The sequence below is a fragment of the Chryseobacterium populi genome (assembly GCF_000282115.1).
GTDB lineage: Bacteria > Bacteroidota > Bacteroidia > Flavobacteriales > Weeksellaceae > Chryseobacterium > Chryseobacterium populi.
Window position 1 is genome coordinate 1 of sequence record NZ_AKJY01000045.1, and the last position, 57671, is coordinate 57671.

Sequence of the window (57671 nt, forward strand, 5' to 3'; positions counted from 1 at the left end):
GTAGTATCAAACATTCTGGCCATAGTAGCCGTCCACAGCCCTATATGATGCTGGTCTGTATACTGGCCTGCCTGAGAAATCAAAGCCAGCTGTCCGGTTCCAGGAAATACTCCCATATTATAGCCGTTTACATTAGACAGATCAAATCCTATATTTGGATACAGCTTAAATCCTTTCATAAAATCTGGCATATTGCTGTCTGTAGGTTTTATAATATGATAGTTGTTAAATTCAAAGGTATTTTTAGAAAGACCGGTTCTTACTCCATAAGGGGAAAAATCAATTCTGATGTCATCTACATATGTCCCTGAAGCAAGATTGGCAACAAGTACCGATGGAACTCTCCATCCGTTAGGGCACGGATCATAGGAGGATTTATTCCTATAAGGCCTGGCTCCATTATCTGAATTGTAATTTACATCAATAATCCCTTTAGAATTATCAGACCATAAATTAAGCTCCGGAAGCCGGTTATCTTTCATGCTCATTGACCTTCCAAACCAGTTGACCATTAAATTGGTATTGTTATTATAGTAAGCAGGACCGGAATTATCATCTTTATTAACGTAGATAAGGCTTAAAGGATTTTTCACCGACAGTTTAATATTAGCTGTCACCTCAGCATTGGAAAACAGGACAAATTTTCTGAGATCATCAATCCTTACCGCATTGGTGAAATTTTTAGCTCCTCTGTGCCTTACCCGTCCTATGGAACCTGATACTTCATAAAAGTCGTTGCCACGATATACAAGAGGAGGGATAGGATCTTTTCTTCCCCATTGGTACAATAGTCCTCCGTTTCTGTTCCATTCCGTACCGGTGATTGTTCCGCTTAGCGCTCCTAAATTCCGGTCCATCCATTGCCAGTCGGAATCTGGTATTAATTCTACCGTTCCGTCATCTTTTTCTCTTTTTATTCCTGCAAAGCTTTTGTAGGCAGGCCCGTTGGCAGGATCATCGGTTACCCAGATATGCCATGACCAGAACACTTCACCATCTACCCTGAAAGCAATAACTGCATTTCCTTCTTTAGCTTTATTGACAGGTACTTTTATTTTAGCATCCTCTCCTGAGCCCAATACTTCCAAAGAATAATCTACACCACAGATAATCAACCCGGGAACATCTTCCCACAGAACGTCAGCAGTTATTTTTCCTGCAGGAATTCCGCTTCCACCGATGTATTGGTCACTATCCCACATGGCATAAGCTTTCCGTACCGGAATATACAGTCCGCCATCATTCTGGATGGGATCAAATAGGTAGCTGTTGGGAGCTTTTGTCCAATCCTGAACAACAAGTCCGCCAGCTATCAGATCTTTTGAATCAGGGGAATTAATGTGGCTTTTAGTAAAAAGTATAGTTTTTTCTCTATTGGTTTTCTTGGTTTTAATTAAAGAATCTGCTTTTTTTAAATATCTGTTTTCTGATTGCTTATTTAATAACAAATTCTCTTCAGAATCAAGATTACTCCTGGAATAGGCATTGATCGATACAAGGCAAAAAACTGCCATCACATTTTTGATTACATTCTTTTTCATATCCTTAAAGTTTGGTATTAAAACACAAATACAAATCTTAAGCCTTCACCAATAGTTATCAATTAATTATATAAATAATTTCACAATAACTAAATTAAAATATAAATAAAGCAAAGCAAATATTATATGAATGAAAAATTAACTTTCAGCTACGGCAGCACAAAAGTACATTTTTGCCATTGTATATTTTGAATAACATTGTTAATTTTCAGACATACTGAAATCTTAATTTATTCATCATAAAATAAGTAACAATAAAAAGACGGCCTTTATTTAAAAGCCGTCCCAATATCTTGAATTAAAAAAATTAAGGTAAAATATGATTTTTGTAGAGGTCTATTGTAAACCTCCCCGCCTTAATATTTTTAAAAATTGCAAATACAATGAAATTAAAAATAACGAGTGCAACAATAAATATGTGAATCAACTTTTTTGTACCGGCATTCACTACATACATTGAATTAGGAATCAATATGTAAGCAAAACCGATAAATGCGCCGGCAAGCCTTGAAGAGAAAACAGGATTATTCCTGAAAATAAAATAAAAACATATTCCTATTACCGCATACATCCGGTGGTATTCATAGTAAGGATATTTCTCAACCATTTTGGTATCGAAAGTAAACAGAAAGAAGGTTAAAATAGCCATCATTGCTTCCGGGATTCCAAGCCCTCCGTTGAGCCGTTCTGCCGTCTCATCCACATATCCGTTAAATCCTTCAACAAGCATATTATCCGAGGCTATATTATTTAAAAAATCTCCGAATATTCTGTAGACTTCAAATGGAGACGCAAGGATGGAAGCAATAATTAACCCCAGCATCCAGGCTTTGTTTAAAGGAAAACGAACAAGCCAGTACATCGGAAGGAAAACATAACAAACATTATGAATCCCGCCCGCCAGATATATACATAAGAGGTAATAAAACAATTTTCGCTCTTTGATGAACCTGATGGCAAAATACACAACGAAAGAACCTAAATTCTGCCTGATCTGCCCACTCTCGCCAATAAAGAAGCCGGGAATAAACATAAGCGCAATGAAGGTAAACGGGTAAAATGTATTATCATTGATATATTCAACTTTAAAAAAGATTGCAAGTGCCGCAATAACAAGAGTAAGCATATAAAACGGCGCATTGAATACATTAAGCAATATTTTATTGATCAGTACGAAGAGCCATTCAAGCTCCATTGGCTGTGGAGGTTCCAGATGAAGTGCCGCAAAAAAGATAGAGATATAATCTTTGGTATCAGAATATATATAAATCCCTCTATAACTTCCGAAATCCGGCCCCACATTATCCCTCAGCCCTGCCAGTACAATAAGATAGCCTCCTAAAAACCAAAGCCATTTTTTATCTACCCCGCCACGATATACTTCCTGAAAGCTAAAAATAAGCATGTAGATAATGGCAATTATATAGTATGGATGTAATAAACTCATTGTGATACGTGGGTGTTTTTAAACTGATATGAAGCCAATATCAATCCCGTAAGAATCAAAGGCAGGAAAAGCCTTGTCTCCCAGAACAGTCCTACTAAAGTAATCATTACGAGATAAGGCGAAGAGAAAAAAAGATATTTTTTAAGAACAGCCTTCCCGCTTTCATTGCATAGCAGGAACATAAAATACAATCCTATTACTCCAAACATCAGCCCTGCCAGATTGTAAGGGCTTGTAAAATTTTTAATAAAATAAACTCCTTCAAAGAAAGAGGTTTCCTGAGGAATCGCCAGCCTCAACCCAACATAGGGCACAATAAAGGCAACGACAAGCATCAGCAATTCTTTTATATAGATTAAGTTTTTCTTTTTCAGCAGATTAAAATCAATAAAGAGTGCTGCAAAAAAAGCAATATTCAAACAGGCTGTTTCCCTTACGAACGTTGAAATAAAAATAATAAGGCTCAGTGTCAACAGATCTGATGATTTTCTGTCCTCATAATATTTCAGGGTAAACAAAACACCGGCCAGATAAAAGAAAACCGCAATACAATCGCAATTAGTAGGAACGTACTGCACAATAACGATGATGAAAACAGCAATCAGATGAAATAACCTTCTTATCTTAGTATTGAGAAGAATCTCAACAGGCTTAAGTTTTAAAACAGAATTCAATACAATGGAAGACAGAATAAAAAAGAAGCTGTTGATCAGAAAAATGCTGTGGTAAAATACCGTTCCGTTTTTCAGCAGGAAACTTTTAATCGAATAAAGATAATGGTCTATAATATAATTCAGAACATCCGTGACATAAATGCTAAGGTAATTGGGGATAACCCTATAGGCATACACCGATGAGAACATAAAGTCCGGAGCCTTTTCCATAGATTTCAATCTTACATAGGAAGATTCAAACCCATAATAGGACATAAAGAACAGCAGAAAAGGGAAAATTATTACAAATAAAAATCCGTTCAGTTTTTCATCAAATATTTTAAACATACTAAAATCCAAGTTTCCTCACTTAAGGAGTTTTTTGTTTTAAAATGTATTTTATTAATAGGGAACTTTTGCAAAAGTAGAAGTTTTTTTCATTTCACCTAGAAATATTTTACTGATTTTCAGTTAAACTTGTCCTTAAAAGTTTTGATCTAATTCTTAAAAATTTAAATTTGCAAACTTGATTTTATAATATAATGCACCGCTTTTTTATATTTTTATATCATCTGATTTCCAAAAACAGGCTGCTGGCTGTACTGGCTGCAACAGGAATTGCCCTGTTGTGTATTTTTTTTGCTTCAAAAATTAATTTTGAAGAAGATATCAATCAGATTATTCCTAAAAGCGAAAAATCAGACCTTACGGCGAAAGTTCTTAAACAGCTCAACTTTTCGGATAAGATCATCGTCATCATAGAAAATAAATCTGCTGAAAACAATTTTCAGCTTTCTGAAACCGCTGATCGCTTTTTAGAGGAAATTTCACCTCTTCAGAAATATATCAGTTCCGTTCAGGGCAAAGTAAACGACAATGAAATCTCTGAGACTTTCGATTTTGTCAATCAAAACCTTCCTTTATTTCTGGATGAAAATGATTACCGGGAAATCAGCAGGAAGCTTCAAAAAGACAGTATTGTAAAGCAGGTAGAAAGCAACTATGTTTCACTGGTATCACCTACCAGTCTTGTAACAAAAGAATTCATTAAAAAAGACCCGCTTGGATTTACTTTTTTAGGGATAAAAAAACTGAATGCACTCAATATCAGTAAAGATTTCAGGCTTGAAGACAACTACATCGTTACAAAAGACGGCAAAAACCTTTTACTCTTTATTGATCCCGAGAATAAAAGTAATGATACCAGGAACAATGAAGCTTTTGTAGATAAGCTCAATGGGATAAAAGAAGACATCAACAAACAGTTTAAAGGAAAAACAGAAATAAGCTATTTCGGATCTCCGGTCATTGCAGTAGCCAATGCCAAGCAGATAAAAAAAGACATTCAGAATACGGTGATTATTTCAATGACAGTGCTTCTGATTCTTTTAATTTATTATTTTAAAAATATCTTTACTCCGCTCATCATTTTTCTGCCTACTGTTTTTTCAGTTTTGCTGGCACTGCTGATCCTGTATTTTATTAAAGATAAAATTTCCGCCATTTCATTAAGCGTGGGAGCCATTTTAATAGGAATCACCATCGATTACGCCCTGCATATCCTTACCCATTATAAACATAACAACAACATTGAAGAGCTTTATAAAGAGATCACGCAACCGATTATTTTAAGCAGCGCTACCACAGCGGTGTCTTTTCTCTGCCTGATTTTTGTACGCTCAGAAGCTTTAAAAGATCTTGGACTGTTTGCTTCAATAACCGTTATTTTATCTTCCATATCGGCTTTAATTATTGTACCTCAGCTTTACCAGCCTAAAGAGAAAGAGGGAAAACCCAATACCAATTTTATTGATAAAATAGGCTCGTATCCTTACGAAAAAAATAAACCTCTGATCATTGCCTGTTCATTGGTGATCATTGCCTGCCTGTTTGGTTTCAGACATGTAGGTTTCAATGAAGATATCGGAGATTTAAATTATATTCCGAAAGATATAAAGGTAAGTGAGGCCAAACTTCAGCAACTTTCGGATCTCACTTCAAAATCTATTTATACCATTTCTTATGGTGATTCCGAAGAAGAGGCTTTAGCACGAAATTCTCAACTGAGCCAGTTTCTGGAAAAAGAAAAGCAGCAGGGAAAAATTTTAAGCTACAACTCGTTGGGAAATGTCGTTTTATCAGAAAAGGATCAGCAGAAAAAGATTGAAATCTGGAAAAAATTCTGGGATATTCAGAAAAAAAACCAGACTGTTTCCGAATTAATCAGTGCAGGAAATCAATTTGGATTCAACAGTTCTGCCTTTGCCCAATTCAACGAAACTTTAAACAAAAGCTATCCGACCCTAAGCCTTAAAGACTATGAAAAAGTAAAAGCCCTGCAGGTTTCAGAGTTTTTAAGTAATGAAAAAGGATTTTACACTGTTTCAAACATCGTAAAAGTAGATGAAAATAAAAGAGACGCTTTCATAAAAGATGTGGAGAAAAAGCATGATGCCCTGGCAATAGACCGTCAGCAAATGAATGAAAACTTCTTAGGATTATTGAAAAGAGATTTTAATACCCTTATCAATTATTCATTGCTGGCCATTATCCTGACCATTATTGTTTTTTTCAGAAACTTTGAACTGACCGTCCTTACCATGTTCCCGATTGTTTTAACGGGAATTGTAACGGCAGGTATTCTCTATTTTCTGGGATTAGAATTAAATATTTTCAGCACGGTCGTTTGTACGCTGATCTTCGGAGTCGGCGATGATTTCAGTATATTTCTTACGAAAGCCATGCAGAAAGAGCATACGACAGGAAAGAACGAACTTCCTACCTATAGAATTTCGATTATTTTGGCAGTTTTCACTACCATCCTTTCGATCGGCTCCTTAATTTTTGCTAAACACCCTGCATTGCATTCCTTAGCTTTGGTCGCTTTGATAGGAATGTTCTCCGTAATCATTATTACCTCTACCTTATATCCGTTCTGGTTCAGACTTTTAATTATCAACCGGGCAAAAAAAGGGCTTTCACCTGTCACATTCAGGTTATTCCTGCGCTCTGTCCTTTCATTTTTATATTATGGCCTGGGCGGACTTTTCTTTTCATTTTTCGGACATTTCTTTGTCAGAAAGGCCAAAGGAAAAACTTTAGATATCATTAAAAAATGCATCGCCTTATTTTTAAAATCAGTTTTACACCTTACTCCGTTTGTAAAGAAGACCATCATCAGAAATCCTGAAGAAGATTTCAGCAAACCGTCTGTCATTATTGCCAATCATACTTCTTTCCTGGATACGCTGGCTCTTGCCATGGCAACCCATAAGATCGTGTATTTAGTCAATGACTGGGTATATGATTCCCCGGTATTCGGAAAACTGGTAAAAGCATTGGGTTTCTTCCCGGTTTCCCAGGGTATAGAAAATGGGATGTCTCAACTCAAAGAAAAAATAAATGAAGGGTATTCTTTAATGATCTTTCCGGAAGCAGAACGTTCTTATACCAACGATATCAAAAGATTCCATAAAGGAGCTTTCTATATTGCCGAAGAATTTGGTCTTGATGTGGTTCCTGTTTATATACATGGAAATTCAGAAGTACTGCCGAAAGGAGATTTCGTTATTTATGACGGAAGCATTACGGTAAAAGTCGGAAACAGGATTAATAAAGATGATCTTAAATTCGGGAAAACATATTCCGAAAGAACAAAAAAGATCAATGCCTATTTCCGGGAAGAATTTGCAAAGCTCAGAAATGAAATTGAAGATGAGAATTATTTCAAGAAGAAACTTTTCTTAAGCTTTCTCTACAAAGAAACTGGAGTAGTACAGCAGGTAAAAGAAGACTTCAAAACCAATAAATCTGTCTATTTTGAATTAAACAAGCATATTCCTAAAGATGCTACCATTCTTCATATTGCAGATGATTACGGGCAGACGGACGTTTTACTCACTCTTCAACAGGCAGGCAGAAAAATATTCAGTCTAATTGCCAATCGTGAAAAGAGGGAAATTGCAGCACAGAATTATATTGTCAAAAGAAGAAAGATCAATTATATAGAAGATATTTCAGAGCCGGGCAAAGAAATCAATATACTTTTGGTTTCAGATGAAAGCTACGACATCAGTATGATTCCAAACCTTCCTGAAACGATCATTTTCATGAATATTAAAAATAATTCATTTAACAGTACTGATTATTCATTAGAATTTAGTTCAGAATCATTAAAAATATTTAAGACTAAATAATAAATATGAAAAGCATATTTTTGTAAACGCTAAAAAATAGTAATGAAAAAAAATATACTGGTTATCTATTACTCACAAACCGGACAGCTGGAAGATATTGTGAAGAATGTAGCTAAGCCTTTTGAAGCAAAAAAGGATGAATATGATGTTAGCTATTACAATATTCAGTTAAAGGAAGACTTTGCTTTTCCGTGGTCGAGTGATGTTTTTTTCAATACATTCCCGGAATCTTATCTTCAGATTCCAAGTGAAATTCTTCCACCACCTGAGGAAGTATTGAGTAAAAAATTTGACCTGATTATATTCGGATACCAGGTTTGGTATTTAACACCATCCATTCCAATCATTTCATTTTTAAAAAGCAGTTATGCAGATGGCATTTTGAAAGACACACCCGTTGTTACCATCTCCGGAACAAGAAATATGTGGATGCTTTCCCAGGAAAAATTAAAAATCTATCTGAGAGACCTTAAAGCAAAACTGGTTGGAAATATTGCTTTGGTAGACCGCCATGACAATTATACAAGTGTACTGACCATCCTTCGCTGGATGACAACAGGGCAAAAAGAAAAATCAGGAATGCTGCCGGCTGCCGGAGTATCTGATGAAGAAATCACCGGATCGGTAAAATATGGAACAATTATTGAAAAATATTTCAGCAATAATGATTTAAATACCCTTCAGCCGGAGCTGGTAAAAAACGGAGCCGTCGAAATCAGGCCCTTCCTGGTAAGAGTGGAAAAAGTAGGGAATAAAATTTTCACCGTATGGTCAAATCTGATTATAAAGAAAAAAGAGAAGCGACCATTGCTGATAAAATTCTTTAAGGTATATTTGATGGCAGCGATATGGATTATCTCACCGGTAGTTTTGGTTTTACACCTGCTCACAACACCAATTTTTTGGGTTAAAAGAAAAAAACAGAAAGAATATTTACAAGGAATTAATTTAAAATAGAATGAACGACGTATTTATAACAAAAGCATCAACATACCTGCCCAATGAACCGGTTTCTAATGATGAAATGGAAACGTATCTTGGTTATATAAACGGCGCTCCGTCAAAGGCTAAAGCTATAATTTTAAGAAACAATAAAATTACAACAAGGTATTATGCTTTAGATAAAGAAGGAAACCCAACGCATACCAATGCACAGATCACGGCAAAAGCCGTAGAAGGACTTTTTGATGAAAATTTCAGAAAAGAAGATATGGAATTATTATCTGTAGGAACCACTTCCCCGGATCAGATCCAGCCTTCCCATGCATCTATGGTTCACGGGGAATTAAACGTTGGAAAATCCTTGGCAATTAATACCTCAACAGGTCTTTGTAATTCCGGGATGAATGCCTTGAATTACGGTTTTCTTTCTGTAAAAGCAGGTGTTCACAAGCATGCAGTGTGTGCAGGATCTGAAAGAATGTCTGCCTGGATGACTGCTGATAAATTTAATCACGAAGCAGAAAATTTAATCTTATTGGAAGAGAGACCTATCATTGCTTTCAAAAGAGAATTCCTGAGATGGATGCTTTCTGATGGTGCAGGTGCTTTTTTATTAGAAAACAAGCCGAGAGAAAATGAAGTTTCTTTAAGGATTGAATTTATTGATTTTTACTCATATTCTCACGAAATTGAAGCCTGTATGTATGCCGGTTGTGAAAAGCAGGAAGACGGAAGCCTGCAATCATGGGCAGATTATCCGTCAGACGAATGGCTGAAGCAATCTATCTTTGCTTTAAAACAGGATACAAAACTTTTAGATAAATATATTCTGGTAAAAGGTGCTGAAAGTTTAAGAGCATCTTTTGATAAACACAATCTGGATCCCGAAAAAATAGACCATGTTTTGGCACATATTTCTTCAGGCTATTTTAAAGAAGGTTTAAAAGACGAATTTGCTAAAAAAGGAATGGATTTCCCTTGGGAAAAATGGTTCTACAATCTTTCTGAAGTCGGAAACATTGGTGCCGGATCTATTTTCATTGCTTTGGAGCAACTAATGAATTCAGGAAAACTGAAAAAAGGAGAAAAAGTACTTCTTTGTGTTCCCGAAAGTGGAAGATTTGCGTATTCTTGTGCATTATTAACGGTTTGCTAATGGAAATAAAACTCCCTACATCAGACAAAAATTTTGTAGAAAGCCTTATTCCGCAAAGATTTCCTTTTGTAATGGTAGATGAAATTTCAGATTATTCTGAAAATCACCTGATATCAGGATTCAAAATACAGGAAGACAATATTTTTGTTCATAACGGAATTTTTCAGGCTTCCGGATTAATTGAGCATCAGGCTCAGAGCGTAGCTTTACATACCGGATACAAATATTATCTGTTGGGCAAAGAAGCTCCGACCGGATATATTGGTGCCATTAAATCTTTTGAGACAGAAACCCTGCCAAAAGCCGGAGACCGGGTGACTACCGAAGTTACCATAATCAATGAAGTAATGGGAGTTACATTGGTGAACATCGTTACTAAAATAGATGATAAAACCATTGCCGGATCCCAGATGAAAACCGTTGTAAAATAAATTAATGGATATAAAGGAAGACCATATCATCAATATACATCAGTTTTTACCCCATCGTACTCCCATGCTGATGGCAGATTACATATTGGAGCTCACCAAAGAAAAAGTGGTTACTTCCTTTGAAATTCTTAAAGACAATATTTTCGTTCACCAGAATGAATTCGTTGAAGCTGGACTGATTGAAAATTTAGCCCAGACCTGCTCTTCAATTCTCGGGCAGAGTTTCTTCGAAAACCCTGAAGCCGATACCAAAGTAATTGGTTTTATCACCAATATCAAAAAGATTGAAATTTTCGCCTTACCAAAAGTTGGCAATAAAATCATTTCAAAAGCATCTCTGATCTCCCAGTACGAAAATATCTGTCATATTTTTTGCGAAACCTTTAATCAGGATGAATTATTAATCAGAGCTGAAATTAATTTGTTTATTCAGGAAATAAAACAATAATACGGATGAAAAAGCAAAATCTTCCCCAGGACGAAAGCAATCTGAAGTCAGCAAACATGACAGAAATACTGTATGTGACTGATGAAAACGATAACTACACCACTGCAAACAGCATCGGATGGGATGCCAAAAAAGCAGCTTTGGATGAATCAATGGCTCTTATCAATGAAAGAATAGAAGAAGCGAGACAGAATGTTGCCAGCCATATAGTAAGTCCCGTTATTTATTTTATGGAACTGAATAAAATGGATTTAGGTGTACTTGCATCTTACGTAGGAATGTGGCAATGGCGGGTAAAAAGACATACTAAACCAAAAATATTTAAAACACTAAGCGATACTGTGCTGAAAAAATATGCAGATGCATTTGGAATCACAGTGGCAGAACTAAAAAATTTCGACGGAAAGCAGGAGCAAACATCCTCATGATGCATCCCCCTGAATCTCCGGAAAAACAAAAATGTACCGATGAAACTGAACTTTGAACATCACCAGACCGCCCATTGCGAAAACGGTGTTGCCTCCAATTTATTACGCTATAAAGGTTTAAAACTAAGTGAACCTATGATCTTCGGAATCGGATCCGGACTATTTTTCGTGTACCTTCCTTTTCTGAAAGTGAATTTCGCTCCCGGATTCAGCTATCGGCCGATGCCCGGAGCTATTTTCAGCAAAGCAGCCAAAAGGTTGGGAATTAAAATCAAAAGACAAAAATTTTCAAATCCTAAAGATGCGCAGACCGCATTAGAAAGAAATTTAGAAAATAATATACCCACAGGTTTGCAGGTAGGTGTTTTTAACCTTACTTACTTCCCGGAAGAATACAAATTCCATTTCAATGCCCACAATCTTGTCGTATATGGAAAAGAAGACGGCAGATTTCTGATCAGTGATCCTGTCATGGATTATGTGACCTCTCTTTCCGAAGCAGAACTGGAAAAAGTGCGATACGCCAAAGGAGCCCTGCCTCCTAAAGGACATATGTATTACCCTATCTATGTTCCTGAAAATGTAGACCTTGAAGGCGCCATCAAAAAAGGAATCCATGATACCTGTAAAAATATGCTGGCTCCTGTTCCGCTTATCGGAGTAAAAGCAATACGTTGGGTGGCAAAAAGTATCCCCAAATGGGCAGAGAAGAAAGGGACTAAAGTGACCAATCATTATTTAGGACAGCTCATCAGAATGCAGGAAGAGATCGGAACCGGCGGTGGCGGTTTCAGATTTATATATGGCGCATTTTTACAGGAAGCCGCAGAAATCCTTAAGAATGATCAGCTCAAAGAACTATCCAAAGAAATCACTTCAATCGGAGACCTTTGGAGAGACTTTGCCGTAGATATTGCCCGGGTTTATAAAAACCGGAATTCAAAAAGTAATATTTATCAGGAACTGTCAAAATCGATGCTTCATCTTGCCGATCTGGAAGAGGCTTTTTATAAAAAACTTAAAAAAGCGATTTAAGGTGGAGCATATCATTGAAATAAAAAACCTGTATAAAAAATACAAGCACGCAGAAGAATTTTCTGTGAATGATATCTCGTTGAATATTGAGAAGAATGAAATCTACGGAATTCTGGGGCCAAACGGTGCCGGGAAAACGACTTTGATTTCTATGCTTTCGGGATTGATAAAACCCACTTCCGGCCAGTTCAAAATCAACGGATTATCTCCACAGAAACACAGCTTTAAAATAAAGCAGATCATAGGAATCGTTCCACAGGAATATGCACTTTACCCTACTCTTACCGCTAAAGAAAACCTGCTGTTTTTCGGAAGTTTATATGGCTTAAAGCATAAAAACCTCCATAAAACTATTGATGAATCACTGGAGATTATGGGTCTGTCAAAATTTGCAGATAAGAAGGTAGAACAGTTTTCAGGCGGAATGAAACGCCGTTGTAATCTTATCGCAGGAACATTGCACAATCCTAAAGTTCTTTTCCTGGATGAACCAACCGTAGGCGTAGACGTACAATCTAAAAAAGTAATCATCGACTTCCTTCAGGAGCTCAATAAAAATGGGACATGTATTATTTATACTTCCCATCACCTTTCGGAGGCAGAGGAATTCTGCACTAAAATCGCCATTATCGATAAAGGGAAAATCCACGCGGTAGGTACACCGGAAGAACTTGTTTCGCAAATAGCCAATGCAGAAAACCTGGAAGACGTTTTCATTTCATTAACCGGAAAAGAATTAAGAGATGTTGTTGTATAAATTGTGGAGAAGCTTTATCAAGGAAATCCTTTTATTAAAAAGAGATATTGGTGGGATCGTGATTATTTTCGTAATGCCTTTGCTGCTGATTGTAACGATTACTTTAATTCAGGATTCCACATTCAAGAACCTTGAAGGCTCAAAAATTCCGGTCATTTTTATTGATAAGGATCAATCTGAAGTGTCAAAAAGTATAAAAAAAGAGCTGGAAAACAGCAAAACATTTCAGTTACTGACTAATTTCAACGAAAAATCGGCTCAGGATGCCGTATTTTCAGGAGATTATCAGATGGCCATTGTGATTCCGGAAAACTTAACAAAAGATCTCAACTCCAACATCGATTCCAAAGTACAGACGATTGTAAGTTCGTTTGGAATAGAAACCGACTCCTCGGTGGAAAAAAAAACAGTTGCAAAAACCAAGGAAATTCATTTGTATTTTGACCCCGCAACCAATGCCGGATTCAAAAATTCCGTAATGAATTCTGTGAATAAAATGGTCTTTGAAATTGAAAACAAAAAGATTTACAAAGCTTTTCAGGATCAGCTCGGAACTACAGACAATCTTGAAGAAAATAAAAACTTAATCAGTTTTAAAGAAATCAGCCCTAAAAAAGGAGATACCGAAATCATGCCTAATTCAGTTCAGCATAATGTTCCCGCATGGGCACTTTTTGCCATCTTCTTTATTGTTGTTCCGCTTTCCATTAACCTGGTAAAAGAAAAAAGCCAGGGCACCAGTGTGAGGGTCAGAGTAAGTCCTACTCCATATTATATTCATATTCTGGGAAAAACATTTACTTATCTTATCATCTGCATCATTCAGTTTTTGCTGATGGTTGCCGTAGGAATCTATCTTTTTCCTTATATGGATTTACCGCAGTTTGATGTTACCGGAAAAATGTTTCATTTAATCGTGGTTACTGTTTTTGCAGGATTGGCAGCAATCGGTTTTGGGGTTTTATTGGGAACTTTAGCAGATACCCAGGAACAGTCTGCCCCTTTTGGAGCGACTTCGGTTGTGGTTCTCGCTGCTATCGGAGGAATCTGGGTTCCGGTATTTCTAATGCCTGAATTTATGCAGCATGTTGCCAAATTCTCCCCGATGAACTGGGGCTTGAATGCCTATTACGATATCATCCTTAGAAACAGGGGAATTGGAGGGATAGCCAAAGAACTGGCTTTATTATTTTTATTTTATCTTGCCATGGTAACCATTTCCATTTTTTATGAAAGAAAACTCCATAATGTTTAACCTATAAAGCATTTACAGATGTCAGGAGTTTCCTGACTTTGATAAAAATAAAATACATACACCGGAAGAAAACAAAATGCAGTCTAAAGAGAAAATAATACAATGTTCTGAAGAAATCAGGGTAAGATTTAATGAAACAGATCCTCTGGGAATTGTCTGGCACGGGCATTATATTGTCTATTTTGAAGACGGAAGGGAGGCTTTCGGAAGACAGCACGGGCTTACTTATCTCGATATTCAGAACGCGGGTTATGTAACCCCGATCGTAAAGAGCACCTGCGAGCACTTCCTGCCTTTAAAATATGGTGAAACATTCAGGATTGTAACGACTTTTGTCAACTCAACATCTGCTAAGCTGATCTATAAATATGAACTTTTCAATCAGGAAAACAAACTGGTCTGTAGTGGAGAAACCATCCAGGTATTTTTAGATTCCGACGGAAATTTATGTTTGTATAATCCTGAGTTTTTTCAAACCTGGAAAGATAAAATGGAATTATAATGAAGCAGGAAATTTATATTACAGATTATAACTGCGTTACCCCTTTAGGATTTGATGTTACTTCCAACTGGAATGCATTGTTAAAAGGTAAATCCGGTGTGGCAAAACATAAAATCATTGAAAATCAGGACGCTTTTTACGCATCTGTGATTGATACTGAACAACTGGAGAAAGAATTCAGCCGTAATTTTGATCATCAGGATTTTACCCGGCTGGAAAAAATGTTGCTGTTAAGTTTAAAACCTTTAGCAGAAAAGCACAATATCACAGAAGAAACAGCATTTATACTTTCTACAACAAAAGGTAATATCAGCCTGTTAAAAAATCAAACCGAATTACCGGAAGGCGTTTATCTTTCTTCCCTTGCTCAAAAAATTGCTGACTACTTCGGATTTAAAACAAGCCCAATTGTAGTCTCCAATGCCTGTGTTTCAGGGGTAATGGCAATTTCGGTTGCTAAAAACATGATCCGGGCAGGAAGATATAAAGATGCCTTTGTTATCGCCGGAGATGAAATATCAGAATTTGTTATTTCCGGATTCAACTCTTTTCAGGCGATCGGCAGTGAGCCATGCAAACCTTATGACAAAAACCGTAACGGAATTAATATCGGTGAAGCCGCCGCCTCAGTGTACATTACTTCAACACCCGGAAATGAAAAGTTCAGGTTTAAAGTTTCCGGAGACTCGGCCATCAACGATGCCAATCATATTTCCGGCCCGTCAAGAACCGGCGACGGATTGTATGCAAGTATTAAAAATGCGATTACGGAGGCTCATGTTTCAGCAGAACAGATCGATTTTATTTCTGCCCACGGAACAGCTACTTTATATAATGACGAAATGGAAGCAGTTGCTTTCAACAGAATGGAGCTTCAAAATATCCCTTTAAACAGCATGAAAGGCTATTACGGGCATGCTTTGGGAGCTTCCGGGTTACTGGAAAGTATTATTTCCATGGAGAGTGCCCTTCAAAATACATTACTTCCTTCCAAAAACTTTGAAGAAACGGGAGTATCCCAACCCCTGAATGTGATCAGGGAAAATCAATCCGCAGAAATCAGGTATATCCTGAAGACAGCATCCGGTTTTGGGGGTTGTAATGCAGCAATTGTTTTAGAAAAATCTTAGAGTGAATATGATGAAGAGAACAGACATCTGCACGATAGAAAGCTCAAAAATAACAGTAAATGAAGAGGTTATTTTTGAAAGTCAGGCTGAATTTTTCTCAGATTTCGCGAAAGAAGCCTATAAAAGTTTAGAACTCAATTATCCTAAATTTCATAAAATGGATAACCTGAGTAAGCTGGCTTTTCTTGCTTCCGAAATGCTTTTGAAAGATGAGGATAGCCACAGAACAGCATTGGTATTGGCCAATAAGTCGTCCAGCCTCGACACAGACTTCAGATATCAGGAAAGTATCAATTCTCCGGAAAATTTTTTCCCGAGCCCGGCCGTTTTCGTTTACACATTACCCAATATCTGCGTAGGTGAGATCAGTATCAGACATCAGATGCAGACAGAAAATGCGTTTTTTGTTCTGAATGAGTTTGATGAAAAATTTTTAAACGGTTATTCCCAACAGATTTTACAATCCGGAAAAGCCGACAAGGTATTATGCGGCTGGGTAGAACTCTATCAGGAAAGTTATAAAGCTTTTGTATATTTGCTAACTTTATAAAAAATGTAATAATATATCAATGTACCAGTTTACCAATTATAAAAACCGTATATATTATACTGATACATTGATACATGATTAAAGAAATTAATATTTATGGAAAACTTAAAAACCGAGTTAAAGCACAAAATTATTGAAGTCCTTAACCTTGAGGATGTTTCTGCTGATGAAATTAAAGATACAGATCCGTTATTCGGTGGCGGATTAGGCTTAGATTCTATTGACGCTTTAGAACTGATCGTTCTTCTTGACAAAGATTACGGAATCAAATTATCCGATCCTAAAAAAGGAAAAGAGATTTTTCAGTCCATCGATACTATGGCAAAATTTATCGAAGAAAACAGAACAAAATAATTAATGAGTCATAAAATTGCCATAACAGGAATGGGCATTATTTCTTCCATTGGAAACAATGTGGAGGAAAATTTTATTTCACTAAAATCCGGCAGGCATGGTATTTCAGACATTCAGGTTTTTGAGACCCGTCATGCCGGAACAATAAAAACTGGTGAGATAAAAAAATCTAATGAAGAGCTTGTACAACAGCTTCAGCTTGATGAAGACAATAATGTCACAAGAACAACTTTATTGGGTATGGTTGCTGCAAAAGAAGCCTTGGAAAGTGCCGGAATTTCAGATATCAATGAATACAAAACCGGATTGATTTCCTCAACCAGCGTAGGTGGGATGGATATCACTGAAAAGTATTTCTACTCTTACGAAGACTTTCCTGAAAAGCAAAAATATATTGACGCTCATGATGCCGGGAATTCATCCTTAGCTATCGCAGATTTCCTGGGATTAAAAGGAATGGTTTCTACCATCAGTACTGCCTGTTCATCTGCTGCCAATGCCATTATGATGGGTGCAAAGCTGATTAAAAATGGGGTTTTAGACCGCGTGATCGTGGGTGGTACAGATTCTCTTTCAAAATTTACTTTGAATGGCTTTAATACCCTGATGATCCTTACAGATTCTTATAACACTCCTTTTGACAATGACAGAAAAGGATTAAACTTAGGTGAAGCAGCGGCCTTTTTGGTGCTTGAATCTGATGCAGTCATAAAAAAAGAAAACAAAAAAGTATTAGCTTACCTTTCCGGTTATGGAAATGCCAATGATGCCCATCATCAGACAGCTTCCTCAGAAAACGGACAGGGAGCTTATTTAGCCATGCAGCAGGCTTTAAAAGTTTCCGGACTTCAGAAAGAAGAGATTGACTATATCAATGTTCACGGAACCGCTACTCCTAATAACGACCTGTCGGAAGGAATTGCAATGATCAGGATTTTCGGGGAAAACAAGGTCCCGGAATTCAGCTCTACAAAAGCATTTACCGGCCATACTCTGGCCGCCGCCGCAGGAATTGAAGCTGTTTATTCAATCCTGGCCCTGCAACACAATATCATTTTCCCGAATCTGAATTTTAAAACCCGGATGGAAGAATTTGATTTGACGCCCGTTACCGAACTGAAAGAGAAAAACATCCATCATGTGCTTTCCAACTCGTTTGGGTTTGGAGGAAATTGTTCAACATTAATTTTCTCTAGATCATGAGTGCAGTCTACATCAACAGTGCATCCTGCATTTCTGCTCAGGACACTCTAAATGAAAATTTATTCCAGCATTTAAAACCTCAAAACTGGGGTTCGATTATAAAAGCTATTGATCCCAATTACAAGGAATTCATTCCCCCTGCCATGATCAGGAGAATGTCTAAAACTGTAAAAATGAGCTCTGTAGCTTCCCAACATGCTTTAAAAGAAGCCGGAATTGAAAAGCCGGATGCCATTATTGTTGGCACCGGAATGGGCTGTTCCCAGGATTCTGAAAAATTTCTAAAAAATGTGATTGATAATCATGAAGAGTTTCTTACTCCTACTTATTTTATTCAATCCACTCACAATACTGTAGCAGGACAGATTGCTTTAGGCCTTCAATGCCACGCTTACAATTTCACTTATGTAAATACCTCATCCTCACTGGAATTTTCTATGCTGGATGCAAAGCTTCAGATCACCGATGGAGAGTCTGAGAATATCCTGGTAGGCTCTACTGACGAACAGACCGAAAGAACAATGGAGCTTTATCAGCTGAATAACACCATTAAAAAATCTGAAGATCTTCCGTTTGATTTTTTAAATTCAAAAACAAAGGGTGTTATCTGGGGAGAAGGCTCAAGCTTTTTCGTCTTAGGAAAAAATAAAACAGAAAACTCTTATGCCCAATTGAATGACATCCAGATCAGTAACAGACTGGAAACTGATGGAGTTCAGGGATTTATTGTGGATTTTCTGAGTAAGAACAATCTGACAGCACACGATATTGACGCAGTGATTCTGGGTTTCAGCGGAGATTCGGATTCTGATGAATATTATATAAAAGCGATGAACGTATTTCCTGATTCAGCTTTATTGTATTATAAACATCTGAGCGGTGAGTTTAATACAGCGAGCGGATTTTCAATATTTATGGCTTGTCATATCCTCAAGAATCAACAGATTCCTGAAGTCATGATGATTAATTCAACAAAGAAAGAAAGCATTAAAAATGTGCTTATTTATAATCACCTGTTGGGAAATGATCACAGCTTGGTGCTGTTGGGGAAAGTTTAATAGCTGAAAGGTGAAATCGCTTAAAAAATTAATGACTAGATTTTTAAAACATTAAGAATCAGTTAGAAGTTAAGATTAGATTCCACGCTATACTTCGTTTTAGAGTCAAATTCAAATCATAAAAGATGAAACATTATCCATTCATTTTCTTCTACCTTTTCTGTAACGTATTTATTTATGCGTTTCAGGGGAGTTTCTGGGTTTATGTGTTTTGTTTCCTGGCTTTTTCAGCGGTTATGGTCTGGGGTTCTTTTGATATTGAACTGGGATATTTTGTCAACAGCATTACCCATAAAAGAACGGAGATTAAAGAAATCGCCCTTACTTTTGATGACGGCCCGACTGAGTTTACACCAAAGTTTTTAGATCTGCTGCAGGAATATGAGATTAAAGCAACATTTTTCTGCATCGGCAAACAGATTGAAAAATACCCTGAAACTTTTGAAAGGATCATCAGAGAAGGCCATACTGTTGGAAACCATACCTTTTCCCATTCAAACCAGACAGGATTTCTATCCACACACAAAATGGTTGCAGAAATTGAAAAATGTGATGAAATCATTTCGGGGGTCGGTCATATTAAAACTGATTTGTACAGACCACCTTTTGGTGTTACCAACCCTAATATTGCAAAAGCAATAAGAAAGACAGATAAAAAAAGTATCGGCTGGAATATCCGGTCGCTGGACACCATAATCGATGATGAAAAGAAGATCTACAAAAGAGTGACCGGAAAAATAAAACCAGGAGGCATCATTCTGCTGCATGACACTTCAGAAAAGACCTACCATGTTTTGGTAGATTTATTGCTATTTTTGAAGGATAAAAAGTACTCGACTTTTACCATCGATTCAATTATAAATTTAAAGAAAAAATGATTAAACATATAGCTCTCGGAGCATTTTTACTGGTTACAGGTTTCTTTTCTGCCCAGAACACGGCAATGAACGGAGCTGAAGCAAAAGCCTTTGTAACGAAAATTTCTTCCGATACCAAAGAGATCAAAACCCTGCAAAGTGATTTCACCCAAACCAAAAAACTGGATTTTCTGGATAAAAGTATCGTTACATACGGGAAAATGTCTTTAAAATCTCCGAATACGCTAAGCTGGAGGTATACTAAACCTTATCAGTACAGCATTGTTTTTAAAGAGAATAAGATTTTCATTAACGACCAGGGAAAAAAATCTTCTGTAGATGCCAAAAGCAAAACATTTGAAAAGATCAATAAACTGATTGTAGGAAGCTCAAACGGGAAAATGTTCAATGATCCTGAATTTACAGTAACTTATTTTAAGAATGCCGGTTATAACATCGCTAAGTTTGTCCCGAAATCTTCTCAGTTATTAAAATATATCAAGCAGATTGAACTGAGTTTTCCTAAAGGACAGTCTACTGTTTCACAGGTAAATATGACGGAAGCATCCGGAGACACTACCAATATTGTTTTCAAAAACACAAAGATCAATGCGCCCATTCCTGCTTCAGAGTTTTCTTTATAGTTTTTTTCTTTTAGGTTTGCTTTCCTGTAAAACTTATCAGCTTACAGAGGCAACCCCAGTTTCAGGCTCTGAGGGAACCGTTGAAAACCTGTATTTTTCTTCTAATGAAGATTATGTTTATAAGTGCCAGATGGATATTTATAAGAATCATGTGAGCGGAATTTTGATTATCAAGAAACTGAACGATACGACGCACCGTGTCGCATTGACTTCTGATTTCGGAAATAAGCTGATTGATTTTGAGATTTCAGATACTGATTTTAAACTCCATTATGTTCTTCCCGATCTGGATAAAAAAATCGTTATCAACTTTTTAAGAAACGATTTTCAACAGCTTCTCAAGCAGAAATATCCTGTGACCGGAAGTTTTGAAAATACAAATTCTAAAATTTATCTTTCGGAGATTGGTAAAAGAAAACATTACCTGTTTTTCAATAAAGAAAACGGATTGCTTCATCAGTTGGTTTACACTAAAAACAATAAGGAAAAAATCGTTTTCAGTTTTGAAGCAAAAAAACATATCTTCGCGGATAGTGTGAATCTACAGCACAAAGATTTTAAAATCAATATAAAACTATTTCAAATAACCGAAACCGAATAAATTATTCATGAAAAAACTATCTTTTTTACTCATCTTATTAATATCAGGTCTATCTTTTGCTCAGGTAACTTTCAATCCCGGGATCAGAGGCGGTCTTAACCTTGCTAAATTTACAGAATCCGACAGAGGCGTTTATAACTGGTTTGATGATGACTATTATCCGAATGACCCCGGATTACAGAAAGAAAAGACAGATTTTATTGCAGATTTTTACATCGGTTTTTTCGGAAATATCAGATTTGCAAAATTTTATGCGCTTCAACCCGAATTGAATTATTCGAGACAGGGAAGTAAAATAAAGCTTGGCAATGAAACGTATGAGCCGAAGATCTCATATATGTCATTTCAGGTGGTTAACAAATTTTATTTCGATAAATTTAATATCCATGTGGGACCTTCCATTGATTTTGCCATTGAAAACAAAGGTTTTGAGCCTTCCAATAATGTAGACTTAGGCTTTTTACTGGGTGCAGGTTATGATATTACTCCTAATTTCGGAATTGAGGCAAGGGTGAAAAAAGGAATTATAGAAGTGGCTTACAGCAATGATGAAAACAGAACCAATGTTTTGCTTCAGGCTGGAGTTTATTATACATTTAACATGAAAAAATAGGATTATGCAGACTATTCTTACGGATTTTTACACTTTACAATCACACGATAAAACGGAAAACGGAAGCTTTATTGCCCATATCACCCTGAATAAGGACCATGATATTTTCAAAGGTCATTTTCCTGGAAATCCTGTTACTCCGGGAGTTTGTATGATGCAGATTGTAAAGGAACTTACAGAAGAGTTTACAGGCTTAAAATTATTTCTGAAAGCAGCGTCCAATGTGAAGTTTATGGCAATTATCAATCCGTTTGAAACCCCTGATTTAATACTCCAACTGGATATTGATCAGAACGAAAATGAAGTTAAGGTAAAAAACACCACTTTATTTGGCGAGACTATTGCATTGAAAATGTCAGTAAACTATAAAAAATTGGCATCATGAAACTTATCCTGTCATTCTTAACTACTTTTATTTTTTTCTTTCAGACTGACCTGGAAGCTTTAAGAAACAGCTATGCAAAAGCAAACCAATCTAGTGAGAATACCCGGAGCTTCATCAGTATTGCTGAAAAACAATCAGGATCTGATCCTGTGACAAACGGTTACAAAGCAGCTGCCCAGATCATGGAGGCTAAGATCACTACCGAAAAAGGCAAGCGGAAATCTTTTGTGAAAACCGGAGCCACTACTCTTGAAAACCTGGTCAAAAACAATCCCAACAATATCGAGCTGAGGCTGATAAGATTAAGTGTTCAGGAAAACATCCCAAAAATTGTAGGATACAGAGGAGGTTTAAAAGAGGATAAGGCATTTATCCTTAACAATTACAACAAGCAAAGTACTGCATTAAAAAATTATATCAAAAAATTTGCTGTGCAGTCTAAGACCTTTACGGTAACAGATAAAGCTTCATTAAAATAAAACAATGACTCTTCCTGAAGTACAGAATGCAATCATCGAAAAGAAAATCTGCATTTTAATACCTACCTACAATAACGAAAAAACTCTGAGAAGAGTGATTGATGGTGTGCTGGATTATACCTCCGGTATTATTGTGGTTAATGACGGTTCCACAGATTCCTCTTTTCAGATTTTAGACGGTTATACAGGAATTACGGTGGTTAATTTACCTGAAAACAAAGGAAAAGGGAACGGCCTGAAAACAGGATTCAGGAAAGCAAAAGAACTGGGTTATCATTATGCCATCACAATCGATTCGGACGGTCAGCATTATCCGGATGACATCCCCGTTTTTGTAGAAACTTTACTGAAGGAAAAGGAAGATGTTTTACTGATCGGAAACCGTAATATGTCCCAGGACGGAATTCCTAAAAAAAGCAGCTTCGGAAACCGTTTTTCCAACTTCTGGTTCTGGTTTGAAACCGGGATCAAGCTGGAGGATACCCAGTCCGGATACCGTCTCTATCCTCTGCTCAGAATCCCTAAAAAATATTTTACCCCGAAATTTGAATTTGAGATTGAGATCATTGTAAGATCGGCATGGAGACATATCCCTGTAAAAAATGTTCCGGTAAAAGTTTTATATGATCCTTCCGAGAGAGTATCTCATTTCAGGCCTTTTAAAGATTTTACAAGAATCAGCATTCTGAATACGATTTTGGTTACAATCACTTTGTTTTATATTATTCCGAGAAATTTTGTGAATAATTTCAAAAAAAAAAACTTTAAGAGATTTTTAAAGGAAGATGTTCTGGAAAGCGACGGAAGCAACCGTACGAAAGCTTTTTCTATTGCTTTAGGGGTTTTTATAGGATTGTCACCTTTTTGGGGATTCCATACATTACTGGTCATTTCCCTTGCTGTTCTTTTCAAGCTGAATAAGGTACTGGCTTTTGTTGCTTCCAATGTGAGCTTGCCACCATTTATTCCTTTTATTATTGCTGCAGCACTGTTTTTAGGAGCTCCTTTCGTGCACGGCAACAGTGATATCCTCAGCCAGGAACTGAATTTTGAACTGATTAAAAACAACCTTCTTCAATATGTTATCGGAAGTGCTATTCTGGCCAGCACCATGTCTGTACTCTCGGGGGTAGCTGCTTTTCTTTTCCTGAGCAGATTTAATCCTGAGAACAATTAATCTTTATCTTAAAAAAATAAAAAAAATCCATGAAGCAGAGCTTCATGGATTTTCATACGTACCATCTTTATTTTTTATTTTGAAACAATAATTTTCTGGCTGTAATCAATATTGTTACCACTGATTTTTACCATATAGCCTCCATTCAGAAGTTTGTTGACATTAATTGTAGTTTGTTTATTAAGATTAATCCTGTCTGTAGAAACTAATTTCCCTGTAAAGTCATAAATTGAAACCGTAGTAATTCCTGAAAAATCCTGCCCTGCCGGAACCTTAATTGTAAATTCTGTTTTTACAGGGTTGGGATAAATGGATATTCCCTTGGTTTTGGAAATATCGTTTACAGCTAACAAAGTATTGCATTCTGCAGGGACGGTAAAGTCTTCCACCTGATCGCTTAAATCGGGAGCAGGATGATCAGCTCCGGGATACTGGCCGTTCAGACCACCAGGAGCAGCATTAACCCCCAGACCTCTTTTAGCAAAAACCTTCCAGATCATGCATTTATCTACTCCGCCTGTTTTTGCCTGGTCTGCAGCTAAAATGGCATCTCTTCCCTGTATAAAGCTAGGGTTGCACGGCTGCAGTTTAAGAGCATCAGTTACCAATTGTAGAACCCTTGCACTTCCGCTGTCCGGAGCTGCCAGCACATTGCTGTTGTAACCATATTTCTCTACGTATTTCCAGTTAAGGTCCCAGAGCATCGTGCACCATATAAATCCTATACTATGGACAGCAGGTATGGTCATAATGCCAAAAATCCCGGTATCAAAGTTCACCTTCATTCCGTTAGTTTTTCCATAGGTATAGTCATTAATTGCAAAATCAGGAGAATATTTCGCAAGTCTCATCCCTGTCCCATTAGTTGGCTGATCAGTAGCAAATGTAGCCATTCCCCTGGGAACAGAGGCATTGTCTCCAGGCCTGTTTGTCAGCATCAGGGCAAAGAAATCAGACCATCCTTCCCCCATCTGTTCATTGGAGGCTCCGGCATTTAGACAGTTACTTCCGGTACCTGTCATACGGTTGGTGATACCGTGCCCGTATTCATGAACAATAATACCGTTGTCCAGACTTCCGTCTTTATATATATAATTTGCTTTGTCATATTTTAGCGTTGCATTAATAACTGCACCATTGCTTATCTCACTAACAAGGAAAGCCCCTTCACTATTTTCAATTAATACAGCCGGTATTGTAATAGAGGTATCCGCTCCGCCCATTGTTCCAAAATTTGCAGATGTGGGTGTGTTGTAAATGACAGCTCCTACAGCTCCTTTCAACTGTGCGTTCTTAACCTTAGCTGTGAAATTACATGCTCCTCTTTGTATTACGGCAATTTTCCCGGTCAGGTCTTCCAAAATAGAACTACATCCATCTGCCGGCGTTGTAAGGGCAAGATTACCAGTTTTAGGGGGATTGCCGTCTAATTCATAGCCAAATTCTGCAGACTTTCCTGCCGGGGTCCTACCTGTGTAGCCTGACGGTGAATTATAAAAAAGCATCTGCATAGTGCTCGGTTCAAACAGAAACATCTGCATTCTAGGGGCAGTTCCATCAGAAAGTGAATAGAAATTGGCATTGTTGTACGCTCTGCCGTCCCGGGCTTCAGCCAGTACCTCATCATTTCCTGATCCGCCGTTGCTGAAATTATTTTTCTGAAAATTCCGGGCAGTCTCAGTAAACCCCAATTTATAAAATACATCATGCATTTTATTGTTAACATAGAATAAATTGGTTACAGCTGCAGAGGTATAGTTACTCACCGGCAACGTTACGTCCATTGGAAAATCAAAAGACCTCGCAACTCCCCCATCCGGAGAAAACTGCGGGGTGTTTGTGTTATTTTCGTCAGTGTAGGCAAAGACATTATTTCCTCTTGTATTGGTATAGTGAGTGGTTCCGTCAAAATGCCATCCTTCGGGGGAAGCCGCCAGGTCCCAAGGGTTAGTGAGCAAAGCTCTGTTCCCAAATGTAGGTGCTTCTACAGGAAAAGGCAAAATATTATAAGAGGCATTGTCAGGGGTAGTCAGGACAAAATTTTTGTTCTGGTTATTTTCAACGCCCATATAAGCCGGCAATACGGAAGGCCGGATATCCTGCCCTGTATGAGAATGCCCGTAAGCATCAGGGTAAAAATTGCAGGAAAGCGTAAGGTTTTCCTGATACAAAACTGAACCGTCATCTGTACTGATAATAACACTCCAGAAATTACCGGTTTCCTTTTCCTCAATATTGAAACGATATCCCAGAGTCAATGTGTTATTTTTCGCAAAATACACTACCTCTGATTTTATAGGCCCCTCTTTCCCTTCGCTGTTTTTAGCTGTAGGTAATCCATTCAATTTTTTAACAGCTTCTACTACCAAGGCATCTTTTCCTGCATTCTGCTTTCCTTTAACACTGGAAGGGTATGTTTTAATAAATGTATCTGCAAAATTCAGAACTTTATTTTCCCTGATCAGGGCATTTGCCGAGCTTCCAAAAACAGGAATCCCGTTGATGGTCTGTTGTATTCCCACAACTTCACCTTTTAAACTTGCAGACGGATCCACATTTACTATTCTGAATGTTTTCAGGTCTGCACTTAATTTTTGAAGCGGCCCTTTCGCAGTATTCATATAGCCGCTTATGATCTCTTCATACTTCTGGGCAGAAACCACTCCAAAATAAGGTAGGGAAGAAAGAAGAACAATTTTAACAGTAAGTTTAACTTTCATCATAATGTTTTAGTATTTAGATAATAAATATACAATTTTAGTAAAAATAAATGCAATAAATACAATAAAATAATATCAAATTAATAATTTAAACTCATTAAATCGTTATGATGTGTTTTTTTATTTTTAACCGATAAATCAATGTATTTTTTTCATATAAATTCAAATTATTTTTTTTTATGCCGTCTTATAATTTTAAAATAATCTTCTTTCTTTTAACATTTTGCCAACCTAAAACCGGAGCAAATAAAAATTTCAGGAATGAAATCAAATAATTATGAGATTCAGTCCTGAAAAAATTTAGCTGATAAAAAAACTGCAAAGCCTTTCGACTTTGCAGCATTGGTTATATCAATTAATTGGTTGTCAGCTTTATTTTTTAGTTATTTTCTGCGAATATGTTTTTCCATTTTTATCTGTTACCACTAATACATATATTCCGGAATTTAATGATTTAACAGATATTGAATTTCTCTCCACTTTGGCCTGTAATGCCAGTCTTCCGCTTGTTTCGTACAATTTTGAATCAACAGGTATAAAATCCTGCATTGGTTTGAAATTGATTATATCATTCACCGGGTTCGGATAGATCGTAAATAATTCTTCAGGACTTTGAACATCATGTACACCTAAAGTTGAGCCTTCCAAAACAAATATTGTTGTATTGGGAGTTACATTATTAATAACATCCACTACCCCTGAAGGCCATCTTACAATTACTTTGGTGATCTCCGTAGCCTGACCTATTCCGAAATGAGCATTTAGTGTATTCATATTTCTGAATCCCACACCACTCTGTACATCCCGGATCTGTTTTCCCCAGGCTCCATAGATTTCTACTCTTGTTCCGATTCCGTTTCTGTTACTTTGAGTTCCCTGTAGGGTTACTTTTAGCCATTTATTGGTATTCCCGTTATTCATCATGATGGTGTTCCCATTCTGAATATCTAAGAAACCGTCATTATTCAGATCCCCGATTGGCCTGTTGTTGAAATTCAAAGTATAGGTATTGGCATTTGGGGTGAACTTAAAGGTTCCGTCACCAAACATAATTGTATTTCCGGCTCCCAATACATCAAGGAATCCGTCATTATCAAAATCATAAGCCACATATTCCCTGCTTAAGCTATTCGTTGTATCATAACCTGAACCTGCGCTTACATCGGTGAAAGTTCCATCGCCATTGTTTTTCATTACCTTACTCAATCCGTTAGATATGGAATTGATTCCAACTACAGCATCCATCCATCCGTCATTATTAAAATCTCCCCATGCCGCAGACCACGTTTGAACCGGATTTGCCATATTGGTTGTAGAAGCTACATTTGTGAAAGTTCCATTACCATTGTTCCGGTGGAGCTCGTCAATATTTCCTCCCGGCCCTGACCCGCCGCCACTGCACTTGGCAATAAACAGATCCTGATCTCCGTCATTATCGTAATCCATCCATATAGAACCGTAATTTCCACCCGAAGGGAAATCCCCTAATCCTCCCTGGTTATGGTTCATATTGGTTCCGTCATTGATATAAAATCTGTTCGGAGCATTATCATCACATACAAAAGCATCCAATTTTCCGTCATTATTAATATCGATAAAATTGGTACGCTGGGTAAGATATGACTGAGGCTTTCTGTCGGATGTAAAACCTGTTCCGTTAGCATTGGCTTTTACAAAAGTTACTCCACTGCTTGAGCCGTAGATAAGGTCATTAAACCCGTTATTGTCATAGTCTCCCGCAGCGATACTCCAGCTTGGGGTTATGACGGTATTGGGTACCGTATAGGTTATATTATTAAATCCACCTCCTGACTGCTGATACGAGATAACGATCTGTGTAGCATTTACTACAGAAACAATGTCATCCAGATAATCTCCGTTCATATCCACCACACAATGATTCATATTTCCGGCAACAGTGACCGGTGTCGGAGTAAAAGAAAGCCTGTCGGGTACAGCTATCGTTTCGGTAACTGTAAAGTTAAATCCTGAGCTTGACCATCTGTTATCAAAGGCTATATAATAAGTAGTTCCGGCAGTTCCGGCAAAGGTAACCAGTGCGGATGTCCCCGAAAAGTCATCGTTGGAAGCAAGACAGTTTAATGCTCCGCAAGTTCCTTTGTATACCATGACACGTGTATCAATATTCTGTCCTCCAACGACCGTAGAAACGGTGATGTTTGCATCTTGAGTAGCAGTATATTTATACCATAATCCTGCTGAGCCGGCAGTTCCTAAACCACATGTCGCAGTGGGAGCAGTTCCCGTAACCGGCGGTGCGGTATGGGTTCCTTGTGTGAGATCTATGGCAGAGGCACACGTCAATTGGGCAAATCCCCATGCTATATTAAATAATACAACAAAAAAGGATAAATTTTTTCTCATGTTTTCTTCAATTTGATTATATAAAGTTATGGACAGGATTGATTCAGAGAATTAATCCATTGTTGCAGCAGGGCAACACCTTCATCATGCACTACTGTTCTTCCCAATAAAGGCATTCTGTTGCTTTCATCTACGGAATTAAGCCTGAAGTTCATGACCGATTTATTATGATTTCCCGGGGTTATAATTTTTTCTAATGATTGATCTATAGGCTCATCTGCATTGACGCAAACTCCCATATTGGCAAGATCGGCTGTCTGGCTAAAGCTTAATCTTATCGCCCGGTAATCACATCGTGCATTTTGCTGATGACAATGGGCACAGTTGATATCCAGATACGACCGTAACCGAATATCTACAGGTTTACTGGTATCTCTGTAGTTTACGGTAGAAACGATATTGGATGGATAGCTTACCAGATAACCTTCATCTACTAATTTTTGCAGCTGATTTTTAATTCCTCCGGAATAGGGGTAACCTGTATTCAGGTTCTGAGGTTTTACGCCGATGGGTACAGGTTTGTTGTTGAGTTTATGACAGGCAAAACATTCTGATTCTGACGGTATTCTGTAATCTGTTGTAATCACATTATTATTCTCTTTTTTGAAGGTGATATTCTTAGAGCTTCCGCTTGTAAAATCAGTTCCTGTTATTAAATTTGCTTCCGTCTGATCGTCATTCCACAGGTATTCCGCAAATATCCATCCGCTGGATTTTCTGATCATCAGGCGGGTTTCAATAATTTTAGTGGTATTATTCGGCTGTATGGTTGTATAATAGAAGCTCTTTATTAACACAGTCCCTACAGGGAAATTCAATGTTTTATCATCTGCATCATAAGTAGCTTTGGTACCTTCAGGCATCCAGACAAACCTTTTTTTAGAGGCATAATCTGTAAATAATGAGCTGGCAGGCTCATAAGGAATCACTTTGCTTGATGGGGTCAGGTTTTTCAATTCTCCTGTAAAAAAAGAATAGGTAGATAATTTAGTATAAGGAACAGCATTAATATCAAAATTAACGAAAGAACTTTCAACTTTTACGCCTTCTATTTTCTCGTCATCCTTACAGGAAAACAGCATTAAAAAACATAAAGCAGTTAAAAAATAGATTTTTATCATTCAGTGGGTATTAGCGAAACGAATATAAATAATTATTCAATACTTAACAAAATATTTTAACAAACAATAGATTAAATAATTAAAAATATCAAAACAAATAAATCATATCGATACAAATCCCATAAATAAACATAAGAAACTGTTCAAAAAACAACAAAATTGAATTAATGAAAATTAAACATCAAAATACTAATTTTAATGTTTATTGTAAGAATAAAAATTTTTGGAATCTAAATGAGAAAAAGACAGAAAGTCTTTATTAATCTAAATGTTTCTGCGTTTTTTTCAGATACTTTTCAACAGCTTTTTTATCAGGAACAGTTGTGATTTCCTTAGTCAGTGCTTTTTTAAACTCTGCTTCAGCTTTCTGATATTCTTTTCTGCTGAAATAATATTTTCCCGCCTGATAATACACCAACCAGAAATCAGGATTCAGAGACTGATAGTAAGGTATAAAATCATCTGTAAAAGCCATCCCTTTTACATTGTCAATGGCTTCATTTACTTCCGAGCTCATTATTTTATACTGCTCATAATTTTCAAATTCTTCAGAGTCTGCGAAAGGATCTTTGGCGATATTCAGTTGTGATGTAGCCAGTTCACCGGCTTTCAACCGCTGGTCAGAGAAAATCTTATTTAAATCATAGCATACGAATTCACCAAGCTGATATGGGTTAGAAGATACCCAGACCAACTTTTTCTCCGGAGAAAATATAACTGCATGATGCGCTAAAAGCTGATTGATCGCTTTTTCATTTCCATAGCCTATTTTTTCACCCTTCAGCCCTGACCTGTCCCTTAAAATGGCAGCCATTTTTTCAGGATTCAGTTTTTTATTTTCTTCCAAAAGCTCCTGAAGTTTTTCGTAACGATATTCAGAATGGCTTTCCAGAATATGTTTCTTATTTTTTTTATCATCTTTATAAGCCTCTGACTGAAAATGATTGGTACAAAAAACCCGGCTTGAATTCTGTACTTTATAAACTCCGAAGTTCTTTGGTGAAACTTCAATAATAACAGCATTTTTATCATTTGCACTTCCTACCAGAATCGACTCCGAAACAAAAACTTTCCGTTTTTCTGCGATGGCAATTGCTTCATCAATATTTTTCGCATATTGCAGAATTTCCCTTGTCACCAGAGAAATCGGTGTTTTTGCAGTCAATGGGATTTTAGATTTCCCGGCATTAATGGTAACGGTAATTCCTTCCTTATTCATCCCGGATACCACCCCTATCATTCCCGGCCAGCTTACTGACATATAGGGAATTCCCCGGTCCGGCTCTATAAATTCTACCAGCTTATTTTTTGCAAACTCATCTCCCACATAAAAATCAAAATTTCTTCCGATCAATAAATCCCCGTCTTCCGTATTATCGTTCCAGACTGCTAAAGAAGTACACCCTACCATGGCAAGATCCTGCATCGCGTGCCCTATATCATGTGCCCCGTGCAGGTATAAACTTCTTAAATATTTCGGGGCGATGAAATTATATTTATCCGATGAATACTGTGACAAACCATATAATTCAGCCTGATAATCTTCCCTTACATTCAGATACATTTTCCGGTTATACCATTTCAGAAAACCGCGCAACAGTTTCTGCTTAAATTTTGAGGGAACAAATCCTTCCACTTTGGAAAAGAAAATCTCTTCCTGCTTCTGCATTAAATTCTGAGTCAGGGCTCCGTTATTATAGCCCAGCTGAAGTGGGTTTCCTTTCATATAAAGTTCCCAGAGCTGCTGCTTATTCTTGGTTAAATAATTTTGTTTATACGTAAAAGTTGAATCATTGATGGTATTGATCTTCGGAACTTCTAAAGAATACTGCTTTACATCCGGAATGTGACGAACCGATTTTCTGATTCCACAAGAGGCAAGGCTGAGGGTAAGGAAAAGGCTGAAAAAAGCCAGGGACAAACACTTTGCTTTATTCTGAATGACAAACGGGCTACTATTTTTCTTCATTGTTCTTTTTAATCATTTCTGCCAGACGTTTATTGATCAGCTCTTTTCCCAAAATCTCTGCACATGTACTGAAAGCACCGATTGTACAACCCAGAATTCCGTGCATATTAACCGATTGCCCTGTCAAAAACAGGTTGTTAATTTTAGTTTTGGGTGAAACCATTGTTTTCAATGGGTTTTCAGAGCTTTTGTTATAGCCGTACATATTCCCTTCAAAACTTCCGATATAATCACGGTAAGATAATGGTGAAGAGGTATATACGTTCCTGATTGATTTTCTCAGATCCGGAATTTTCTTTTCCAAAGCATCAATCATTTTATCTGCTTTTTCTTGTTTAAACCTTTCGTATTCCTTTCCTCTCTCGTGCTCATCAGCAACAGTATTCACCGTATTTTCCCAGGCTTTAACCTCGTCAAAATCCATATAGGAAATGGCAGTCAGACTTTCCGCAAATCCGGGATGATGTCTGGAAGGGGTAGAAGAGAGCATATATGTTTCCGGCCAGTTTTCTTTCTGATAGCGGTGCGCGTTCCATACCAGGTTTTCAGAGGAATAATGATAGATATTATAATTGAATCCCGCAATACTGCCCGGTTTTAATACCAGATAAACACTAAAACAGGATGAAACAGGTTCCCAGCTCAGTACCCTGTTGAGAAAAGATTTTTTCAGTCTTTCTTCTCCTATCAGCCGGACAACAGAACGAATTTCTATATTGGAAATAAATTGCTTTGCAGTATATTCTTTGCCGGATTTTGTTCTAACGGAGGTCAGCGCTTCATTTTCATTAAAAAGCATTTCAGAAACCTCAGAGTGCTTATGCACATCTGCCCCATATTCCCGTAGTTTCCGGATCAGTAGTTTTGAAATCCGGCTTCCTCCTTTTACACATTTATAAGCACTCTGTATATAAGAATTCACTGTCAGTGCATGCACATAAAAAGGAATATTTTCAGAATCCCCGGCATAAAGAAAATTCGAGCCCAATAAAACCGACTGCAGTTTTTTATCTGAGGTAACAGATTCTATAAACCTTCTGGTATTAAGGTGTAAAATTTCTTCGTTATAATTGTCTTTTCCGATCAGATTGTATCTCGGAAACTGGCTGCATACATATTGGATTTCTTCACAATATCTTTCCAGGTTATCTTTTTCAGCAGGAAAAAACCGGGTAAGCTGTGAAACAAAATTTTCATAACCCTGAGCGTGGAGATATTCTATTTCATCTCCATCAAACGAAATTCTATCAAAACCGTTTTCATCCATTTTCTCAATTTCCAGGTCATCTATGATCTCCAGGTAAGAAAAATACTGATGCAGATTCTGCCCTTTGGAAAGCCCGCCAAGATAATGAACACCGGTATCAAAAATCAGTTTATCCCGTGAAAAGGTCTGTAAATTACCACCATATTGATTGTTTTTCTCCAGGACACATACTTTTAAGCCTTCTTTAGCCAAAATCAGAGCTGAAACAAGGCCTCCCAATCCGCTGCCGATTACAAGTATGTCGTATTCTTTTTTCAAAGGAGAAATAGATATTAGGGGATGAAGATATGATTTTAACGCAAAGTCCGCAAAGATTCAAATACTAAATGCTTCTTTAAGGGTACAAAGGACCGGCATTCAGCAAAGTAAACCTAATGATCTTAGCTTTCAACACATCTTGATGGTTTGAGTTTGTTATTGTTTTCGGGGTAAAATTAGAAAAATTAATCAATATCGTCCCAAAAATCGAAATAATTGAACCATTGAAGGGGATATTTTTTCAGCATAGATTCCAGATTCTGCACATAAGAGTTCAGAAGTCCCTGTGCATCACGTTTTTTTACGTTCTGAGCTACCCTTGCATACAAATGATAATGAAGGTTGGTTTCTTTCATTACGTAAACATATACTACGGGGACTCCAAGCCTGGAAGCAATCAGGAAAGGGCCTGCCGGAAATTTGGCATTTTTTCCCAGCAGCTCCGTTTCCAGATATTTTGAGCCTTCAAAATAGCGGTCGCCTGTGAAGCAAATCAGTTCGTTATTGGATAAAGCTTTATTGATATCGAAAATGTGCGACATATCTTCTTTCACGTAGATAAATTTGATATTGCTTTTTTTAACAGTAACACTGTCAAGGTATTCTTTAATTACCGTCACCTCCTGATCTGTTGTTACAAGATTGATCTGGCAATCAAAATCAATATCGGCAAAAAAATGTTCTGCAATTTCAAAGTTTCCGATATGGGCACTGATTAAAACACCCCCCCTTTTTTCGTTTAGCAGGTCTTTAAGGTTTTCAACCCCATCGAATTCATAGGTAAAACGGTCTCTCAGCCCTACCGAGATTGCGGTTTTATCAATCAGTACTTTTCCAAAACCGAAATAACTTCTGAATACCGAAATTTTTGCTTTCCAGAAGCCGTAATTTAATCTTTTGCGGAAATAATAAAAAATGTACTGATTGCTTTTTTTCAGAAATAAAAAGTAGTAGCTTGCTACAAAATACAGTACAAAGTAAGAACTTCTGATTCCGATATTTCTAATGCACCAGACAAATATTTTATATCCTAATATGGTCCCTTTAGACTTACCCTTCCACTTGTTCATAATTGTAGTTTACCAATCTATCAGTATACCAGTGTAATAATGAATTAAATTATTGTTACACTGGTACACTGTTCTATTGTTACATTATTAAAAGAATAAAGTTTTAATCAATAATTATGCGTTTTTGTTAGCAATTTTATTTTCAATCGTTGTATAAAAATCATCAAATGTGATCATTTTTTTAAAATCAGCTTCTCCTAATTTCACGCCGAAATTAGATTCAATAATTACAACCATGTCAATATAATCCAGGCTATCTAATCCTAAAGTGGTTTTAAGGTTGGCTTCATTGCTTATTTCATCACCATCCACTTCAAATTCGTTAACTAAAAAATCATTAACAATGGCAACAATTTTTTCTCTTTCCATGTTTTTAATCAAACTTTTTAACAATTAATGCGGAATTGGTTCCCCCAAATCCGAAAGAATTCGACAAAAATACGTCAATTTTTTGACTTTTTGTTTCAGCGACCAAATTTATCCTTTTCGCCTCTTCATCAGGGTTTTCCAGGTTGATATTCGGAGCCACGAAATCATTCTGCATCATCAGGACAGAATAAATCACCTCACTTGCTCCTGCCATCCAGCATTCATGCCCTGTCATTGATTTCGTAGAGCTCACCGGAACTTCACTGCCAAAGATTTCAAAAATAGCCTTGGCTTCATTAGAATCACCAATCGGTGTGGAAGTCGCATGGGCATTAATATAATCTATATCTTTTGCGGTTAAGCCAGACTGTTTCAAAGCTCTGTCCATTGCTAAGGCCGGTCCGTCAACATTCGGTGTGGAAATATGCCCGCCATTGGAAGAAAAGCCATAACCTATAATTTCCGCTAAAATCGGCGCTCCTCTTCTTTGTGCAGATTCCAGGCTTTCAACAATTAGGGTCGCTGCACCTCCACTTGGAATCAATCCGTCTCTTCCGGAGTCAAAAGGTCTCGATGCTTTTTCCGGCTGATCTTCTCTTACTGAAAAAACGCCCAGTCCATCGAAGCTTGCCATAGAAAATTTATTGGTTTCCTGAGCCCCGCCACAGATAATCATATCCTGAAGACCGTTTTTAATCATCATATGAGCTAGTCCTAAAGAATGAGATCCACTCGCACACGCTGCACTGATGGTAAGATTGATCCCTTTCAGGCTGAATATGGTTGAAAGGTTCATGGTAACGGTAGAGTTCATCGATTTAAAAATCGCACCCGAGCCCATCAATGTTGTATCTTTTTTTTCTCTCGCAATATCAATTGCTTCAACGACTGCCTGAGAGACACTGTCGTTTCCATATAAAATACCCACTTCATGGGCCTCCAGAAAATCCTGTCCGATCTGCGCCTGCTTCAAGGCATCTATGGTAGCAAGGTAAGCATATTCGCTTTCTTCCCCCATGCTTACACGTTGTCTTCTGTTGAGCAAACCTTTTAAATCAGGTTTTGGGACACGTCCCGTTAAGCCCGATCTGTAGCCGAACTCTTTTCTTTCTTCATCCAGAACAATTCCAGATTTTCCTTGATACAGGGAATCTTTCACCTCTTCCAGAGAGGTTCCGATGCAGGAATAAATTCCCATTCCGGTAATTACTACCCTATTTTCCATTTTTTTATTAATTTAACAATGTAACAATAGTATTAAAGCTAAACCAGCATTGTTACACTGATACATTGATATATTATTTTAAGAGTAAATTCCACCGTTAATATTGATCACTTCGCCTGTGATGTAAGAAGATTTTTTAGACGCCAAAAACGCAACTAAATCTGCGACTTCTTCTGCTTCCCCGAATCTGTTGGCGGGAATCATGGCTTTTAATTCATCTTCATTAAACTCCTGGGTCATATCTGTCCTGATGAATCCCGGAGCTACGGCATTTACCGTGATGTTTCTTTTAGCAACCTCCTGTGCCAATGCTTTTGTAGCCCCTACTACAGCTCCTTTTGCCGCCGAATAATTGGTTTGCCCGGCAGTTCCCTTTACCCCGGAAACCGAAACCATATTGATGATTCTGCCGTATTTATTACGCAACAATCTCTGGATAAAGAAATTCGTTACATTGAAAAAACCGTTTAAGCTTGTGTTGATCACACTGTTCCAGTCTTCACTCTGCATCCACATAAATAAGCCGTCTCTTGTAATTCCGGCATTATTCACAATCACCTCAACAATTGAATCGGCATTTTTCTCCTGCCATTCCGTTAAAACTTTTTGGGTTTCCTCTGCATTTCCAACATCAAATTTCAGGATTTCCCCGGTGGATCCAAGTTCCTGAACTTTAGCTAAAGTTTCTTTGGCTGCAGCTTCGTTTGAAGTGTAGTTAATGAGTATGTGATAGTTTTTCTCTTCGGCCAGTTTTATACAGATTGCTCTTCCTATTCCTCTTGAGCCTCCTGTTACAATTGCACATTTCATGTTTTAGTGTTAGTTTTTTTAGTCTGTCGTTTTCCTCCTTATTTATTGACAATCAATTACAGATAATAATTACACTGTTTTTAAATATTTTTTCACTTCCTCCAGATAAGGATACATTACCATATCATTGGTGAATGCAGGAATAATTTTTCTTATCTCATCATACAATTCTCTTGTAGAAGATGAAACCTTATCTTTAAACTCAAGATATTCAATCGCCTGAACGATGGTAATGGTTTCAATTGCCAGTACTTCGAAAGCATTTTCAATTACTTTTCTGCAGATGACTGCAGCATTCGTCCCCATGCTCACAATATCCTGATTATCATTATTATTAGGAATACTGTGTACATACATTGAATTAGACAGCATCTGGCTTTCCGCTGTTGTAGAAGTCGCTGTAAACTGAACTCCCTGCATCCCGAAATTGAATCCTAATTTACCCAAATTTACAAAAGGGGGCAAAATTTCATTGATTTTAGCATTCAAAAGGTAATTCAGCTGTCTTTCTGCCAACATGGTCAGCTTGGTAACAACAATTTTCAGCTTATCCATTTCTAATGAAATATAATCTCCGTGGAAATTCCCACCGTGATAAACATGCCGGTCTTCCACATTGATAATCGGGTTATCGTTGGCCGAATTGATCTCATTTTCAAGAACTCTTTCAGCATACTCCAATGTATCCAGAACAGGTCCCAGAATCTGCGGGACACATCTTAATGAATAATATTCCTGAACTTTTTCTTTGAATACTTTTTCCTGTTCTTCAAAATGGGTATAAAGGTGATCTTCTCTTTTTCTGATCAATTTGCTGTCAGATAAATGCGCACGCATTCTTTCTGCAATTTTCTGCTGCCCGTAATGTTTTTTGGTCCCGTTCAACGCTTCTGATAAATGGTCATCATAAGCCTGAACAATTTCATTGATTGCACAGGAAAGTTTAATGGATATTTCCGTTAACTGATTAGCTTTATATGCATTTACAATTCCAATTCCGGACATTACGGAAGTTCCGTTCATTAAAGCAAGCCCTTCACGGATCTCTACTTTTATCGGCTCTAAACCTTCTGCTTCAAAAACTTCTTTTGTAGCTTTTCTTTCTCCTTTATAGAATACTTCTCCTTCGCCGATTAAAACCAAAGCAAGGTGAGCCAGCTGAACCAAATCACCGCTTGCCCCAACTCCTCCGTGCTCGAAGATCAACGGCGTAACATTCCTGTTGATCAATTCTTTAAGTAAATTAACTACAGTATGATGTACTCCTGAATTTCCTAATGATAAGGTATTCAGCCTTGCCAGCATACAGGCTTTTACTTCCTGTGCCGGTAGAGGATTTCCAATTCCTGAAGAATGGCTTCTTATTAAATTATATTGGAGCTGATGGGTGTCTTCATCACTAATTTTGAATTGTGCCATCGGACCGAAGCCGGTATTCACCCCATATATTACCTTATTCTTCGAAAATTCTTTCAAAAACTGAAAACTCGCGTCTACTCTGGCTAAAAGCGTATCATCCAGTTCTATTTTTTCATTATTTATGACGATATTCTGAAAATCTTTCAGTTTTAAAAAGCTATTTATTTTCATCAATTAAAAGTAATAATATATAATTTTATAAAATATTGATTATTTGTCACTAATTTTGCGGCAAAGATAGAAGTTATTATTAAAATAAAAAATCAAAGATGAGCAAAGAATTTGTTGATGTTCTTGTAATCGGTGCCGGACCTTCCGGATGCGTATCTTCCTCATATTTAAAGAAGAACAACATCAACGTAAAAGTCGTTGAAAAAACAAAATTCCCAAGACTTGTTGTCGGTGAAAGCCTGATTCCCCGTGTAATGGATCATTTTGACGAAGCCGGGCTTTTCCCTGCGTTGGATAAAATGGGCTTTGAAAAAAAGCTGGGTGCACGTTTTTTAAGAGGCGACGAAGTCTGCATTTTTGATTTCAGTGATAAATTCGGTGAAGGATGGGATTGGACGTGGCAGGTACCGAGAGCTGATTTTGATCATACTTTAGCTAATGAAGTCATTAATAAAGGTATCGATCTCGAGTTTGAAACTGAAGTTATTGACATTAAATTCGATGGGACAGATTCTATCACTACCGTAAAAAATAAAAACGGAAAAATCAAAGAAATTCATGCCAAATTTGTAATTGACTCGAGTGGCTACGGAAGGGTTTTACCCCGTCTTCTTGATCTTGAAAAACCATCAAAACTTTCTCCACATTCCGCCATTTTTGCCCATGTAGAAGATATCAACAGAGAAGAAGGAGAAGAAGGAACTTTGATTTCTTTTGATATTATAGAAACTGAAGTATGGCTTTGGGTAATTCCTTTTTCTAACGGAAATACAAGCGTAGGAATTGTGGGGCCAACAGATTATATAGAAAAATTATCCGAAAACGGAGATCCTGCGGAAGCTTTGAAAAAAGCAATCTCTCTTTCCGATTATTATGTAAAACGTTTCGGTGGTGTAGATTTCCTTTTTGAGCCAAAACATCTGAAAGATTATTCCTGTTCGGTTAAAAAATTATTTGGTGACGGATTTGCTTTAACAGGAAATGCTTCGGAATTCCTTGACCCCGTTTTCTCATCAGGAATGGCTTTTGCAACCGAATCGGGAATGCTTGCTGCAAAATTAGCTTTAAAGCAATTGAACGGTGAGAAAATCGACTGGCAGACAGAGTACACGGATTATATTTTATATGGTGTAGATGTTTTCACTACGTATGTGAAAGAATGGTATACCGGAAATCTTCAGGAATTATTTTTCCATCAGCCGGAAAACCCGGACGTAAAGAAAAAAATATGTGCCGTTTTAGCGGGTTACGTCTGGAATAAAGACAATCCGTTTGTAAAAAAACATGATACTGTAATTAAAAATCTTGCCAACCTGATTAAACTGGAGAAACAGGAACAGCAGAAACAGCAATAAAAAAATGGTCTGAAAATTCAGACCGTTTTTATTTTATTTTAAATCTCTTTCGATTCTCTGGGCAAGGGTCTTACCTGTTTTAGCAAAACCTTCTCCTACTCTGGTTTCATTATTAAAATTACTTCCCCACTGATCTCCCGGAGCATCTACGCTTTCTATGTCACACAGTACCTTTTTAGAATCCGTTTCCACAAAAGTAAGCTGTGTTGTCACTTTTGCAGGCTGCTTCATAATCCCGGCATCCCAACCCGGATAAATCCATTTTACTTTAACAATAAGAGTATATGGACTTTGTGTATTTTCTTTAAGCTTTGTGTTAATATTCTCTTTTGACAAAATTTTATTGAATAACATGATAAATTTGGGATTCCAAAGTTCTTCTTTACTTCTCTCCCATTGTTTTTTCCAGATATCTCCGCTTCCTTCGGTCTTTTTATTCAGTTCTTCAATTCTTTTTGGAATATATTCTGCTTCAGTATAATTTTCTTTCAACAGCTTCATATCTGTGTAATCAAAAACAACATTTACAGTTTCAGTTCCCTTTAAGAATTTTGCATCCCCGCTCTTAATCTTAAATTTTTGAGCAACAACAGTTGTTGACACTGCAAAAAGAATCAACAAAAATAATTTTTTCATGGTTTATTTATTTAGGTCCACAAATATATTAAAAAAGCAATTCAATAGAACTGCCGTATTTTTATTTTTTATTAATATTAAAAATCATATTTATCTTAAATCTATAAATGTAACCGGTTTTCTGCTGTTCGGATTGTGAACAATTTTTGCCAGAATATCAAAATCAATAATTTCTATTTTCGGGCTTACTCTCAATTTGGCGCGAAAATGGTCTCTTACTTCATTTACAAAACCTTCAGATTCGCTGTCTGTACTTAATCTGATGATAATTTCATCCAACCCGATTTCATTGGACTGGATAACAATCTGATAGCACCGGATCGAATTGAAATCATTCAGGATATCATTCATTGCGGGCGGATACAGCGTTGTTCCTTTATATTTGATCATGTGTTGCTTTCTTCCGACCACAGGGCCTAACCGCATTGTATTTCTTCCACATTGGCAGGGCTTATAATGTGCTTTTACAATATCTCCGGTTTTAAACCTAAGCAAAGGAATCGCTTCAACCCCCAATGTTGTAATGGTCAGCTCTCCGCTTTCACCTTCTTTCACCGGGCTTTCGTTATCATCAAGAATTTCTGTGATGATTAATTCAGGATGGTGATGGCCTCCGATCTGAAATTCACATTCAGTAAAGGCTGTACTCATTTCTGTAGAAGCATAGGTAGAAAAAAGTTTTATGTCCCATTTTTCTTTAATCTTCTGTGAAAGGATATTATCTGTAAAATCCTGGTTTTTGATGCTTTCTCCAATGCAAACAGCGCCATAGACGCTGGAGTTTTTATAGTCTAATTCATATTTTTCGGCATAGTCGATCATTTTCAGAAGAAAGGAAGGTACCGTAATCAGGTACTTCGGCTGGTATCTGAAAATAGAATCCCACTGAAGTTCCGGAATTCCCGGTCCCATCCTTACAACACTTGCCCCCATTTTCCTTAAACCTAAAAAATAAGCCAGGCCTGCCATAAATCTTTTATCAATTGTTGTAATCATCTGTACAACATCTCCTTTTTGTATGCCGGCACAGGCAAAAGAAATCGCTTCATTGTAGGCAAGTCTTTCAAGATCATTGTCGGACAGACCGAAAGTAACGGGATCACCTAACGTTCCTGATGTCGTGCTGTAATCAACAATTTTATCGGGAGTAATACAGAAAAAATCATGATTATATTGCTGCAGGTCATTTTTTGTGGTTGTAGGGATTTTCCGCAGATCTTCCAAAGTACGGATATCCCCGGTTTTGATATTATTTTCCCTGAACAGCTTCTGGTAAAAAGGGGAATTACCTTCGAGGTAAGTCAAAAGTTCCTGAAGTTTTTCCTCCTGGAATGTTTTTATTTCCTGAATACCTGCTTTCTCGATTGACGGATGAAATTCCAATGGTTTTAATTTTAAAGAGCAAATTTATTAAATAAATATTGTAGAATATATTCATGTGAAATCTATTCACGGTTTTCAGCTACTGATCTTATCTATGGAAGGTAAAAGTTTGTGTATTTATATTTCCAGCCGTATTTTCTATCGTTATTTTTAAAATATGTGAACCTGAGCCTTTCGGGCATTTTTCATCAAAAGTATAGACAAAATCATCTTTTATCCGGGCAAAACGAAGCCATTTCCCATCCAATTCTGCACGGAACGAAACAATATCGCCGGTACTGGTTGTTCCTTTTAACCGTAAAGAACTACTGTTGATAAGAACACCATCCTTCCAATTCGGTGAAACAGACGGAAGACTAGTGTCTAAGATCAATTTTACAGTTCCTAATCTGTTGAATTGTCCTTCTGCCTGATTTCCACTCCATTTTCCTTTTACCACATCCTTATCGCTTCCGTAGTCAAGCATAATGACCGCTTTATCCTTTTCTTCGTTGGTTAGTTTTTTATTGGGCTTTATTCTCAGCGTATAATTATCATGAACAGGAATGTACAGACTATGTAAAACAATGCTGTTTGAAACCGCATTCAAATCAGTGCCGGGGTTTTCATAGGCATTAAAATTCAAAGCATCATAGACTGCATTTCTGCTAAAATTGATCTCTGCATTTTCAGTCACAATCGTTTTTCCTTCGCCCGGCATTATTGTTTTATCTGTGAAGGAAACTTTATCTGATGCTGTATTGAACTGAACTTTTGTGATCAGCCGGCTTGTATTTCCGTTTATATCTTTTAAAATAATTTCAATATTATGAATTTTTTCATCCTGAAGATCTATAATTCCTGACAGGTTTGGGGCACTGTAATGCTGAAGTTTCATCCCGGGTAAAACCGACAGATGCTGAATACTCATTTTATCTCTGATAAATTTGGTATAGTCTATACAGCCGTTCTGGTAACGGGTGTCATCGTAACTTATCTTATCAATGGAAAAACCATACACCAGCTTTCCATCCATCAATAATTCTGCCTGATAAACCCCAAGGTTAAATCCTTTATTGGCTTTATCCACAGCTTTAACAGCAAAGCTTATTGATGGTGAATTTACCTGAACAATATTCGTTGTATACGTATTTCCTTCTTTTTTAACAGCAATACCGTTTGCACCCGGCTCATACGTGCTGAAGCGCCGGTCGTACCAATAAAGTCCGCTGATCACCGGAGCAATGCTATCCGGAATATCAAAACCAAAAAGCAACGGATTGAGACATTCCTCTGTTTTAGTATCTCTTATCTCAAAATGTAAATGGGGTCCTGCCGAGCCGCCCGTATTTCCACTCAAGGCGATCAGCTGCCCTTTGGTTACAGGAAACTGTCCCGGAGAAAAGATAATATCCTGTTCCCATTTTTCATCTTTGTATTGTTTTTCTTTTACATATTCATCCAGCCTGTCGAAATATTTGTTTAAATGGGCATAGACGGTTGTATATCCATTGGGATGGGTAATATATACTGCATTTCCAAAGCCGTACCGCTCTACTTTTATCCTGCTTACATAGCCGTCTGCTGCGGCAACCACTGATAAGTTTTCCTGGCTGTTGGTTCTAAGATCCAATCCCATGTGAAAATGATTGGTCCGTACTGCTCCAAAGTTAGCAGCCAACTGCATGGGAATGTTTAAGGGATTCCGGAAATAATTCTGTGGATAATTATTCTGAGCCTTTGTGATGATGTTATTGATGACACAAACAAAAAGCATCAGTTTACAAAATATTTTCATACAGCATTAGATTTATATCTACTTAAATATACAAATTTTAATAATGATGGAATGCTTTTTTGTTCTTGCAGTTGGTTTTATTTCCAACCACAGATTGCACAAATTCTCACAGATGATCATGTATAGAAGTGCATCATTTCTAAAAAGTTACCGGAAATCTTACTTCAAATTTCCGGCTAAAAGTGTCATTGAAACTTACGTCAAGAATTAGGCAGAATCGGCTTATTCATCATTGGCAATCCACGGTCAAAAAACAGCCCGCCATTATATTTCTGAAATTGAACTTTTTAATAGATGATATCAAAATAAAACATATCTTATAAACCGACAAATTTTAGTAAATTTGCCAACTTAATTAATCAACGATATTGAGATATTTACAATGAGCCAGTTTAAAGAATATAAAAACCTCAACCTTATTGATATAGCCGAGAATGTATCGGAATTTTGGAAACAAAATAAAACGTTCAATAAAAGTGTTGAAATCCGCGAAGGTCAGCCTGAGTTTATATTTTATGAAGGTCCGCCTTCAGCAAACGGTATGCCCGGAATTCACCACGTCATGGCGAGAGCGTTAAAAGATATTTTCTGCCGTTACCAGACCCAGAACGGGAAACAGGTTTTTCGTAAAGCGGGTTGGGATACACACGGGCTTCCTGTGGAGCTGGGTGTTGAAAAGGAATTAGGGATTACAAAGGAAGATATTGGCAAAAAAATTTCTATTGAAGATTATAACAAAGCATGTCGTGAAGCAGTAATGCGTTATACAGACGTGTGGAATAACCTTACTGAGAAAATCGGATACTGGGTAGATCTTGATGATCCGTATATCACCTATAAGTCAAAATATATGGAGACGGTTTGGTGGTTGCTGAAACAATTGTATGCCAAAGATTTGCTGTACAAAGGATATACCATCCAGCCCTACTCTCCGAAAGCAGGAACAGGACTTTCTTCTCACGAGCTAAATCAGCCCGGAACATACCGTGATGTTTCGGACACTACGATTGTGGCTCAGTTTAATGTAATAAAAGAATCTTCTGAACTGTTCAATGATGTTGACGGTGATATAAATATCCTGGCATGGACGACAACTCCATGGACATTACCTTCCAATACTGCCCTTGCAGTAGGAAGAGATATTGAATATGTTGTTGTAAAGACATTCAATCAGTACACATTTGAACCTGTAACCGTTATTTTAGCGAGAGTACTTTTAGAAAAGAACTTTGGTAAGAAATATGTTGCCGGAACTGATGAAGATTTTGCTAACTATACTTCTGAAAGCAAAACAATTCCGTATCAGATTTTAAAAGAATTCACCGGGGATAAACTTGCAGGAACTCAATACGAACAGCTGATCCCTTGGTTTACACCAACTGAAACCCCCGAAAAAGCGTTCAGAGTGATTTTAGGAGATTTTGTAACTACGGAAGACGGTACCGGTATCGTTCACATCGCGCCGACTTTTGGTGCAGATGATGCCAGGGTTGCAAAAGATGCAGGAGTTCCGCCGATGTTGGTAAAAGATGAGAATGACAATCTGGTTCCATTGGTAGATTTACAGGGTAGATTTATTAAAGGAAATAATGTTCCGGAAGTTTTCTCAGGAAAATATATCAAGAATGAATATTATGATGACGGAACCGCTCCTGAAAAATCATGGGATGTAGAGCTGGCCATCTTATTGAAAACTGAAAACAAAGCTTTCAAAGTAGAGAAATACGTTCACTCGTATCCACACTGCTGGAGAACTGACAAACCTGTATTGTATTATCCATTGGATTCATGGTTTGTAAAAATGACCGCTGTAAAAGACAGACTGGTTAATTTGAACAAAGAAATCAACTGGAAACCGAAAGCAACAGGAGAAGGACGTTTTGCCAACTGGCTTGAAAATGTAAACGACTGGAATTTATCCCGTTCAAGATATTGGGGTATCCCGTTACCAATCTGGAGAACTGATGACCTGAAAGAAGAAAAGATCATCGGTTCTGTAGAAGAATTATACAACGAGATCGAAAAATCAGTTGAAGCTGGATTAATGAAAGAAAATCCCTTCAAAGGATTTGTGATCGGGAACATGTCTGAACAGAATTATGCTTTGGTTGATTTACATAAAAATGTGGTTGACAAGGTAGTTCTTGTTTCAGATTCAGGAAGAGAAATGAGACGTGAAAGTGATTTGATCGATGTTTGGTTCGATTCAGGTTCTATGCCTTATGCACAGCTTCACTATCCTTTTGAGAATAAAGAATTAATCGACAATAAAAAAGCATTCCCTGCAGACTTTATCGCTGAAGGTGTTGACCAGACCCGTGGCTGGTTCTATACTCTTCACGCTATCGGAACTGCGGTTTTTGATTCGGTTGCTTATAAAAATGTAATGAGCAACGGCCTTGTTTTGGATAAAAACGGTCAGAAAATGTCAAAACGTTTAGGAAATGCTGTAGATCCTTTCGAAACACTTTCTGTTTACGGGCCGGATGCTACCCGTTGGTACATGATCTCAAATGCAAATCCCTGGGAAAACCTGAAGTTTGATATCGAGGGAATTGATGAGGTAAGAAGAAAATTCTTCGGAACTCTTTACAATACGTACTCATTCTTTGCTCTATATGCGAATGTTGACGGCTTCAGCTATTCAGAAAAAGAGGTTGAAAACCGGCCTGAAATCGACAGATGGATCCTTTCTGAATTAAATTTATTAATTAAAGATGTAAAAGAATTCTACGAAGATTACGAGCCAACAAGAGTTGCAAGAGCAATCAGCAATTTTGTGAATGATAATTTGAGTAACTGGTATGTAAGATTATGCAGAAGACGCTTCTGGAAAGGAGATTATTCGGAAGATAAAATCTCTGCTTACCAGACTTTATACACCTGCCTGGAAACTGTTGCTAAACTATCCGCACCAATCGCTCCGTTCTTTATGGATCAGTTGTATCAGGATTTAAATAAAGTAACCGGAAAAGAAAACTGCGAATCTGTACACCTTACGGATTTCCCGGTTGCCGATGAAAGTCTGATCGACCAGGATCTGGTTGAAAAAACACATCTGGCACAGAACATCACCAGTATGGTTTTCTCTCTTAGAAAGAAAGAGAACATAAAAGTACGCCAGCCATTACAAAAAGTACTGGTTCCTGTATTGGATTCTAAAGCAGAGGAACAGATATTGGCTGTTGCAGACCTGATCAAACAGGAAGTAAATGTAAAAGAATTACAGTTAATTAATGCTGAAGAAGCATCTCATTTAATTGTAAAGCAAATCAAGCCCAACTTCAAAGCTCTCGGACCTAAATTGGGAAAAGACATGAAAGTAGTGGGTGGTGAAATAGCAAATCTTACCACAGAACAAATTTCAAGCCTTGAAAAGGAAGGAAAAATTGATGTTCAGGGATATGAAATCACCCTTTCCGATGTTGAAATCTCTACTAAGGATATCCCGGGCTGGACGGTAACTTCCGACGGAAAAACAACTGTGGCACTAGATTTGAAGTTAACAGACGAGTTAAAATCTGAAGGTATTGCAAGAGAATTCATCAACAGAATTCAGAACCTGAGAAAAGACAAGGATTTTGAGTTGACTGACAGGATTAATATTCTTGTGGAAGAAAATTCACCTTTCCTTGATGATATTAAGAAAAATGAAGAATATATTTCCTCAGAGGTCTTGTCAAATAAAATAGAAATTGTATCTTCACTTTCAAATTTTAACGAAATCGAAATAGATGAGGTTAATTTTAAGATAAATGTTGAAAAAAATTAACATATAGTTATTGGATTTCAAATTCCATTTCATAATTTTATTAAAAAGAGAAAAAGAACATGTCAGACGAAAGAGTAAGATATAGCGATGCTGATTTACAAGAATTTAAAGCTATAATAAAAGAAAAAATAGAAAAAGCAGAAAAAGATTTACAGCTGATCAGAGAAAGTTTTATCAACGACCAGAATAATGGAACTGATGATACCTCACCTACATTCAAAGCTTTTGAAGAGGGAGCGGAAACTCTGAGCAAGGAACAAAATTCTATTCTGGCAGGAAGACAGGAAAAATTCGTGCGGGATCTTAAAAATGCTTTAATCAGAATTGAAAATAAAACCTATGGTATTTGCAGAGTAACAGGAAAGCTGATTCCTAAGGAAAGACTTTTAGCCGTTCCTCATGCCACATTGAGCATCGAAGCGAAAAATATGCAGAAATAACCGTAAGGTTTGTAAAATAAATTTGGGTTTATATCGTATTTCATGAAATACTTTATAAACCTAATTTTTAATTTATATCCATGAGCGAACTATTAATTTTAGGGATTATCATTGCTGTAATTCTTTTGTTTTTCAACAGGAATTGGATCAAAAACAGATTCTTCCCGGACAAACAGAAAAATTACACCATAGATGACCGGTTTAATTCCGATAAGCGCGAAAGGGAAAAAGAAATCGACCGGCTTTTAAGTAAAATGGGCGAAAACGGCATCAATGACCTGTCTGCAAAAGACAGAAAAAGATTGGATGAATTGTCCAGAAAATAAATTAAATTGAAGAGAATGGAATCTATAATAGTACACACTAAAAATGCAATGGAACTTAATGCCCTGAAAAGTGTTTTAAAAGAGATGAACATTAAGTTTGAAAAGTTTCATATCAAAAATACCCATCACAACCAGAAAACAATTAAAAAAATTGTTGACAGAAAAAACGAGAAAATAGCAAAACCGTTTAAACCAAAAGGATTGTAATGAAAAAAATATTAGCTATCACTTTTTTGGTGTTATTAATTGACCAGGCTTCAAAAATATATATTAAAACCCATTTCAATCTGGATGACAGTGTTACCGTTTTTCCGGGCTTCAAACTGACTTTTGTGGAAAATCCGGGAATGGCTTATGGCCTTCATTTCGGAGGGGTTATCGGAAAATATTTTCTCGTAATTCTAAGGCTTTTCCTGATCGGCGGAATGGTGTATATGTTTAAAAAATGGTTAAAGCAGGGAGCTTCCAACTATCTTTTAATTCCGATGGCAATCATTTTTGCAGGAGCTATCGGAAATATTATTGACGGTATGTTTTACGGACTGATCTTTGACAGCGGAACCGTTTATGACCCAAGCATCGACCGATGGATCGGATATGGCGGGGTTTCCAAAATTGTTCCTTTCGGTGAAGGATATTCTACTTTCATGAAAGGCTGCGTGGTCGATATGCTGCATTTTCCTTTGGTAGACTGGAACGTTCCTGAAAATGTACCTTTAATCGGCGGTAAGCATATTGAGTTCTTCAAATATATTTTCAATGTTGCTGATTCAGCCATTACGGTAGGAGCTGCTCTTTTATTAATATTCAGAAAGAAAGCATTCCCGAACGGACTCGAATTTTAGAAGATATTATCAAATGAAAAAAATAATCAGAACTCTGTTTAAAATTTTCCTGCTTCTTCTCGTTGCAGGAATTATTTTTATTGCCTGGGCCAATTATAGCATCAAAAAGGAAAGTGACGCATTTGTATCCTATAAAATTTCAGATATTCCCGAGACCAAAACTGCATTACTTCTGGGAACCGGTAAAAACCTCAGCAACGGAATGCCCAATGCCTATTTCTATAACAGGATTCAGGCAGCTATAGATCTGTATAAAAGCGGAAAGATAAAGTACATCATCGTAAGTGGTGACAACAGCACGAAAGATTATAATGAGCCCGAAGATATGCAACTTACCCTGATGGAATATGGTATTCCGAAAGATAAAATTTTCATGGATCATGCAGGTTTCAGGACCCTGGATTCTGTAGTAAGAGCGAAAGAAATTTTCGGACAAACCAAGCTGGTTATTATTTCACAAAAGTTTCACAATGAAAGAGCAGTCTTCTTAGCCCGTAAAAACGGAATTGAAGCTTACGGCTACAATGCCAATGATGTGAATAAATATGCAGGCTTTAAGACGAATATGCGGGAATATATTGCCAAAGCGAAAGTGTATTGGGATCTCATTCTGGGTGTTGAACCGAAATTCGGTGGGGATAGGATTTTAATTCCTTAATTTGGAGATTCCGGTGGCTTCGAGTGCCTCAGCCACCGGAAGGAGTTTTAGCTGTTTTAATTTAGATTTCGGCTAAAGCCTGTTGATGGATTTCAAATTTTGAAAACGGGCTAAAGCCCGTCCCTATTGAATATTAATTATGTCCTATTGACATTTATCAAAAAAATATTTTTAATATTTTTAATCCTTTATTCCCCACAAACCTCTTAAATTTGCAATTCATTAATTTTTATAAACAATAAAACAAATGTCAAGAATTCTTACCGGCATACAAGCCACCGGAACCCCGCACCTAGGAAATCTCCTTGGGGCAATTATTCCTGCTGTTGAGCTATCAAAGCAGGAAGGAAACGAATCATTTTTATTCATTGCCAATCTGCATTCACTTACGCAGATTAAAGATGCGAAAGAATTAAAACAAAACACCTATGAGATTGCTGCGGCTTGGCTTGCTTGTGGATTAGATACCGAAAAAACATTTTTTTACAGACAGAGTGATATCCCTGAAACCTGTGAACTATCTTGGCATTTATCATGTTTTTTTCCTTATCAGAGATTAACACTTGCCCATTCTTTCAAAGATAAGGCAGACCGTCTTCAGGATGTAAATGCCGGTTTGTTTACTTATCCTATTTTAATGGCTGCAGATATCCTGTTGTATGATGCGGAGATCGTTCCTGTGGGAAAAGATCAGCTTCAGCATCTGGAGATTGCCCGTGATGTAGCTTCAAGGTTCAATAATCAGATGGGTGAAGTCCTGGTACTTCCTCAGGCTGAGCTTCAGGAAAACACGAAATATGTTCCCGGAACAGACGGTCATAAAATGTCTAAATCCAGAGGAAACATTATTAATATTTTCTTATCTGATAAAGAACTGAAAAAACAGGTAATGAGCATTGAAACAGATTCCAAATCCCTGGAAGAACCGAAAGATCCTTCTACAGATAAAGTTTTTGCTATCTATGAGCTGATCGCAACTCCTGAACAAACGGAAGAATTAAGAGTAAAATACCTTGCCGGAAACTTTGGTTACGGGCATGCAAAAGCAGAGCTTTTAAACCTGATTCTAATCCGTTTCGCCAAAGAAAGAGAGGTATTCAGCTATTATATGACCCATCTGGATGAATTGGAGGTAAAACTACAGGAAGGCGCTGAAAAAACCAGAACAATAGCTACTCAAACTATAAAAAGAGTAAGAGAAAGTTTAGGAATTTAATTTCTCGCTTTAAAATTATAAAAAACAAAGACTGCTCAAAAGGCGGTCTTTGTTTTTTGAATTTCAGAAGCTACCAAGTGAAGATTTAGCAGCGGGTCAGGAAGAAGCCCTGATTATAATAAAATAGAATTACTCAAATTCTCTTCTTTCATCAGAAGTAAGATTCATGTCATTTAAGATTTTTTCTTTTGATGGCCTTAAAGTTAAAAAATAAAGGACCATCATGGCTGACAGCATCAGAAATACCAGGTTTACTTCTTTTAAATAGAAAACAATTCCCAATAATGCAGGCCCTTCAACAAAGGCAAATCTCATAATTATTGCGCGTTGGATTTTTGTCACCTTACTTTCTGTGCTATCCTGAATTTCAATTTTATTTTTAAGGGAATTATACATCAGATTACTTCCGAAAATTCCACCGATCATAACAATTAACATAATTGCCAGAAAAGGATTCTTAAGATCAAAATTAACATCGGTAACAGGACTCATTACATAGATCATTGTTCCCATAGTAACCATACCGCCCAGGAAAGCCAAAAAGATGAATGGCAAAACCTTGAAAAAATAGGCTGGTGTTTGTCTTTGAGCTTTCATATTTATAAGTAATCTTTAATCTGTAAAAGATGCGTGATTGATTTTAAATTTTCTTCCTGTCTGTTTTCTTTATACACATCAAAAAAAATCACATCCATCCCGAACCTTCTGGCTCCGACTACATCAGCAATCCAATCATCTCCGATCAGAATACTTTCTTCTTTATCTGCACTGGAAAGGCCTAAAGAATATTCGAAAATTAAAGGGTTAGGTTTTCTTACCCCAACAGAATCTGCGCTGGTGATGGTTTGAAAATACTTATCAATTCCGGATAAGATACATTTTCTCTCTGTAACTTCCTGAAACCCATTTGAAATGATGTGCAATGTGTAGTTTTTTGACTTCAGATAGTCTAAAATATAAACTGCCCCTTCCACCAATTCATTATGGTAAAGCATTTTATCTAAAAAATGTTCTTCAAAGAACTCTGAAAGGTTTTCATCTTCAACCCCGAAATGCCTGAAAGTATCATAAAAGCGATGTTTCCTCAGGTATTCTTTACCGATGATACCATCTCTTATTTGTTCCCAGAGCCTTTCATTGATATCATGATAGACGGAATGAAATTCTTCAAAGTCAATTGAATATTTTAAAGTGATTTCTTCTTTTTCAAAAAGATTTTTTATAGTAAGGTAAGCATTCTTACGGTGATCCCAAAGTGTATTATCGAGATCAAAAAAAATGTGCTGAATTTTCATACAGCACAAAATTAATACTTTTAATTTTTGGAAATCGGATAATTCTTGTTTTTAGCTTTAACTATTTCAAGACTTTTTGAAAAGTTGAGTAAAAAATCAATTGTTTGTTTTTTCGGTTTCAAAGCTTTCACTTTTAAGGAATCATTTTTTTTCATAGGCTAAAATGTTTTCCTTAAAACGAGAAATATCAAGAATTATTATCTCGTCAGTATAATATTATTCTCTTCCATGATTTTTCTCAGGTTAATTAAAGCATACCGTACCCTTCCTAATGTAGTATTGATACTCATATCAGTGTGGTCTGCGATTTCTTTAAAACTTAACCCGTCAAAAAATCTTAATTTAATTACTTCCTGCTGATTCTGAGGCAGGAATTGAAGCATTCTCAGCAAATCTTCCTGAATCTGTCTTGAAACCAATTGGTCTTCAATGTTTTCGGAAGGTTCTCTGATCAAATCAAAAATAGAATATTCATCAGTCTCGAAAGTAGTTTCTGAAACTTTGATATTTTTGGATTTTAATCTGAAATGGTCGATGATAAGATTGTGAGCAATTCTTTTTGCCCAAAGAATAAATTTTCCTTCTTCATTATAACGTCCTTCTTTCAGCATTACGATAATCTTCATGAATGTATCCTGAAAAATATCATTGGCCAGATCTTCATCATTAATCTTATAAAAAATGAATGTAAACAGTTCTCTCTGATGACGATGAATAAGTGCTGATAAAGCACCTTCGTCTCCTTTTTGATAAAGGGAAATTAATAGGCTATCCGATTTTGATTTCATAACTCTTCTCAATAATAAAAATTTGCGGTCAGGCAATCTTCCAGATATTTCATCTGATTCTAACCATAAATGCAAAACAGTTTTAAAGAATAGAGTCCAATCAATAAGCGGTACGTTTATTATGGATGTAAATATAATAAAATTTTAATAACTGTTAACCCATTATTAAATTTTTCCAGAAAATATTTAAAAAAACTTACTTAAACATATCATGAATGAATACAGTAGGGATATTTAATGTGAAATTAACATTCACTCCTTTCAGCTTCTTTCCGTTTAATTCGGCATCTCCGACAGGAAAAGCATACCCTGCAGTAAGATCCAGCAATCCGAAAAGGGTAACTCCAACTTTAGGGGCCACATATTTATTAGTTCCTTCTGCGCCGATCAAAAAATAATAGGAGTGGTAAAAATCCACATTTTTTTCAAAATTAAGCAAAACATCAGCCTGAAGTTTAGGCATAATAGCAAATTTGGAATGGGTAGAGCCCATTAATGCAGAGCCTCCCAACCTGTAAATAACATCATCATTTTTCAGGAAAAGCAATTTCCCTCCTATTTCCCCGAAGCTTTGATTCTGGTACACATACCCTACATTAATCATTTTATGCATGGTATACTGGGCTTTTGCAAATGTACTCAGGAAAAACAGGGACAGAATGGTTATTGCAAATCGAAAATTCATCATCTTTAATTTATTTAAGGTGTAAAATTAAAAAAAACTGCCTTATCTGATGAAGATAAAGCAGTCTATTTATTTCTTAAGAGAAAAATTAAATACCGAAAGCGGTTTTAATTTCTTCTACTTTGTCTAATTTTTCCCAGGTGAAAAATTCAAGATCTTTTAATGTGATCTCATTTTTGTGTCCTTTATTGAACGTTTTATCAGCTATATAATGCTCTTTCCCCATATGTCCGTAAGAAGCTGTTTCCTGATAGATAGGATTTCTCAGTTTAAGATTCTGCTCAATAGCATAAGGTCTTAAATCAAAAATTGCAGAAACTTTTTTAGCGATTTCACCATCGTGAAGATCTACTTTTGAAGTTCCGTAAGTATTAATGTATAAACCACATGGCTCAGCAACACCGATTGCATAAGAAACCTGTACAAGAACTTCATCAGCAACACCTGCAGCTACTAAATTCTTAGCAATATGCCTTGTTGCATAAGCTGCACTCCTGTCTACTTTTGAAGGATCTTTTCCTGAGAAGGCTCCACCACCGTGAGCTCCTTTGCCGCCATAGGTATCAACAATAATTTTTCTTCCTGTAAGACCGGTATCTCCGTGAGGACCACCGATTACAAATTTCCCAGTAGGGTTGATGTGATATTTGATCTGGTCGTTGAATAATGCTTTGATTTCTGCTGTCTGCTGAGCAACAACTCTTGGAATTAAAATATTTTTAATGTCTTCACGAATTTTGTTCAACATTTCTTCTTCTGATCCGAAATCATCGTGCTGGGTAGAAACTACGATAGAATCAATTCTTACCGGCTTATGATCATCAGAATATTCGATCGTAACCTGGCTTTTAGCATCCGGACGAAGATAAGCAATCTCTTTATTTTCCCTTCTGATTGCAGAAAGCTCTTTAAGAATAGTATGTGCCAGATCCAGTGCTAAGGGCATATAGTTAGCCGTTTCGTTAGTTGCATAACCAAACATCATTCCCTGGTCTCCTGCACCCTGTGCATTGGCTTTGCTTTCAAAAGTTTCGTCAGATACAATTCTGTCAACTCCCTGATTGATATCCGGTGACTGCTCATGGATCGCAGAAATAACACCGCAAGAATCCCCATTGAACATATATTCACCTTTTGTATATCCGATTCCGTTAATAACTTCTCTGGCAATCGTCTGAACATCAAGATAGGCATCTGACTTCACTTCTCCGGCCAAAACTACCTGTCCTGTAGTAACAAGCGTTTCACATGCTACTTTTGATGTTTTATCATAAGCTAAAAAATGATCGATTAAGGCGTCGGAAATCTGATCGGCAATTTTATCCGGGTGTCCTTCTGAAACTGATTCAGACGTAAATAAATAAGACATATTATTCTTTTGTTTTATTAATTAATAAATGAGGAAAATTCAAATAATTGCCCGGAAAGCTCAAAAAGAAATACTGTTTTAGCTTTTTTTAAAGAGGTTGCAATCAGGTCAAATTTTTCCTCGTTCGTAAACGTCTGCAAAGTTAAGTACTATTTTCTTAATACTCAAAACTTTTGCAGGTTAATTGCAATTTTCTTTAAACGAGAGGCTTATCCTCAAATAAAAGAAAAAAACTATTGCGGTTTTATGCTTACGAATTCTTTTGGATTTTCATTATAATTCAATCTTTCTTTCAATGATAATTGTATAGAAGAAGATAATTCATCAATGATTTTTTGCTTGAAAGTCGGTTTATAATAAATGATACTTATTTCTCTGTAAGGGAAAGGTTTTTTAAATCTGAAGACTTTACTTTTCTGTTCATCAGAAAGCTGGCTTAAAGCTAATTCCGGTAAAATACTGATTCCTCCTACTTTATCCACCATATGAACCAACGTCTGAATATTAGAAGCTAAAAAGTCTAAATTCTTTGGTTTCAAAGTATTTTCCTTCAAATGGCAAATATTCTCAAACTGGCTTCTCAAACAGTTTCCTTCTTCCAAAAGCCAAACTTTTTCCACATTCAGCTCTTCAGGAATTACATAGGTATTTTTCTTATTGGCCTCAGTATCCGAACTGTAAATCATTAATTCTTCATTGAATAAGAAATCCTGATAAAATTCATCAGCGGTATCGTAAGGTGTAGAGATAATTCCGGCGTCAAGCTCTCCGGCTTTCAAAGCTTTGATAATATTATCCGTAGTCATTTCTTTTACATTCATCTGGATTTTCGGATTTTCTTCCAGAAAGCTGAAGATCTCACTTGGTAAAATAAAAGAAGAAACGGTAGGAATAATTCCAAGATTGATTGTACCTCCTAAAATATTATTTAACAGGTTGGCCTTATTCTTCAGCTCATTGACAGATTCTATAATAACCTTAGCCTGATCAATGATCTGAAGCCCTACATCTGTGGTACGGATAGGGTGGGTCGTACGGTCAAAAACCTTTACATCCAGTTCGTCCTCAAATTTCTGTATCATTGCACTTAGCGTAGGTTGCGTAATGAAGCATGCTTGAGCTGCCTTACCAAAATGTTTATACTTATCTACAGCGATAAGATACTCCAGTTGCTGAATGTTCATTTGATTAATATTATCTATTACAAAGATATGATGTTTTTGCTTTCAGCAATTAAAAATTGAAGTAAATTTGATAATTCTTACCCGTAGTATGCGTTCTTACGACACTCATAAATTAAAAAATTCTTAAGTATATGGATTCTAAAAAATTAACATTAAGCAGCGGAGCACCCTATTTTGAACATCAGGACTCCCAGACAGCAGGCCCGAGGGGTCCCGTTTTATTACAGGATTTTATCCTTCAGGAAAACCTGGCTCATTTTGTAAGAGAAAGGATCCCTGAAAGAATTGTTCATGCAAAAGGAACCGGGGCTTACGGGACTTTCACTGTAACCCATGATATCAGCCAATATACAAAAGCAAAACTTTTTTCTAAAGTTGGAAATTCCTGCAGAATGTTTGCCCGTTTTTCCACGGTAGGAGGAGAAAAAGGGAGTGCAGATACGGCAAGAGACCCCCGTGGTTTTGCTTTGAAATTTTATACGGAAGACGGAAACTGGGATCTGGTAGGAAATAATACTCCTGTTTTCTTCATCAAGGATGCTAAAAAATTCCCGGATTTTATCCATACCCAAAAAAGAGTTCCGAAAACCAATCTGAAAAGTGCTACGATGATGTGGGACTTCTGGAGCTTGAATCCTGAATCCCTTCATCAGGTTCTTATTTTAATGTCAGACAGGGGCACTCCCCACGGATATAGGCATATGCACGGCTTTGGCTCCCATACATTCTCAATGATAAATGCAAACAATGAAAGGGTCTGGGTAAAATTCCATTTTAAAACAAAACAGGGCATAAAAAACTTCACCAATGAAGATGCCGTAAAAATGGCCGGAGAAAACCCGGATTTTGCTCAGGAGGATCTTTGTAATGCCATCGGAAACGGTGATTTTCCTAGATGGACTTTATACATTCAGGTAATGACCGAAGAGCAGGCCAGAGATTTCAGGTGGAATCCTTTTGATGTAACCAAAGTATGGTTCCAGGGAGATTTTCCTTTAATTGAAGTTGGAGAAATGGAGTTGAATGAAATTCCTGTTAATTATTTTGCCCACGTAGAGCAATCTACTTTTTCACCCAGCAATCTAATTAACGGAATCAGTTTTTCTCCTGACAAAATGCTGCAGGGAAGGTTATTCTCCTATCCGGATGCACACCGGTACAGAGTGGGAGTCAATGCCCATCAGCTTGAGGTGAACCGTTGTCCTTTTGCAACGAATAATTATCAGAGAGACGGTTTTATGGCAGATGCTAAGGACTATGGTGATCAGCCGAATTATCATCCGAACAGTTTTGACAATATTAAAGCAGATTCTGCT

Annotated in this window: 53 protein-coding genes and 1 pseudogene (1 of these 54 running past the window's edge); 31 read left to right on the forward strand and 23 right to left on the reverse strand. The window is 36.9% G+C overall.

Annotation, left to right across the window (positions count from 1 at the left end; all coding sequences use genetic code 11):
• The 3 genes and pseudogenes from PMI13_RS11970 to PMI13_RS11980 form a co-directional block, all read right to left on the reverse strand.
• Window positions 1-1541: pseudogene (locus tag PMI13_RS11970) on the reverse strand (hypothetical protein); the annotation flags it as partial.
• Window positions 1542-1848: 307 nt separating this feature from the next.
• Entirely contained in the window at window positions 1849-2988 is a 1140-nt protein-coding gene (locus PMI13_RS11975) for an EpsG family protein (RefSeq protein ID WP_007844013.1), read from the reverse strand.
• Entirely contained in the window at window positions 2985-3989 is a 1005-nt protein-coding gene (locus tag PMI13_RS11980; RefSeq protein ID WP_007844015.1) for a hypothetical protein, read from the reverse strand. The genes PMI13_RS11975 and PMI13_RS11980 overlap by 4 nt, the downstream gene beginning before the upstream one ends.
• A gap of 194 nt (window positions 3990-4183) precedes the next feature.
• On the opposite strand from PMI13_RS11980, the gene PMI13_RS11985 reads away from it, so the two are divergent.
• The 22 genes from PMI13_RS11985 (at window position 4184) to PMI13_RS12090 (ending at window position 23842) form a co-directional block, all read left to right on the forward strand.
• Window positions 4184-7837, forward strand: coding sequence for an MMPL family transporter (locus PMI13_RS11985; protein ID WP_007844017.1), 3654 nt, complete (start codon window positions 4184-4186; stop codon window positions 7835-7837).
• A 42-nt stretch (window positions 7838-7879) separates the two neighbouring features.
• The gene (locus PMI13_RS11990) at window positions 7880-8794 is read left to right on the forward strand and encodes a hypothetical protein (protein ID WP_007844019.1); all 915 of its coding nucleotides are present in this window, start codon (window positions 7880-7882) and stop codon (window positions 8792-8794) included.
• A gap of 1 nt (window position 8795) precedes the next feature.
• A complete protein-coding gene (locus PMI13_RS11995) occupies window positions 8796-9935 on the forward strand; it encodes a beta-ketoacyl-ACP synthase III (protein WP_007844020.1) in 1140 nt (379 codons plus the stop codon).
• On the forward strand, window positions 9935-10366 hold the full coding sequence (locus PMI13_RS12000) for a hypothetical protein (RefSeq protein WP_007844022.1): 432 nt from the start codon (window positions 9935-9937) through the stop codon (window positions 10364-10366). Before PMI13_RS11995 ends, PMI13_RS12000 begins: the two co-directional genes overlap by 1 nt.
• 4 nt (window positions 10367-10370) lie before the next feature.
• Window positions 10371-10814, forward strand: coding sequence for a hypothetical protein (locus PMI13_RS12005; protein WP_007844024.1), 444 nt, complete (start codon window positions 10371-10373; stop codon window positions 10812-10814).
• A gap of 5 nt (window positions 10815-10819) precedes the next feature.
• A complete protein-coding gene (locus PMI13_RS12010; protein ID WP_007844026.1) occupies window positions 10820-11242 on the forward strand; it encodes a hypothetical protein in 423 nt (140 codons plus the stop codon).
• 39 nt (window positions 11243-11281) lie between these two features.
• Window positions 11282-12277 (forward strand): BtrH N-terminal domain-containing protein, encoded by a 996-nt coding sequence (locus PMI13_RS12015; protein WP_007844028.1) that lies wholly within the window; start codon window positions 11282-11284, stop codon window positions 12275-12277.
• Between the two features lies 1 nt (window position 12278).
• Window positions 12279-13034, forward strand: coding sequence for an ABC transporter ATP-binding protein (locus tag PMI13_RS12020; RefSeq protein ID WP_007844030.1), 756 nt, complete (start codon window positions 12279-12281; stop codon window positions 13032-13034).
• On the forward strand, window positions 13021-14289 hold the full coding sequence (locus tag PMI13_RS12025; RefSeq protein ID WP_007844031.1) for an ABC transporter permease: 1269 nt from the start codon (window positions 13021-13023) through the stop codon (window positions 14287-14289). The genes PMI13_RS12020 and PMI13_RS12025 overlap by 14 nt, the downstream gene beginning before the upstream one ends.
• Before the next feature lie 76 nt (window positions 14290-14365).
• Window positions 14366-14791: an acyl-CoA thioesterase gene (locus PMI13_RS12030; RefSeq protein ID WP_007844032.1), complete on the forward strand. Its 426-nt coding sequence runs from the start codon at window positions 14366-14368 to the stop codon at window positions 14789-14791.
• A complete protein-coding gene (locus tag PMI13_RS12035; RefSeq protein WP_007844033.1) occupies window positions 14791-15921 on the forward strand; it encodes a beta-ketoacyl synthase N-terminal-like domain-containing protein in 1131 nt (376 codons plus the stop codon). The genes PMI13_RS12030 and PMI13_RS12035 overlap by 1 nt, the downstream gene beginning before the upstream one ends.
• Window positions 15922-15928: 7 nt before the next feature.
• Entirely contained in the window at window positions 15929-16471 is a 543-nt protein-coding gene (locus tag PMI13_RS12040) for a beta-ketoacyl-[acyl-carrier-protein] synthase family protein (protein WP_007844034.1), read from the forward strand.
• A gap of 96 nt (window positions 16472-16567) precedes the next feature.
• The gene (locus PMI13_RS12045; protein ID WP_007844035.1) at window positions 16568-16825 is read left to right on the forward strand and encodes a phosphopantetheine-binding protein; all 258 of its coding nucleotides are present in this window, start codon (window positions 16568-16570) and stop codon (window positions 16823-16825) included.
• 3 nt (window positions 16826-16828) lie between these two features.
• Entirely contained in the window at window positions 16829-18028 is a 1200-nt protein-coding gene (locus PMI13_RS12050) for a beta-ketoacyl-[acyl-carrier-protein] synthase family protein (RefSeq protein WP_007844037.1), read from the forward strand.
• Entirely contained in the window at window positions 18025-19086 is a 1062-nt protein-coding gene (locus PMI13_RS12055) for a beta-ketoacyl synthase N-terminal-like domain-containing protein (protein WP_007844039.1), read from the forward strand. Before PMI13_RS12050 ends, PMI13_RS12055 begins: the two co-directional genes overlap by 4 nt.
• A 125-nt stretch (window positions 19087-19211) precedes the next feature.
• Window positions 19212-19964, forward strand: a complete 753-nt coding sequence (locus PMI13_RS12060; RefSeq protein WP_007844041.1) for a polysaccharide deacetylase family protein — start codon at window positions 19212-19214, stop codon at window positions 19962-19964.
• On the forward strand, window positions 19961-20587 hold the full coding sequence (locus tag PMI13_RS12065) for a LolA family protein (RefSeq protein ID WP_007844043.1): 627 nt from the start codon (window positions 19961-19963) through the stop codon (window positions 20585-20587). The genes PMI13_RS12060 and PMI13_RS12065 overlap by 4 nt, the downstream gene beginning before the upstream one ends.
• Entirely contained in the window at window positions 20553-21188 is a 636-nt protein-coding gene (locus PMI13_RS12070; RefSeq protein WP_007844045.1) for a hypothetical protein, read from the forward strand. The genes PMI13_RS12065 and PMI13_RS12070 overlap by 35 nt, the downstream gene beginning before the upstream one ends.
• A gap of 7 nt (window positions 21189-21195) precedes the next feature.
• Window positions 21196-21801, forward strand: coding sequence for an outer membrane beta-barrel protein (locus PMI13_RS12075; RefSeq protein ID WP_007844047.1), 606 nt, complete (start codon window positions 21196-21198; stop codon window positions 21799-21801).
• Between the two features lie 4 nt (window positions 21802-21805).
• Window positions 21806-22186: a 3-hydroxyacyl-ACP dehydratase gene (locus tag PMI13_RS12080; protein ID WP_007844054.1), complete on the forward strand. Its 381-nt coding sequence runs from the start codon at window positions 21806-21808 to the stop codon at window positions 22184-22186.
• The gene (locus PMI13_RS12085; protein WP_007844056.1) at window positions 22183-22665 is read left to right on the forward strand and encodes a hypothetical protein; all 483 of its coding nucleotides are present in this window, start codon (window positions 22183-22185) and stop codon (window positions 22663-22665) included. Before PMI13_RS12080 ends, PMI13_RS12085 begins: the two co-directional genes overlap by 4 nt.
• Before the next feature lie 4 nt (window positions 22666-22669).
• Window positions 22670-23842, forward strand: coding sequence for a DUF2062 domain-containing protein (locus PMI13_RS12090; RefSeq protein WP_007844057.1), 1173 nt, complete (start codon window positions 22670-22672; stop codon window positions 23840-23842).
• Window positions 23843-23916: 74 nt separating this feature from the next.
• On the opposite strand, the gene PMI13_RS12095 is transcribed toward PMI13_RS12090, so the two are convergent.
• The 10 genes from PMI13_RS12095 to PMI13_RS12140 all read right to left on the reverse strand — a co-directional run bounded on the left by PMI13_RS12095 (window position 23917) and on the right by PMI13_RS12140 (window position 38626).
• On the reverse strand, window positions 23917-26565 hold the full coding sequence (locus tag PMI13_RS12095) for a T9SS-dependent M36 family metallopeptidase (RefSeq protein WP_051957048.1): 2649 nt from the start codon (window positions 26563-26565) through the stop codon (window positions 23917-23919).
• 369 nt (window positions 26566-26934) lie between these two features.
• Window positions 26935-28947 carry an FG-GAP-like repeat-containing protein gene (locus PMI13_RS12100; RefSeq protein WP_007844061.1) on the reverse strand — a complete coding sequence of 671 codons (2013 nt, stop codon included), beginning with the start codon at window positions 28945-28947 and terminating at the stop codon, window positions 26935-26937.
• A gap of 26 nt (window positions 28948-28973) precedes the next feature.
• Complete coding sequence (locus PMI13_RS12105) at window positions 28974-30068, reverse strand: hypothetical protein (RefSeq protein ID WP_007844062.1); 1095 nt, start codon at window positions 30066-30068, stop codon at window positions 28974-28976.
• A 259-nt stretch (window positions 30069-30327) separates the two neighbouring features.
• A complete protein-coding gene (locus tag PMI13_RS12110) occupies window positions 30328-32037 on the reverse strand; it encodes a C45 family autoproteolytic acyltransferase/hydolase (RefSeq protein WP_007844063.1) in 1710 nt (569 codons plus the stop codon).
• Window positions 32024-33562, reverse strand: a complete 1539-nt coding sequence (locus PMI13_RS12115) for a phytoene desaturase family protein (protein WP_007844064.1) — start codon at window positions 33560-33562, stop codon at window positions 32024-32026. Before PMI13_RS12115 ends, PMI13_RS12110 begins: the two co-directional genes overlap by 14 nt.
• Before the next feature lie 185 nt (window positions 33563-33747).
• Entirely contained in the window at window positions 33748-34632 is an 885-nt protein-coding gene (locus tag PMI13_RS12120) for an LpxL/LpxP family acyltransferase (RefSeq protein WP_007844065.1), read from the reverse strand.
• A gap of 114 nt (window positions 34633-34746) precedes the next feature.
• Window positions 34747-35001 (reverse strand): acyl carrier protein, encoded by a 255-nt coding sequence (locus tag PMI13_RS12125; protein ID WP_007844066.1) that lies wholly within the window; start codon window positions 34999-35001, stop codon window positions 34747-34749.
• Window positions 35002-35005: 4 nt separating this feature from the next.
• Window positions 35006-36226 (reverse strand): beta-ketoacyl-[acyl-carrier-protein] synthase family protein, encoded by a 1221-nt coding sequence (locus PMI13_RS12130; RefSeq protein ID WP_007844067.1) that lies wholly within the window; start codon window positions 36224-36226, stop codon window positions 35006-35008.
• Window positions 36227-36304: 78 nt separating this feature from the next.
• Window positions 36305-37036, reverse strand: coding sequence for a 3-oxoacyl-ACP reductase FabG (gene fabG / locus PMI13_RS12135; protein WP_007844069.1), 732 nt, complete (start codon window positions 37034-37036; stop codon window positions 36305-36307).
• A gap of 69 nt (window positions 37037-37105) precedes the next feature.
• Window positions 37106-38626, reverse strand: coding sequence for an HAL/PAL/TAL family ammonia-lyase (locus PMI13_RS12140; protein WP_007844076.1), 1521 nt, complete (start codon window positions 38624-38626; stop codon window positions 37106-37108).
• A gap of 98 nt (window positions 38627-38724) precedes the next feature.
• Between PMI13_RS12140 and PMI13_RS12145 the strand changes: the two genes are divergently transcribed.
• On the forward strand, window positions 38725-39981 hold the full coding sequence (locus PMI13_RS12145; protein ID WP_007844077.1) for an NAD(P)/FAD-dependent oxidoreductase: 1257 nt from the start codon (window positions 38725-38727) through the stop codon (window positions 39979-39981).
• A gap of 33 nt (window positions 39982-40014) precedes the next feature.
• Here PMI13_RS12145 and PMI13_RS12150 read toward each other — a convergent pair whose 3' ends face one another.
• From PMI13_RS12150 to PMI13_RS21725, 3 genes are all read right to left on the reverse strand, one after another.
• Window positions 40015-40617, reverse strand: coding sequence for a hypothetical protein (locus PMI13_RS12150; protein ID WP_007844079.1), 603 nt, complete (start codon window positions 40615-40617; stop codon window positions 40015-40017).
• Window positions 40618-40707: 90 nt separating this feature from the next.
• Entirely contained in the window at window positions 40708-42000 is a 1293-nt protein-coding gene (locus PMI13_RS12155; protein WP_007844080.1) for a phenylacetate--CoA ligase family protein, read from the reverse strand.
• A gap of 88 nt (window positions 42001-42088) precedes the next feature.
• Window positions 42089-43777 (reverse strand): M23 family metallopeptidase, encoded by a 1689-nt coding sequence (locus PMI13_RS21725; RefSeq protein ID WP_007844081.1) that lies wholly within the window; start codon window positions 43775-43777, stop codon window positions 42089-42091.
• A gap of 382 nt (window positions 43778-44159) precedes the next feature.
• Between PMI13_RS21725 and ileS the strand changes: the two genes are divergently transcribed.
• From ileS to trpS, 7 genes are all read left to right on the forward strand, one after another.
• Window positions 44160-47549 carry an isoleucine--tRNA ligase gene (gene ileS / locus PMI13_RS12165; RefSeq protein WP_007844083.1) on the forward strand — a complete coding sequence of 1130 codons (3390 nt, stop codon included), beginning with the start codon at window positions 44160-44162 and terminating at the stop codon, window positions 47547-47549.
• A gap of 59 nt (window positions 47550-47608) precedes the next feature.
• Window positions 47609-47989 (forward strand): TraR/DksA family transcriptional regulator, encoded by a 381-nt coding sequence (locus PMI13_RS12170; protein ID WP_007844085.1) that lies wholly within the window; start codon window positions 47609-47611, stop codon window positions 47987-47989.
• Between the two features lie 80 nt (window positions 47990-48069).
• A complete protein-coding gene (locus tag PMI13_RS12175) occupies window positions 48070-48315 on the forward strand; it encodes a DUF6576 domain-containing protein (RefSeq protein ID WP_007844088.1) in 246 nt (81 codons plus the stop codon).
• 15 nt (window positions 48316-48330) lie between these two features.
• Window positions 48331-48522, forward strand: coding sequence for a DUF2683 family protein (locus PMI13_RS12180; protein ID WP_007844091.1), 192 nt, complete (start codon window positions 48331-48333; stop codon window positions 48520-48522).
• Entirely contained in the window at window positions 48522-49160 is a 639-nt protein-coding gene (locus PMI13_RS12185; protein ID WP_007844092.1) for a lipoprotein signal peptidase, read from the forward strand. The genes PMI13_RS12180 and PMI13_RS12185 overlap by 1 nt, the downstream gene beginning before the upstream one ends.
• Before the next feature lie 13 nt (window positions 49161-49173).
• Window positions 49174-49818, forward strand: coding sequence for a SanA/YdcF family protein (locus tag PMI13_RS12190; RefSeq protein ID WP_007844094.1), 645 nt, complete (start codon window positions 49174-49176; stop codon window positions 49816-49818).
• A 247-nt stretch (window positions 49819-50065) separates the two neighbouring features.
• Complete coding sequence (gene trpS, locus PMI13_RS12195) at window positions 50066-51034, forward strand: tryptophan--tRNA ligase (protein ID WP_007844096.1); 969 nt, start codon at window positions 50066-50068, stop codon at window positions 51032-51034.
• A 129-nt stretch (window positions 51035-51163) separates the two neighbouring features.
• Here the strand turns inward: trpS and PMI13_RS12200 are convergent, their stop codons facing one another.
• The 7 genes from PMI13_RS12200 to PMI13_RS12225 all read right to left on the reverse strand — a co-directional run bounded on the left by PMI13_RS12200 (window position 51164) and on the right by PMI13_RS12225 (window position 56355).
• Window positions 51164-51631, reverse strand: coding sequence for a hypothetical protein (locus PMI13_RS12200; RefSeq protein ID WP_007844098.1), 468 nt, complete (start codon window positions 51629-51631; stop codon window positions 51164-51166).
• A 2-nt stretch (window positions 51632-51633) separates the two neighbouring features.
• Entirely contained in the window at window positions 51634-52329 is a 696-nt protein-coding gene (locus PMI13_RS12205; protein WP_007844100.1) for a YjjG family noncanonical pyrimidine nucleotidase, read from the reverse strand.
• A gap of 20 nt (window positions 52330-52349) precedes the next feature.
• Window positions 52350-52484 (reverse strand): hypothetical protein, encoded by a 135-nt coding sequence (locus tag PMI13_RS21695; RefSeq protein WP_007844101.1) that lies wholly within the window; start codon window positions 52482-52484, stop codon window positions 52350-52352.
• Between the two features lie 42 nt (window positions 52485-52526).
• The gene (locus PMI13_RS12210) at window positions 52527-53117 is read right to left on the reverse strand and encodes an RNA polymerase sigma factor (protein WP_034669904.1); all 591 of its coding nucleotides are present in this window, start codon (window positions 53115-53117) and stop codon (window positions 52527-52529) included.
• 196 nt (window positions 53118-53313) lie between these two features.
• A complete protein-coding gene (locus PMI13_RS12215) occupies window positions 53314-53805 on the reverse strand; it encodes a hypothetical protein (protein WP_007844105.1) in 492 nt (163 codons plus the stop codon).
• A gap of 85 nt (window positions 53806-53890) precedes the next feature.
• On the reverse strand, window positions 53891-55171 hold the full coding sequence (gene metK, locus PMI13_RS12220) for a methionine adenosyltransferase (protein WP_007844107.1): 1281 nt from the start codon (window positions 55169-55171) through the stop codon (window positions 53891-53893).
• A gap of 233 nt (window positions 55172-55404) precedes the next feature.
• Window positions 55405-56355, reverse strand: coding sequence for a LysR substrate-binding domain-containing protein (locus PMI13_RS12225; protein ID WP_007844109.1), 951 nt, complete (start codon window positions 56353-56355; stop codon window positions 55405-55407).
• A gap of 131 nt (window positions 56356-56486) precedes the next feature.
• Between PMI13_RS12225 and PMI13_RS12230 the strand changes: the two genes are divergently transcribed.
• Window positions 56487-57671, forward strand: partial view of a catalase gene (locus PMI13_RS12230; protein ID WP_007844111.1) — the 5' portion only. It continues 303 nt past the right edge of the window; only the first 1185 of its 1488 coding nucleotides appear in the window; the start codon lies at window positions 56487-56489; its stop codon lies beyond the right edge, outside the window.

Coding starts and splice junctions, on each gene's coding strand:
- PMI13_RS11975 (WP_007844013.1), bottom strand. CDS start 2,988: ATGAGTTTATTACATCCATACTATATAATTGCCATTATCTACATGCTT.
- PMI13_RS11980 (WP_007844015.1), bottom strand. CDS start 3,989: ATGTTTAAAATATTTGATGAAAAACTGAACGGATTTTTATTTGTAATA.
- PMI13_RS11985 (WP_007844017.1), top strand. CDS start 4,184: ATGCACCGCTTTTTTATATTTTTATATCATCTGATTTCCAAAAACAGG.
- PMI13_RS11990 (WP_007844019.1), top strand. CDS start 7,880: ATGAAAAAAAATATACTGGTTATCTATTACTCACAAACCGGACAGCTG.
- PMI13_RS11995 (WP_007844020.1), top strand. CDS start 8,796: ATGAACGACGTATTTATAACAAAAGCATCAACATACCTGCCCAATGAA.
- PMI13_RS12000 (WP_007844022.1), top strand. CDS start 9,935: ATGGAAATAAAACTCCCTACATCAGACAAAAATTTTGTAGAAAGCCTT.
- PMI13_RS12005 (WP_007844024.1), top strand. CDS start 10,371: ATGGATATAAAGGAAGACCATATCATCAATATACATCAGTTTTTACCC.
- PMI13_RS12010 (WP_007844026.1), top strand. CDS start 10,820: ATGAAAAAGCAAAATCTTCCCCAGGACGAAAGCAATCTGAAGTCAGCA.
- PMI13_RS12015 (WP_007844028.1), top strand. CDS start 11,282: ATGAAACTGAACTTTGAACATCACCAGACCGCCCATTGCGAAAACGGT.
- PMI13_RS12025 (WP_007844031.1), top strand. CDS start 13,021: ATGTTGTTGTATAAATTGTGGAGAAGCTTTATCAAGGAAATCCTTTTA.
- PMI13_RS12030 (WP_007844032.1), top strand. CDS start 14,366: ATGCAGTCTAAAGAGAAAATAATACAATGTTCTGAAGAAATCAGGGTA.
- PMI13_RS12035 (WP_007844033.1), top strand. CDS start 14,791: ATGAAGCAGGAAATTTATATTACAGATTATAACTGCGTTACCCCTTTA.
- PMI13_RS12040 (WP_007844034.1), top strand. CDS start 15,929: ATGATGAAGAGAACAGACATCTGCACGATAGAAAGCTCAAAAATAACA.
- PMI13_RS12045 (WP_007844035.1), top strand. CDS start 16,568: ATGGAAAACTTAAAAACCGAGTTAAAGCACAAAATTATTGAAGTCCTT.
- PMI13_RS12050 (WP_007844037.1), top strand. CDS start 16,829: ATGAGTCATAAAATTGCCATAACAGGAATGGGCATTATTTCTTCCATT.
- PMI13_RS12055 (WP_007844039.1), top strand. CDS start 18,025: ATGAGTGCAGTCTACATCAACAGTGCATCCTGCATTTCTGCTCAGGAC.
- PMI13_RS12060 (WP_007844041.1), top strand. CDS start 19,212: ATGAAACATTATCCATTCATTTTCTTCTACCTTTTCTGTAACGTATTT.
- PMI13_RS12065 (WP_007844043.1), top strand. CDS start 19,961: ATGATTAAACATATAGCTCTCGGAGCATTTTTACTGGTTACAGGTTTC.
- PMI13_RS12070 (WP_007844045.1), top strand. CDS start 20,553: ATGCGCCCATTCCTGCTTCAGAGTTTTCTTTATAGTTTTTTTCTTTTA.
- PMI13_RS12075 (WP_007844047.1), top strand. CDS start 21,196: ATGAAAAAACTATCTTTTTTACTCATCTTATTAATATCAGGTCTATCT.
- PMI13_RS12080 (WP_007844054.1), top strand. CDS start 21,806: ATGCAGACTATTCTTACGGATTTTTACACTTTACAATCACACGATAAA.
- PMI13_RS12085 (WP_007844056.1), top strand. CDS start 22,183: ATGAAACTTATCCTGTCATTCTTAACTACTTTTATTTTTTTCTTTCAG.
- PMI13_RS12090 (WP_007844057.1), top strand. CDS start 22,670: ATGACTCTTCCTGAAGTACAGAATGCAATCATCGAAAAGAAAATCTGC.
- PMI13_RS12095 (WP_051957048.1), bottom strand. CDS start 26,565: ATGATGAAAGTTAAACTTACTGTTAAAATTGTTCTTCTTTCTTCCCTA.
- PMI13_RS12100 (WP_007844061.1), bottom strand. CDS start 28,947: ATGAGAAAAAATTTATCCTTTTTTGTTGTATTATTTAATATAGCATGG.
- PMI13_RS12105 (WP_007844062.1), bottom strand. CDS start 30,068: ATGATAAAAATCTATTTTTTAACTGCTTTATGTTTTTTAATGCTGTTT.
- PMI13_RS12110 (WP_007844063.1), bottom strand. CDS start 32,037: ATGAAGAAAAATAGTAGCCCGTTTGTCATTCAGAATAAAGCAAAGTGT.
- PMI13_RS12120 (WP_007844065.1), bottom strand. CDS start 34,632: ATGAACAAGTGGAAGGGTAAGTCTAAAGGGACCATATTAGGATATAAA.
- PMI13_RS12125 (WP_007844066.1), bottom strand. CDS start 35,001: ATGGAAAGAGAAAAAATTGTTGCCATTGTTAATGATTTTTTAGTTAAC.
- PMI13_RS12130 (WP_007844067.1), bottom strand. CDS start 36,226: ATGGAAAATAGGGTAGTAATTACCGGAATGGGAATTTATTCCTGCATC.
- fabG (WP_007844069.1), bottom strand. CDS start 37,036: ATGAAATGTGCAATTGTAACAGGAGGCTCAAGAGGAATAGGAAGAGCA.
- PMI13_RS12140 (WP_007844076.1), bottom strand. CDS start 38,626: ATGAAAATAAATAGCTTTTTAAAACTGAAAGATTTTCAGAATATCGTC.
- PMI13_RS12145 (WP_007844077.1), top strand. CDS start 38,725: ATGAGCAAAGAATTTGTTGATGTTCTTGTAATCGGTGCCGGACCTTCC.
- PMI13_RS12150 (WP_007844079.1), bottom strand. CDS start 40,617: ATGAAAAAATTATTTTTGTTGATTCTTTTTGCAGTGTCAACAACTGTT.
- PMI13_RS21725 (WP_007844081.1), bottom strand. CDS start 43,777: ATGAAAATATTTTGTAAACTGATGCTTTTTGTTTGTGTCATCAATAAC.
- ileS (WP_007844083.1), top strand. CDS start 44,160: ATGAGCCAGTTTAAAGAATATAAAAACCTCAACCTTATTGATATAGCC.
- PMI13_RS12170 (WP_007844085.1), top strand. CDS start 47,609: ATGTCAGACGAAAGAGTAAGATATAGCGATGCTGATTTACAAGAATTT.
- PMI13_RS12175 (WP_007844088.1), top strand. CDS start 48,070: ATGAGCGAACTATTAATTTTAGGGATTATCATTGCTGTAATTCTTTTG.
- PMI13_RS12180 (WP_007844091.1), top strand. CDS start 48,331: ATGGAATCTATAATAGTACACACTAAAAATGCAATGGAACTTAATGCC.
- PMI13_RS12185 (WP_007844092.1), top strand. CDS start 48,522: ATGAAAAAAATATTAGCTATCACTTTTTTGGTGTTATTAATTGACCAG.
- PMI13_RS12190 (WP_007844094.1), top strand. CDS start 49,174: ATGAAAAAAATAATCAGAACTCTGTTTAAAATTTTCCTGCTTCTTCTC.
- trpS (WP_007844096.1), top strand. CDS start 50,066: ATGTCAAGAATTCTTACCGGCATACAAGCCACCGGAACCCCGCACCTA.
- PMI13_RS12200 (WP_007844098.1), bottom strand. CDS start 51,631: ATGAAAGCTCAAAGACAAACACCAGCCTATTTTTTCAAGGTTTTGCCA.
- PMI13_RS12205 (WP_007844100.1), bottom strand. CDS start 52,329: ATGAAAATTCAGCACATTTTTTTTGATCTCGATAATACACTTTGGGAT.
- PMI13_RS21695 (WP_007844101.1), bottom strand. CDS start 52,484: ATGAAAAAAAATGATTCCTTAAAAGTGAAAGCTTTGAAACCGAAAAAA.
- PMI13_RS12210 (WP_034669904.1), bottom strand. CDS start 53,117: ATGAAATCAAAATCGGATAGCCTATTAATTTCCCTTTATCAAAAAGGA.
- PMI13_RS12215 (WP_007844105.1), bottom strand. CDS start 53,805: ATGATGAATTTTCGATTTGCAATAACCATTCTGTCCCTGTTTTTCCTG.
- metK (WP_007844107.1), bottom strand. CDS start 55,171: ATGTCTTATTTATTTACGTCTGAATCAGTTTCAGAAGGACACCCGGAT.
- PMI13_RS12225 (WP_007844109.1), bottom strand. CDS start 56,355: ATGAACATTCAGCAACTGGAGTATCTTATCGCTGTAGATAAGTATAAA.